The 57,671-nt window shown below is 44.4% G+C and carries 54 protein-coding genes and 2 pseudogenes (2 of these 56 cut by a window edge); 31 read left to right on the forward strand and 25 right to left on the reverse strand.

The genetic code is table 11. From position 1 onward, the window contains the following. Positions 1–581 carry the 5' portion of a sensor histidine kinase gene (locus MSP8886_RS00240; protein ID WP_175365234.1) on the reverse strand. It extends 955 nt beyond the left edge of the window, so only the first 581 of its 1,536 coding nucleotides appear in the window; the start codon lies at positions 579–581; the stop codon falls past the left edge of the window. Between the two features lie 462 nt (positions 582–1,043). On the opposite strand from MSP8886_RS00240, the gene MSP8886_RS00245 reads away from it, so the two are divergent. From MSP8886_RS00245 to ushA, 5 genes are all read left to right on the forward strand, one after another. Beyond that, complete coding sequence (locus MSP8886_RS00245; protein ID WP_067011544.1) at positions 1,044–2,294, forward strand: ABC transporter substrate-binding protein; 1,251 nt, start codon at positions 1,044–1,046, stop codon at positions 2,292–2,294. A 69-nt stretch (positions 2,295–2,363) separates the two neighbouring features. Continuing rightward, positions 2,364–3,287 carry a carbohydrate ABC transporter permease gene (locus tag MSP8886_RS00250; RefSeq protein WP_067011546.1) on the forward strand — a complete coding sequence of 308 codons (924 nt, stop codon included), beginning with the start codon at positions 2,364–2,366 and terminating at the stop codon, positions 3,285–3,287. Then, complete coding sequence (locus tag MSP8886_RS00255) at positions 3,277–4,161, forward strand: carbohydrate ABC transporter permease (RefSeq protein ID WP_067011548.1); 885 nt, start codon at positions 3,277–3,279, stop codon at positions 4,159–4,161. The genes MSP8886_RS00250 and MSP8886_RS00255 overlap by 11 nt, the downstream gene beginning before the upstream one ends. Positions 4,162–4,228: 67 nt before the next feature. Next, on the forward strand, positions 4,229–5,338 hold the full coding sequence (locus tag MSP8886_RS00260; RefSeq protein ID WP_067011550.1) for an ABC transporter ATP-binding protein: 1,110 nt from the start codon (positions 4,229–4,231) through the stop codon (positions 5,336–5,338). A 187-nt stretch (positions 5,339–5,525) separates the two neighbouring features. Further along, positions 5,526–7,142 (forward strand): bifunctional UDP-sugar hydrolase/5'-nucleotidase UshA, encoded by a 1,617-nt coding sequence (ushA, locus tag MSP8886_RS00265; protein ID WP_067011552.1) that lies wholly within the window; start codon positions 5,526–5,528, stop codon positions 7,140–7,142. Between the two features lie 83 nt (positions 7,143–7,225). Here ushA and rph read toward each other — a convergent pair whose 3' ends face one another. Next, positions 7,226–7,948: a ribonuclease PH gene (rph, locus tag MSP8886_RS00270; RefSeq protein ID WP_067011554.1), complete on the reverse strand. Its 723-nt coding sequence runs from the start codon at positions 7,946–7,948 to the stop codon at positions 7,226–7,228. A 183-nt stretch (positions 7,949–8,131) separates the two neighbouring features. Between rph and MSP8886_RS00275 the strand changes: the two genes are divergently transcribed. From MSP8886_RS00275 to MSP8886_RS00285, 3 genes are all read left to right on the forward strand, one after another. Further along, the gene (locus MSP8886_RS00275) at positions 8,132–8,998 is read left to right on the forward strand and encodes a YicC/YloC family endoribonuclease (protein ID WP_067011556.1); all 867 of its coding nucleotides are present in this window, start codon (positions 8,132–8,134) and stop codon (positions 8,996–8,998) included. A gap of 235 nt (positions 8,999–9,233) precedes the next feature. Beyond that, the gene (locus MSP8886_RS00280) at positions 9,234–10,451 is read left to right on the forward strand and encodes a tyrosine-type recombinase/integrase (RefSeq protein ID WP_067011558.1); all 1,218 of its coding nucleotides are present in this window, start codon (positions 9,234–9,236) and stop codon (positions 10,449–10,451) included. A gap of 317 nt (positions 10,452–10,768) precedes the next feature. Continuing rightward, on the forward strand, positions 10,769–12,367 hold the full coding sequence (locus MSP8886_RS00285) for a DNA cytosine methyltransferase (RefSeq protein ID WP_217491306.1): 1,599 nt from the start codon (positions 10,769–10,771) through the stop codon (positions 12,365–12,367). Positions 12,368–12,403: 36 nt separating this feature from the next. Here MSP8886_RS00285 and MSP8886_RS00290 read toward each other — a convergent pair whose 3' ends face one another. Both MSP8886_RS00290 and MSP8886_RS00295 read right to left on the reverse strand, forming a co-directional pair. After that, on the reverse strand, positions 12,404–12,892 hold the full coding sequence (locus MSP8886_RS00290) for a HEPN domain-containing protein (RefSeq protein WP_067011562.1): 489 nt from the start codon (positions 12,890–12,892) through the stop codon (positions 12,404–12,406). A 1-nt stretch (position 12,893) separates the two neighbouring features. Beyond that, on the reverse strand, positions 12,894–14,468 hold the full coding sequence (locus MSP8886_RS00295; RefSeq protein WP_067011564.1) for a DUF262 domain-containing protein: 1,575 nt from the start codon (positions 14,466–14,468) through the stop codon (positions 12,894–12,896). Between the two features lie 225 nt (positions 14,469–14,693). Between MSP8886_RS00295 and radC the strand changes: the two genes are divergently transcribed. The 7 genes from radC (at position 14,694) to MSP8886_RS00325 (ending at position 17,822) form a co-directional block, all read left to right on the forward strand. Continuing rightward, a complete protein-coding gene (gene radC / locus MSP8886_RS00300; RefSeq protein ID WP_067011566.1) occupies positions 14,694–15,167 on the forward strand; it encodes a RadC family protein in 474 nt (157 codons plus the stop codon). Beyond that, positions 15,164–15,601 carry a DUF2787 domain-containing protein gene (locus MSP8886_RS00305; RefSeq protein ID WP_067011568.1) on the forward strand — a complete coding sequence of 146 codons (438 nt, stop codon included), beginning with the start codon at positions 15,164–15,166 and terminating at the stop codon, positions 15,599–15,601. The genes radC and MSP8886_RS00305 overlap by 4 nt, the downstream gene beginning before the upstream one ends. Positions 15,602–15,651: 50 nt before the next feature. Continuing rightward, positions 15,652–16,095: a DUF2787 domain-containing protein gene (locus tag MSP8886_RS00310; protein WP_067011570.1), complete on the forward strand. Its 444-nt coding sequence runs from the start codon at positions 15,652–15,654 to the stop codon at positions 16,093–16,095. 3 nt (positions 16,096–16,098) lie between these two features. Next, complete coding sequence (locus tag MSP8886_RS22060) at positions 16,099–16,275, forward strand: hypothetical protein (protein ID WP_139063059.1); 177 nt, start codon at positions 16,099–16,101, stop codon at positions 16,273–16,275. A gap of 189 nt (positions 16,276–16,464) precedes the next feature. Continuing rightward, positions 16,465–17,148: a WYL domain-containing protein gene (locus MSP8886_RS00315; protein WP_217491307.1), complete on the forward strand. Its 684-nt coding sequence runs from the start codon at positions 16,465–16,467 to the stop codon at positions 17,146–17,148. Between the two features lie 30 nt (positions 17,149–17,178). After that, entirely contained in the window at positions 17,179–17,547 is a 369-nt protein-coding gene (locus tag MSP8886_RS00320; protein WP_067011574.1) for a hypothetical protein, read from the forward strand. 47 nt (positions 17,548–17,594) lie between these two features. Further along, positions 17,595–17,822, forward strand: a complete 228-nt coding sequence (locus MSP8886_RS00325; protein WP_067011576.1) for a hypothetical protein — start codon at positions 17,595–17,597, stop codon at positions 17,820–17,822. A 203-nt stretch (positions 17,823–18,025) separates the two neighbouring features. On the opposite strand, the pseudogene MSP8886_RS00330 reads toward MSP8886_RS00325, so the two are convergent. From MSP8886_RS00330 to MSP8886_RS00360, 8 genes and pseudogenes are all read right to left on the reverse strand, one after another. Further along, positions 18,026–19,363: pseudogene (locus MSP8886_RS00330) on the reverse strand (ISNCY family transposase); the annotation flags it as partial. A 216-nt stretch (positions 19,364–19,579) separates the two neighbouring features. Beyond that, positions 19,580–19,681 (reverse strand): annotated as a pseudogene (locus tag MSP8886_RS22750) (hypothetical protein); the annotation flags it as partial. Positions 19,682–19,939: 258 nt separating this feature from the next. Beyond that, on the reverse strand, positions 19,940–20,281 hold the full coding sequence (locus MSP8886_RS00335) for a hypothetical protein (RefSeq protein WP_067011578.1): 342 nt from the start codon (positions 20,279–20,281) through the stop codon (positions 19,940–19,942). Between the two features lie 209 nt (positions 20,282–20,490). Further along, positions 20,491–20,931 (reverse strand): ribonuclease HI, encoded by a 441-nt coding sequence (locus MSP8886_RS00340; protein WP_005496785.1) that lies wholly within the window; start codon positions 20,929–20,931, stop codon positions 20,491–20,493. An 81-nt stretch (positions 20,932–21,012) separates the two neighbouring features. Next, complete coding sequence (locus MSP8886_RS00345; RefSeq protein ID WP_217491308.1) at positions 21,013–21,216, reverse strand: helix-turn-helix transcriptional regulator; 204 nt, start codon at positions 21,214–21,216, stop codon at positions 21,013–21,015. A gap of 69 nt (positions 21,217–21,285) precedes the next feature. Beyond that, positions 21,286–21,885 (reverse strand): inovirus Gp2 family protein, encoded by a 600-nt coding sequence (locus tag MSP8886_RS00350; RefSeq protein WP_067011580.1) that lies wholly within the window; start codon positions 21,883–21,885, stop codon positions 21,286–21,288. A 53-nt stretch (positions 21,886–21,938) separates the two neighbouring features. Next, entirely contained in the window at positions 21,939–22,622 is a 684-nt protein-coding gene (locus tag MSP8886_RS00355) for a YagK/YfjJ domain-containing protein (RefSeq protein WP_067011581.1), read from the reverse strand. Positions 22,623–22,683: 61 nt separating this feature from the next. Then, the gene (locus tag MSP8886_RS00360; protein WP_139063060.1) at positions 22,684–23,328 is read right to left on the reverse strand and encodes an inovirus Gp2 family protein; all 645 of its coding nucleotides are present in this window, start codon (positions 23,326–23,328) and stop codon (positions 22,684–22,686) included. Between the two features lie 410 nt (positions 23,329–23,738). On the opposite strand from MSP8886_RS00360, the gene MSP8886_RS00365 reads away from it, so the two are divergent. Further along, positions 23,739–24,626 carry a hypothetical protein gene (locus MSP8886_RS00365; RefSeq protein ID WP_000188664.1) on the forward strand — a complete coding sequence of 296 codons (888 nt, stop codon included), beginning with the start codon at positions 23,739–23,741 and terminating at the stop codon, positions 24,624–24,626. Between the two features lie 510 nt (positions 24,627–25,136). Here MSP8886_RS00365 and MSP8886_RS22755 read toward each other — a convergent pair. The 4 genes from MSP8886_RS22755 to MSP8886_RS00385 form a co-directional block, all read right to left on the reverse strand. Next, complete coding sequence (locus MSP8886_RS22755) at positions 25,137–25,523, reverse strand: 4'-phosphopantetheinyl transferase family protein (RefSeq protein ID WP_083200696.1); 387 nt, start codon at positions 25,521–25,523, stop codon at positions 25,137–25,139. A gap of 459 nt (positions 25,524–25,982) precedes the next feature. Beyond that, entirely contained in the window at positions 25,983–26,903 is a 921-nt protein-coding gene (locus MSP8886_RS00375) for a pseudouridine-5'-phosphate glycosidase (RefSeq protein WP_217491309.1), read from the reverse strand. 10 nt (positions 26,904–26,913) lie between these two features. Next, positions 26,914–30,816, reverse strand: a complete 3,903-nt coding sequence (locus tag MSP8886_RS00380) for an amino acid adenylation domain-containing protein (protein WP_083200697.1) — start codon at positions 30,814–30,816, stop codon at positions 26,914–26,916. 149 nt (positions 30,817–30,965) lie between these two features. After that, positions 30,966–31,451 carry a MarR family winged helix-turn-helix transcriptional regulator gene (locus MSP8886_RS00385; protein ID WP_067011587.1) on the reverse strand — a complete coding sequence of 162 codons (486 nt, stop codon included), beginning with the start codon at positions 31,449–31,451 and terminating at the stop codon, positions 30,966–30,968. A gap of 157 nt (positions 31,452–31,608) precedes the next feature. Between MSP8886_RS00385 and upp the strand changes: the two genes are divergently transcribed. From upp to MSP8886_RS00435, 9 genes are all read left to right on the forward strand, one after another. Then, entirely contained in the window at positions 31,609–32,274 is a 666-nt protein-coding gene (upp, locus tag MSP8886_RS00390; RefSeq protein ID WP_067011589.1) for a uracil phosphoribosyltransferase, read from the forward strand. Further along, the gene (locus MSP8886_RS00395) at positions 32,267–33,175 is read left to right on the forward strand and encodes an EamA family transporter (RefSeq protein ID WP_067011591.1); all 909 of its coding nucleotides are present in this window, start codon (positions 32,267–32,269) and stop codon (positions 33,173–33,175) included. The genes upp and MSP8886_RS00395 overlap by 8 nt, the downstream gene beginning before the upstream one ends. A gap of 11 nt (positions 33,176–33,186) precedes the next feature. Beyond that, positions 33,187–33,444 carry a hypothetical protein gene (locus MSP8886_RS00400; protein WP_067011593.1) on the forward strand — a complete coding sequence of 86 codons (258 nt, stop codon included), beginning with the start codon at positions 33,187–33,189 and terminating at the stop codon, positions 33,442–33,444. Positions 33,445–33,457: 13 nt separating this feature from the next. Continuing rightward, the gene (gene pptA, locus MSP8886_RS00405; protein WP_067011594.1) at positions 33,458–33,682 is read left to right on the forward strand and encodes a tautomerase PptA; all 225 of its coding nucleotides are present in this window, start codon (positions 33,458–33,460) and stop codon (positions 33,680–33,682) included. Positions 33,683–33,735: 53 nt separating this feature from the next. Next, complete coding sequence (locus MSP8886_RS00410) at positions 33,736–34,410, forward strand: HAD family hydrolase (RefSeq protein WP_067011596.1); 675 nt, start codon at positions 33,736–33,738, stop codon at positions 34,408–34,410. 841 nt (positions 34,411–35,251) lie between these two features. After that, positions 35,252–35,470 (forward strand): hypothetical protein, encoded by a 219-nt coding sequence (locus tag MSP8886_RS22765; RefSeq protein WP_067011600.1) that lies wholly within the window; start codon positions 35,252–35,254, stop codon positions 35,468–35,470. An 878-nt stretch (positions 35,471–36,348) separates the two neighbouring features. Further along, positions 36,349–36,885 (forward strand): DUF6795 domain-containing protein, encoded by a 537-nt coding sequence (locus MSP8886_RS00425; RefSeq protein ID WP_067011602.1) that lies wholly within the window; start codon positions 36,349–36,351, stop codon positions 36,883–36,885. Positions 36,886–36,903: 18 nt separating this feature from the next. Continuing rightward, positions 36,904–38,049 (forward strand): lipase family protein, encoded by a 1,146-nt coding sequence (locus tag MSP8886_RS00430; RefSeq protein ID WP_067012916.1) that lies wholly within the window; start codon positions 36,904–36,906, stop codon positions 38,047–38,049. A gap of 436 nt (positions 38,050–38,485) precedes the next feature. Further along, positions 38,486–39,610: a methyl-accepting chemotaxis protein gene (locus tag MSP8886_RS00435; RefSeq protein WP_067011604.1), complete on the forward strand. Its 1,125-nt coding sequence runs from the start codon at positions 38,486–38,488 to the stop codon at positions 39,608–39,610. A 91-nt stretch (positions 39,611–39,701) separates the two neighbouring features. Here the strand turns inward: MSP8886_RS00435 and MSP8886_RS00440 are convergent, their stop codons facing one another. Further along, positions 39,702–40,565 carry an AraC family transcriptional regulator gene (locus MSP8886_RS00440; protein ID WP_245658995.1) on the reverse strand — a complete coding sequence of 288 codons (864 nt, stop codon included), beginning with the start codon at positions 40,563–40,565 and terminating at the stop codon, positions 39,702–39,704. A gap of 36 nt (positions 40,566–40,601) precedes the next feature. Between MSP8886_RS00440 and MSP8886_RS00445 the strand changes: the two genes are divergently transcribed. Then, a complete protein-coding gene (locus tag MSP8886_RS00445; RefSeq protein ID WP_067011606.1) occupies positions 40,602–41,804 on the forward strand; it encodes an MFS transporter in 1,203 nt (400 codons plus the stop codon). Positions 41,805–41,824: 20 nt separating this feature from the next. On the opposite strand, the gene MSP8886_RS00450 is transcribed toward MSP8886_RS00445, so the two are convergent. Continuing rightward, the gene (locus MSP8886_RS00450; protein WP_245658996.1) at positions 41,825–42,685 is read right to left on the reverse strand and encodes an AraC family transcriptional regulator; all 861 of its coding nucleotides are present in this window, start codon (positions 42,683–42,685) and stop codon (positions 41,825–41,827) included. A 227-nt stretch (positions 42,686–42,912) separates the two neighbouring features. Between MSP8886_RS00450 and MSP8886_RS00455 the strand changes: the two genes are divergently transcribed. Further along, on the forward strand, positions 42,913–44,766 hold the full coding sequence (locus tag MSP8886_RS00455) for an LTA synthase family protein (RefSeq protein WP_217491310.1): 1,854 nt from the start codon (positions 42,913–42,915) through the stop codon (positions 44,764–44,766). A gap of 292 nt (positions 44,767–45,058) precedes the next feature. On the opposite strand, the gene MSP8886_RS00460 is transcribed toward MSP8886_RS00455, so the two are convergent. From MSP8886_RS00460 to MSP8886_RS00470, 3 genes are all read right to left on the reverse strand, one after another. Next, positions 45,059–46,690 carry a methyl-accepting chemotaxis protein gene (locus MSP8886_RS00460; RefSeq protein ID WP_067011608.1) on the reverse strand — a complete coding sequence of 544 codons (1,632 nt, stop codon included), beginning with the start codon at positions 46,688–46,690 and terminating at the stop codon, positions 45,059–45,061. A 125-nt stretch (positions 46,691–46,815) separates the two neighbouring features. Continuing rightward, positions 46,816–48,678, reverse strand: coding sequence for a sensor histidine kinase (locus MSP8886_RS00465; protein WP_067011610.1), 1,863 nt, complete (start codon positions 48,676–48,678; stop codon positions 46,816–46,818). Beyond that, entirely contained in the window at positions 48,679–50,892 is a 2,214-nt protein-coding gene (locus MSP8886_RS00470) for a bifunctional diguanylate cyclase/phosphodiesterase (RefSeq protein ID WP_067011613.1), read from the reverse strand. Between the two features lie 393 nt (positions 50,893–51,285). Here MSP8886_RS00470 and gmk point away from each other — a divergent pair, with 393 nt between their 5' ends. The 4 genes from gmk (at position 51,286) to ridA (ending at position 54,882) form a co-directional block, all read left to right on the forward strand. Beyond that, a complete protein-coding gene (gene gmk / locus MSP8886_RS00475) occupies positions 51,286–51,909 on the forward strand; it encodes a guanylate kinase (RefSeq protein ID WP_067011615.1) in 624 nt (207 codons plus the stop codon). Positions 51,910–51,967: 58 nt separating this feature from the next. Beyond that, positions 51,968–52,192, forward strand: a complete 225-nt coding sequence (gene rpoZ, locus MSP8886_RS00480) for a DNA-directed RNA polymerase subunit omega (protein ID WP_067011618.1) — start codon at positions 51,968–51,970, stop codon at positions 52,190–52,192. Between the two features lie 62 nt (positions 52,193–52,254). Next, positions 52,255–54,369: a RelA/SpoT family protein gene (locus MSP8886_RS00485; RefSeq protein WP_067011620.1), complete on the forward strand. Its 2,115-nt coding sequence runs from the start codon at positions 52,255–52,257 to the stop codon at positions 54,367–54,369. A gap of 126 nt (positions 54,370–54,495) precedes the next feature. Beyond that, positions 54,496–54,882, forward strand: a complete 387-nt coding sequence (gene ridA, locus MSP8886_RS00490; RefSeq protein WP_067011622.1) for a deaminase RidA — start codon at positions 54,496–54,498, stop codon at positions 54,880–54,882. A gap of 117 nt (positions 54,883–54,999) precedes the next feature. Here ridA and MSP8886_RS00495 read toward each other — a convergent pair whose 3' ends face one another. The 4 genes in view from MSP8886_RS00495 to arnD are tightly spaced (at most 11 nt apart) and all read right to left on the reverse strand, a layout consistent with a single transcriptional unit that may run on beyond the window. Further along, complete coding sequence (locus MSP8886_RS00495; RefSeq protein ID WP_067011624.1) at positions 55,000–55,401, reverse strand: EamA family transporter; 402 nt, start codon at positions 55,399–55,401, stop codon at positions 55,000–55,002. Continuing rightward, positions 55,398–55,706, reverse strand: coding sequence for a 4-amino-4-deoxy-L-arabinose-phosphoundecaprenol flippase subunit ArnE (gene arnE / locus MSP8886_RS00500; RefSeq protein ID WP_245658997.1), 309 nt, complete (start codon positions 55,704–55,706; stop codon positions 55,398–55,400). Before arnE ends, MSP8886_RS00495 begins: the two co-directional genes overlap by 4 nt. 11 nt (positions 55,707–55,717) lie before the next feature. Further along, positions 55,718–57,373, reverse strand: coding sequence for a lipid IV(A) 4-amino-4-deoxy-L-arabinosyltransferase (gene arnT, locus MSP8886_RS00505; protein WP_067011628.1), 1,656 nt, complete (start codon positions 57,371–57,373; stop codon positions 55,718–55,720). Beyond that, positions 57,354–57,671 carry the end of a 4-deoxy-4-formamido-L-arabinose-phosphoundecaprenol deformylase gene (arnD, locus tag MSP8886_RS00510; RefSeq protein WP_067011630.1) on the reverse strand. 600 nt of this gene lie beyond the right edge of the window, so 318 of the gene's 918 nt are visible here — the last part of the coding sequence; its start codon lies beyond the right edge, outside the window; it ends in the stop codon at positions 57,354–57,356. Before arnD ends, arnT begins: the two co-directional genes overlap by 20 nt.

Below are 57,671 nucleotides of genomic sequence, written 5' to 3' on the forward strand. Positions count from 1 at the left end.
CCTTCTACGGACAAGCCAACCATCCCTCCTTCGGGGTAACGAAAAATACTTTCTGCCAAGGTATTAGCCTGAGCAATGGTGCCATCCTTACGCACCACCAACATGCCATTCGGTGCCGACTCAAAAATACTTTGCATACGTTGGCGCATCCGATTGGCCGCTTCAATTTCCTGCTCCAATTCTTTTTGGGTCGCTTCTAATTCTGGTGTGAGTTGATCGGCCTGAATCTGAGGCAGTCCTTGATTTGAGTCGCCAAACAACACCCGACTCAACACCGAACGATAACAATATATAGCGGTTAAACCCGCGATAACAAAAACACAGTTAAGCAGTAGGTAGACCATCAGCGAAATGGACTCAGAAGCAACAACACTAAGAAAAGAAAGACACGCTTGAGATAGCAAACAGACAGACAACGCCAAATTGCTGAGTCGAGTGGTTGCAGTTTGCTGTGTGGCCATGACAAAGAAACAAAGCGCAGCAAACACACAAAAAAGACTTAGAATAAGCCCACTAAATAATTGCATCTGAGGCCACCAAACGGAAGAAGCATGCTCTACCCTATATAACGTCTGTTCCATATAACAATCCATTTCTCAAAAAAATAGCCAGAATCCACGGATATAACCACCTCTAAGAGGTTCATCGAACCGACCATCTAGCCAATGATCCCTTCCCTTTTTCAGTATAGTCAGGCGTGCGAAAAATACAGTACAGACCGTCCCCAGATCAAAAAATAGACCAAAGCCTCAATCAATCCTGACGAAAGGACAGGCAATTCAAAAAATACCACCTTTTAACATACAAACCATTGCCAACAAAGTGCACAAAATCGATAGAACCAAACTACATAACGCAAGACTTTGTTACATTAGGTTGCTCTATTTTACCACTTAGCTTGCCAAGCTTTGGTAAATTGCAACTCGGGTTAGTATAGAAGCGATCCGTTTATCGGCATCTCTATAACTCTCAACGACACATAATAAAGACAAATTACCGAGCAAACCGTTCGGACACCATAACAATAACAAAGGTTAATTATCATGAAGAAAATTGCTTTAGGCCTAACCGCAGTTGCACTTTCTCTTGCTGCTACGACCAGCCAAGCTGGCCAGGTAGAAGTACTACATTGGTGGACATCCGGTGGTGAAGCGGCCGCTATCGATGTATTGAAACAAGAGATGAAAGAGCAAGGCGATACATGGAAAGACTTTGCTGTCGCAGGCGGTGGCGGTGAATCTGCTATGACAGTGTTAAAATCTCGCGCTATTGCTGGTAACCCACCTTCTGCCGCACAGATCAAAGGCCCCACCATTCAAGAATGGGGTGATCTAGGCTTCCTAGAAAACATCGATGACGTGGCTAAAGCGGGCCATTGGGACAAACTCCTCCCTCCTGTCGTCAGCAAAATCATGAAATACGACGGTCATTACGTTGCCGTACCGGTTAACGTTCACCGTGTTAACTGGCTTTGGGCCAACCCTGAAGTCTTCCGCAAAGCGGGCGCCTCCATCCCAACAACATGGGATCAATTCTTCGTCGCTGCCGACAAAATCAAAAAAGCAGGCTACATTCCACTGGCTCATGGTGGCCAAGCATGGCAAGACGCCACACTATTTGAAGCCATTGCCCTATCAGAAGGCACCGACTTCTATAAAGCCGCTTTCGTTGATCTAAAAGACGACGCATTAAAAGGCCCCAAAATGGTTGACGCCTTAACGAAATTCAAAAAAATGCGTCAATATGTGGATCCTGGCTTCTCTGGTCGTGACTGGAACGTCGCTACTTCTATGGTCATTAATGGCAAAGCGGCCATGCAAATCATGGGAGACTGGGCCAAAGGCGAATTCACCGCTGCTGGCAAGCGACCAGGTGTCGACTACGTCTGTCTTCCTGCACCAGGCACAAGTGGTCAATTTACCTTTAACATTGACTCACTCGCCATGTTTAAAGTCAGCGGCAAAGACACACAAAAAGCACAGCGTGACTTAGCGCGTTTGGTCATGGAGCCAAAATTCCAAGAAGTTTTTAACTTGAAAAAAGGCTCCATTCCTGTTCGTTTAGGCATGCCTCGTGACAAGTTTGATGCTTGTGCCGATTCCTCTATGGACGCCTTCAATGCCGCCTCGGCAACAGGTGATCTCGTCCCAAGTATGGCCCACGGCATGGCGGTGAATTCTATGATTCAAGGCGCGATGTTCGATGTCATCACTAACTTCTTCAACAGCGATTCAATGACACCCGAGCAAGCAGCAGACAAGCTAGCCCGTTCGGTTAAAGCTGCCAGCATGTAATTGACTGCTCGTGAGGCTAACCGCATCGGTTAGCCTCTTTGTTTCTCCCTTTGTCGTGACGTATTAATTATGAATACTAACACTCCCCACTCTGGGTCTAAGTCAGCTCGCCCTTCAGGCTTCAGCCTTACCGACTGGATGCCGAAAATCGTCCTGGCCCCTACCATGGTCATCGCCCTTGTCTGTATCTATGGCTACATGATCTGGACGGCCGTGCTCTCTTTCACGAACTCTCGTATGCTGCCGTCTTATAATTTTGTCGGCTGGGCACAATACGAGCGCCTGTTTAATAACGACCGCTGGATGGTTGCCCTCACTAACTTGGGTATTTTCGGCAGTTTATTTATTCTGATCTGCTTGTTTTTAGGCGTGATGCTAGCCATTTTTCTCGATCAGAAAATTCGCGCTGAAGGCGTGATCCGTACCATTTATCTTTACCCTATGGCGATCTCTTTTATCGTCACAGGTACCGCTTGGAAATGGCTATTAAACCCTACCAACGGTATCCAAAAACTGATGATCGATATGGGCTTTGTCAATTTCAAATTCGACTGGCTCATCAACCCACACATGGTAGTTTACTGTTTGGTCATCGCTGCGGTCTGGCAAGCCTCTGGTTTTGTAATGGCGTTATTTTTAGCTGGCCTTCGCGGCGTCGACGGCGACCTTATCAAAGCCGCTCATCTGGATGGTGCCAGCACCTTTACCACCTATCGTCGTATTATTTTACCGTCGCTTAAACCGGTATTTTTCAGCGCCCTGGTCATCCTTGCGCACATCGCAATAAAGAGTTTCGACCTAGTACAAGCGTTAACTAATGGTGGGCCTGGCTATGCGTCAGACTTGCCGGCAAACTTTATGTATACCTATACCTTCTCGCGTAGCCAAATTGGTATGGGCTCAGCCTCTGCCATGGTCATGCTAGGGTGTATTTTGGCGATTCTCGTTCCTTATTTGTACTCTGAATTACGAGGTGAGCGCAGTGAAAAATAATGTCGTTGGTCGTAAGACGTCTGGCGTAGATAAAGCCCTACGCATTGCCTTGTACGCAACATTAATTCTGGTGGCAGGCTTCTATTTGATGCCATTGGTCGTCATGTTGATTACCTCCATGAAAGACGCTGAAGAAGTGCGTAATGGCACCCTATTGTCTTTGCCCAGTTATATCCACTTCGATTCCTGGGAAAAAGCCTGGTCAAGTGCCTGTACTGGCAGTAGCTGTCATGGGATTTCGCCCTATTTCATGAACTCCTTTAAAATCGTTATCCCCGCTGTGGCTATATCGACGATTCTTGGAGCCATCAACGGCTACGTCATTTCATTATGGCGCTTCCGTGGTAGCAACTTATTTTTCGCAGCTTTGCTATTAGGGTGTTTTATCCCTTTCCAAGTGGTGCTCTTACCAATGGCACGCACATTAGGTTGGCTAGGCATCGCCAGCTCCACCACGGGATTGGTGTTCGTTCACGTGGTGTACGGTGTGGCCTTCACGACACTGTTCTTCCGTAACTTCTACCAATCGATTCCAGGGGAGTTAATCAAAGCGGCACGTTTGGATGGTGCCGGCTTCTTTACTATTTTCTACCGTATTATTTTACCGGTTTCCACACCCATTATCGTTGTCACCGTGATTTGGCAATTTACCCAAATCTGGAACGACTTCTTATTCGGTGTGGCTTTCTCTGGCTTTGAATCACAACCTGTGACCGTTGCCTTGAATAATCTAGTTAATACCAGCTTTGGTGGTAAGGAATACAACGTGGACATGGCCGCTGCCGTCATCGCCGCTTTACCAACGCTTATCGTGTATGTATTTGCAGGAAAATACTTCGTCCGCGGTCTGACTGCCGGAGCGGTCAAAGGTTAAGAACGACGCTCGCACTTATTCATTCTTTCACCATGCGAGCGATTCACAGAGAATTTGGAGCAACAAGATGGCAAACCTAACCATAGACAACGTAAAAAAGAGCTACGGCAAAACAGAAATTTTAAAAGGCATTAACATTGCCATTGAAGCGGGCGAGTTTTTGATTCTTGTCGGCCCTTCTGGGTGCGGTAAATCCACCCTGATGAATTCCATCGCTGGGCTGGAAGATGTGACCGAAGGTCGCATTCTCATCGCAGACAAAGACGTCACCTACACCAGCCCAAAAGATCGCGACATCGCCATGGTGTTTCAATCTTACGCGCTATACCCCAACATGACGGTGGCACAAAACATCTCTTTTGGCTTAGAAATGCGCAAAGTGCCAAAAGAAGAACGCGATGTGGAAATTCAACGGGTAGCAGAGCTGTTACAGATCAGCCACTTATTGGATCGTAAGCCCGCGCAACTGTCCGGCGGTCAGCGTCAGCGTGTGGCCATGGGCCGAGCCTTAGCTCGTCGTCCACAACTGTATCTATTTGATGAGCCGTTATCTAACCTAGACGCCAAGCTGCGCGTAGAAATGCGTACCGAAATCAAAAAGTTACACAAAAAACTTGGCACTACCATCGTCTACGTGACCCATGATCAGATCGAAGCCATGACTCTGGCCGACCGCATCGCAGTAATGAAAGATGGCGAAGTGCAGCAACTGGGTACACCGCAGGAAATCTACGATAACCCTGCGAACTTATTTGTTGCAGGCTTTATGGGTTCTCCAGCGATGAACTTTATACCCTCGAAAATCGTCGAGCAGAACGGTGTACCGATGCTAGAGCTGAGTGCTAATGAAACGACAGCCTTGCCTTTCCCTAATCCAGACTCATTAAAAGCCCATGTCGGCGAGACGGTACTACTTGGTTTACGCCCTGAAATGATCACCGAACCCCAGCCACACAAGGAAGGCCAAGCCTTCGTCGTGACCACAGGCATCGAAGTGGAAGTCACCGAGCCAATGGGGGCCGACACCATGATCCTCACGCGTATCAACGACGCCGAGATCAACTGTCGCTCGAACCCAGCCTACCCAGCCAAACCTGGAGATATCATCAATATGATGTTTGATACCTCCAAAGCCGTGGTATTCGACGCGAAGTCAGGCAGGCGCTTAGACGTTTAACCAACCTATATAAGGGACCCAGTCATTGTATTTGCCAACCTTCGGGTTGGCTTTTTTATAGCGTGACGGTGCATTAACAAGACCTTTCATTTACAAGAGAAAGAGGCAAACTTTTCACACAAACTCTCGAACTTATCATCGATATAAGCTACCTTTCTGGCAAGCGAAAACTCAAAGGAATGGCTAAATGAAACAGTATCGTCGATCTCTTAATTATTTCCTGATCAGCCTGCTTACCCTCGTCATGGTAGGTTGTGCAAGCCTTGCACCTACACCACCAGAAAAACCCGATTGGCAGCCGGGCAAGATCTATCATCTGACCATTTTACACACCAACGACCACCACGGTCGCTTCTGGCAGAATGAGCAAGGCGAATATGGCTTAGCCGCCCGCAAAACTCTCATCGACAATATTCGCGAAGAAGTGGCGCTAAACGATGGTTACACCATGTTGCTATCCGGCGGCGACATCAATACCGGCGTTCCAGAGTCCGATTTGCAAGACGCTGAGCCCGATTTTCTCGGTATGCGCATGCTTCAATACGATGCCATGGCCATAGGAAATCATGAGTTCGATAATCCCCGAGCGGTACTGGAGCAACAGCAAAAATGGGCAGGCTTCCCCTTCCTCTCCGCCAACATTATCGATAAAAAAACAGGCAAGCCACTGTTTCAGGCCTATAAAATTTTCAAGGAAGGGGACCTAAAAGTTGCCGTCGTTGGATTCACCACAGACGATACCGCCAAGCTTGGCAATCCAGAATATCTCAAAGGCTTGGAGATCAAATCCCCCATTGAAGTGGCCAAAACCTTGATCCCAAAACTGCGTAAACAGGCGGATCTTATTATCGCCATCACTCACATGGGCCATTATAAAAATGGCAATCATGGCGGTAATGCACCTGGTGACGCGTCCTTGGCTAGGGCGGTACCCGGCATTGACGTGATTGTCGGCGGACACTCTCAAAACCCTTTATTCAAACCTGACGTGCAGAATGGCACCTTGATTCTACAAGCTCACGAGTGGGGTAAATACGTGGGGTGCCTTGATCTGACCTATGAAAACGGCAAAATTACGCACTCTTCCTATAAGCTCATCCCAGTGAACTTAAAGAAAAATACACCGGATCAAAACAGCAAAAACCGATTGATTGAGGATGACATTCCACAAGACCCAGACATGATCAACTTATTGACCCCTTATCAAGAAAAGGGTGAACAAGCGCTCAATACCCAAATCGGTAAGGCAACAGGCGACTTTATCGGGGATCGACACCAAGTTCGTCATGAAGAAACCAACTTAGGCAATTTAATTGCCCGAACGATGAAAGAAGCCGCCCACGCTGACCTCGCGGTAATGAACTCAGGCGGCATTCGTGACAGCCTCCCAGAAGGTGCTATCACCTATAAAAATGTTCTGAAAGTCCAACCCTTTGGAAACACCTTAGCGTATGTCACGCTTAACGCCGACCAGCTCACAGACTATTTATCGGCGGTGGCCAGTATGCCGCCAGGCACTGGGGCCTTTGCCCAATTTCAAGGAGTATCACTCACCCTGAAAAATGGCAAAGCCACCCACATACTCATTAACGGTAAGCCACTTGAACAAGGCCGCACTTACCGCCTTGCTACCAACAACTACTCCGCCAGCGGTGGTGACGGCTACCCGAAACTCACCGATCTACCAAGCTATGTCAACACAGGCGACAGCGATGCGGACCTATTAGTGAAGTATATCAAACAGCACTCACCGCTGAATCCAGACGATTACTCCCCAACAGGGGCCATTCAACGGGAGCCATAGCCAATAATAAAACCAGCCCTTGATAGGATGCTATACAACCTATCAGGGGCTGGTTTTATTCAAAAGATAAGCCGTGCTAACGCTTATTTTTTCTCAAACAATACATCCCGTTGCAGCGCCATGATTTCAGAAATACCTTTACGCGCCACCGCCAACATGCCCATCATATGCTCATCACTAAAGGCTTCGCCTTCGGCCGTTCCTTGAATCTCAATGAAACCTCCTTTGTCGTTCATGATGACATTCATATCAGTTTCGGCATTGGAATCTTCTAGATAATCCAAATCGAGTACGGGCACACCTTGATAAACCCCCACAGAAATGGCCGCGATTTGTGCCACTATGGGGTTTTCTTTTACTTTTTTCGTTTCCACCAACACACGCATGGCATCGGCTAACGCCACAAAACCACCAGTGATAGAGGCTGTACGAGTGCCGCCGTCGGCTTGAATGACATCACAGTCAATGGTGATTGTATTCTCACCTAATTTTTTCAAATCCACCGCGGCACGCAAAGAGCGACCAATTAAACGTTGAATCTCAACCGTACGACCGCCTTGCTTGCCTCGTGCAGCTTCGCGGTCCATACGGCTGTGCGTAGAACGAGGCAACATACCGTATTCTGCGGTAATCCAACCTTGACCCTTGCCTTTCAAGAAACGAGGCACGCCATTGACCACTGTCGCAGTACAAATAACCTTAGTATCGCCACATTCGATCAACACCGACCCTTCGGCATGTTTAGTAAAATTGCGTGTGATCTTCAGGGAACGTAACTGATCTGCTTCTCTTCCGCTTGGACGCATATTTGCTCTCTCTGTCATAACCATTTTTAAAGGCCCAATTATAATGATCTTAGATAAAATTGCGCCCCCAGTGATGGGAAAAACCAACAATCCGCGAAACTGTCGAAGCAGAGCCTGTTAAGCTACAATAAGCCCTTCGTTTTTCTCTTTATTTCTTTTTTTATTTATTGTTAGGTACTCAAGATGACAGCAAGCATGACCGCTTTCTCACGCCAAGAAGCCGTATTCGATTGGGGCACCATCAGCTGGGAAGTACGCTCAGTGAACCAACGCTACCTAGAGCCCAGTTTTCGCCTACCGGAAAACTTCCGCGAGCTTGAGTTTGCCTTTCGCGATGTGCTGCGCAAAAAAATCAACCGAGGCAAACTAGAATGCCAACTGCGCTTTCAAGGCGTCGACAAAGCCGCCACCAGCTTGAGCATCAACCCAAGCAACGCCCAAGCCCTAGCGAATGCTATCGACACACTTGGCACTTGGTTTAAAGACCTCGATCCAGCCAATCCGTTAGACATCTTAAAATGGCCGGGCATCCTCAGCGAAGAAGGCAGCGACTTTGAGACCATCAAAAAAGCCGTTGTCGAACTCTTCAACCAATCGGTTGACGAACTCATCCAAGTACGCCTGCGTGAAGGCGCACAACTCAAAGACATCATCGAACAGCGCCTTGATGCCATTGATCACATCGTCGCAGATGTGCAAGCCAAACTGCCAGAGATTCTAGCCGCACAAAAACAAAACCTACTCGACAAACTGGAAGCCGCCAAAGTCGACCTCGACCCCATGCGCGTCGAAGCGGAAATAGTCCTATTGGCACAAAAAGCCGACGTCGCCGAAGAACTGGATCGCCTCGCCACCCACACCAAAGAAGTCCGTCGTCAGCTACAACAAAACGGCCCCATCGGCCGCCGACTCGACTTCCTAATGCAAGAACTCAACCGCGAAGCCAACACCCTTTCCTCAAAATCCATCGTCGTGGAAACCACCCAAAGCGCCGTGGAATTGAAGGTGTTGATTGAGCAAATGAGAGAGCAGATCCAAAATATAGAATAGACTCCCCTCAACTCCACACACTTCCACAAAACCCTTATTTATAAGGGCTTTGTTATTTTTATCATCCATACACATCCATTAAATTCATCAACAGCCACGAAAAAACGGGGAGTATCGTGGGTAGCACTTTGCTATTTACTCCCCACCGTAGTATAAATATCACAACATACTCCCCACTCATGGAGGGTGATGTAATGATAACTTCGATTAGAGCTATAAATTCAAGGAGATAGAGATGGGTAATCTCACCGTCAACCAAGTTAAGGCGATAGTAAAAGACAAAAAAACAGGTCGTCATGCCGATGGTGATGGTTTCTATCTAATGATTCCTAGAATAGGTCGACCATACTGGATGCTAAGGTACACCCTTTTTAAGAAAAGAAAGGAGGTGACTATTGGCAAGGTCGATGAACTTTCTCTTGCAGATGCAAGGTTGAAAGCATCTGAGCTTCGAAAGCAAATCAGCGAAGGGATTAACCCAATTGCAGAAAGAAAACGGAGTAAGCAAGCCGATATACAAATAATCGATGACCTCTTCGAAGACTGGTACAAGGAGCTATCCAAAAGGCTCAAGCATCCCAATATACCTAAGCGTATCTATCAGAAAGAGATCTCTCCGCAAATTGGTCAATACACGTTGAAACGTGTCACACCTTTAGATATCCGTAACATCATCCAAATAGTCGCTGACAGTGGCCGTCCAACCACAGCTAACGACACGCTAATGTATTGTAAGCAGCTTTTTAAACACGGTATGAAGATTGGTGTTATTGAGTCTAACCCTGCACTAGCATTTTCTAACTATGATGCTGGTGGTATTGAAGAAAGTCGAGATCGGGTCTTAGAACTGGAAGAGATTAAACATGTTTTTTCCGTCTTCAACCAAAACATTTATAGCTTCAATCGAGACAACTACCTAGCTTGTGCTCTGCTTCTTTGTCTTGGCGTTCGTAAATCAGAGCTAACAGAAGCAAAGTGGACTGAGTTCGATCTAGATAATGCTTTATGGCACCTACCAGCGGAGCGAAGCAAATCTGGGACAGGTTTCACGATTCCGCTTCCGGAGCTGTGCATACAGTGGTTTAAAGAACTGCATATGCGGGCTTGTGGTTCGGAATACGTCTTCCCAAACAGAAGGGAAAGCAAAGTACCTCACATGGGCAAAGACACACTGAACAGGGCTATTTCAAAGCTATTTGGTCGAGAGCCCGGTCGTAAGGTACAACCACCAAATAAAATGGGCGATATCAAACACTTTGCGGTTCACGATCTACGCCGCACCTGCCGTAGCCTACTCGCTTCGGTAAAAGTTCCTAGCCATATTGCAGAGCGCTGTTTAAATCACAAGCTGAAAGGAGTCGAGGGTATCTATGATCGGTATGACTACTTGGAGGAGCGCAAAGAAGCACTGGAAAAAGTCATCAGGCTAGTAGAGAAAAACATCGTCATTTAAAGCTGACAACTACATTCGATGACAAGACCAATTGAAAGTGCGATAGCCATATTGGCAGAGAATCAATTTTAAAAGTAAAGTCTGGTTTTTCCTGAAAATGAAGTGCCTCATACCATTCATCTCACAGAGCTGATAATGATGCTGTTAGTGTGTCGATACAACCCGTTATTGCCCTTTTCCATAACCCCATCATATGGAAGTGAGTGTATTGCTAGAGTATGCGAAGGATAGGCTAAAAATGAATTTCGTATAATCCTTAAAATATCCTGGACCTTAAACAACAAATATCTTAGAATCCTAGTCTGGTAATTATTTAAGTGAGTATTAGTTTGAATCATATTGAGCTGTTTTCAGGGTGTGGCGGGTTGTCTTTAGGTCTAGCTAAAGCTGGTTTTGAGCTTACGTTCGCTAATGAGTTATCCCCAATGGCAGCCGAAACGTTTGCATATAATTTGTTAAACGAAGATCTAACTGGACTTGCAGAGCAAGGCCAAAAAAGTGAAAAAGTATTTTGGCTCAGTAGCCAGTATGCAGACTTAACCAACCGGCTAAGAGAGAATCCCTTCGAGTATCCTGCTCTAGGCAAAGGGGTTACAGACATCTCCAGCGACCACCAAAAACTGAACGGAAGTCTTTTAGTAGGGAACATCATCCATCTAAACCAACTTTTAGAAGCTAATCCTCAGCTTCTGAAAGAGATAAAAGATGGGTTCAAAAGCGGTGACATAGATCTTGTTTCAGGAGGTCCACCTTGTCAGAGTTTCAGTTTGGCGGGTTTAAGAAAAAAAGATTGCGACAAAAACTTATTACCTTGGGAGTTCGCAAAGTTTGTAGGCATGGTAGAGCCTAAACTAGTAATTCTAGAAAACGTATCGGGCATACTGAGGCCCTTCAACGAGGACGGTGTAAAATACTATGCTTGGTTCGAGGTCGCTAAGGCGTTCGCAGAACAAGGTTATATACCATTGTGTCTGCATGTTAATGCCCGATTAGCAGGAGTCCCTCAGAATAGGCCTCGCTTTATAATGATTGCAATAAGAAAGGATATATTCTCTAACATATCACACTCTTTGAACGATTATGAAACTAGGCTACTGAACCCGTGCTTAGATCTGTTTAAAAATATTCAAGCGGGTATTGCTGTTGATATAAAAGACTATCGCTGTTACGACGTTAACATTAGCAATGATTTAGACTTGTTTAGAAATTCTTTTCTTGCACCTCTTGTTGGCGATGAAGAGGTATCTGTAAAGATGGCCATTCATGATCTATGCCTCACGAAAAAGAGCAAAAAATCATTATATGTCCAACAGCTAAATGAAAAATTTGAGAGCGTTTTAGGTAAGGCTAAATCCATACCTAACCATATACCAAGAAACAATAGTGAACTGGTTAAAAGAAGGTTTCGAGTTTATCAAGTACTTCAAAAATGCAGCCAGAAAACTAGGAAGCAGGTTTTTAGTATACTAAAAGGTGAAGTAGATCATTTAAGTAATTCTGAATGGGAAGAATTGAAAAAATATAAATTTGTATCTTTGGAAGGAAAATATATACATTTTAACTCAAAAGAAAGCTTTACTAGTTACTTAAAAGAGCATCCGACAAAAAAACGAAGCCAACGTGCGTTAGACGAATACCAACCTGCACCAGCGGCTTTATCGATACCAGACGATGCTTGTCACTATGATAGTCGAGAGCTGAGAACGCTAACAGTTCGAGAAATGGCTAGAATACAATCTTTTCCCGATGCTTTTGAATTTCGCGCAAAGGTAACTACTGGTGGGACGATGAGGCGTAGTGAAGTCCCTCAATACACCCAAGTTGGTAACGCTGTTCCCCCATTGCTGGGAGTTAAATTGGGAAGCATTATTTCTCAAATACTAAAAAGACGAGCACCTAAATCAAAAAATAGGTGATGCAGGTGCTCCTCCGATACCCTAATTGTTGACGATTCAATCAATTAGGGTATCGATGAATGATACTAGTTCACTAACCGTAGAAAAAGCTTTGCGAACAGAAACAAGAGTGACGCCGTTTGTTTTGGACTCTTGCCCGTGTGCAATGCTATTTCTCCAGCTCACTATCGAATTAATATCGTTCTTCCTATCAACCTTCCCATTTAACCACTCAAGAAAATCCTCGCTCCAACTGGAGTTAAATTGGCCAAGAATCGTTTTGATATTATCAGTATTCATATTTTTGGAAATCGGCCAGGTCTCTTCTACATATCTAGATATTTGTTTTCTAGCACCTTTTGAAGCGTACTGTAGAAGTAATTCTTTTATCGCTTGCTCTAAATAACCAGACACTAAAACAGCCAAATATTTCGCATTATGTGCCTGCGCTTCAGGAGTGCTATCTTCGGCAGCATATGACTTGAGTAAATTATCAATCCTACTTCTATATTTATCGTGACTATTGTGGCGAGAGTGACGTGACATACTACTCCCCTGAGAAGATTTTTATTGAAAGTTCAACCCTACCAATCACATTTTCTGTATCATTAATAAACTCATCTGTTGTTCTAATATATTGTTCATCACTCAATAACTGTTTTAATTTGTCAGCTAGGGTAGCCTCATTCAGGCTCACTCCAGCATTCAAAGCTCGAGCGACTCCCACCATAACGGAGTCAAATTTTGATAGAAGGAAAGTACCTCCCGTTTTAAATAGTTTCGCATCAAAGTTATTTAAAAGAGTTACTGTTTGAACAAACAAGCTCTCAAGCTGATTTAGTCGCTCCTGAGAAAGGTTTCTATTTTTTTCCATATACTTATCAAGAAAACTAGGCATTGGAGCTTTATAATCACTATGTTCCTCATAAAGAGCAATAAACCTCAAGATTGCTTCAACATCTTTATAACGGCTATGCTTTGGACCAAACAACGACCTCCAATTAGCGGTTCCATTTAATTCATGCAAAAGATCGTCAAGCGAACCATAAAAAATGCACGACCTCACTTCTTGAGGTTGCAGCGGTTTTCCACTTGTATTAAGTCTTCTAAAAATTTGTATTACAGCATTGTTATACTCATTGCCATAAGTCGAACTATCTGCTGATGGATCTGGACGAATGACAATACTGTGAAGAACAGAATCACTCAGTGTTCTAACATCAGCATCATCCAAAACTTTTGATTTGGATGATTTAGCAACATCAGAGTTGAAGTAACAACCACGAAGGTCTTCATGTATCTTTTTACTATTTGAGATAGAGAACTCACCAGCTAGATATCTTTGAAGTGTTTTTAACCTTTGCTGCCCATCAATAATATTCAACGTTTTTGAGTCACGATCCTGAGCTAAAAAGATGTTTGGTACAGGTAAACCAAGAATTAGGGACTCAATGAACCTCGACTGCTCTGTTAAGCTCCAAACAAAGCCTCGTTGAAAACCTGGCAGTTTGATATCCCCTCTATTTAGTCGTTTCACAAGCCCTTCAACATCACTATCCCAACCATAACTAGAAACTTCAAATCTTGATGGTAAATCACTTTCACTACTTTCATCATTCTCTACTTTGGTATCTTCACCTACTCCTACGGTCCCTATAAGTTCGTTGGAATCAACATCAATTCTGTTCACTATTTCAGAAAAGTAGGAACCATCAGATGTATCCAGTGGATGCTCATCAGATAAGTTCAACAATATGATATTGCTGTTTTCAACAAACAAAGCAAACACTTGCCCATCAGAAGCAAACTTGTTGAACCTTCCAGGCCAAAATCGAGTATCACCTCTAGCTGTAGCTCTATATAAGGAGGATTTCGTTTCTTCTCTAGCACCATTGCTTAAGACAATACATGAAAGCATGACTTTATTCTCTGTACCGAATAGCTGTGCGTCATAGTCATGTATCTGCTTATTTTTAAGTAACTGACTTATTGGTGCAGTTGCATCTAAGATGCTTTTCGTAAGCCCAGTTTCTGTGACATAAAGCAGCTCAAAATCAATATTCAATTCTTTTAAAGCATTTACCTTTTCTGACTCAGCCGGTGTTAATTCTCTTGTGTTCATCTTTTCAACCTAAATTAAGAACAATAAGTCTTGGTCATTGTTTACATGAGTTGAGATAAGTTTCATATCTTGTTCTACTATGCCCTTTCAAAACAATTCAATCAAATGTAAAGCACATTTATAATAAGTTACCATCAAAAAATACCACGCTCACTTCAGTCCAAAAATTTTCAGGCATATGTCATCAATGTGAATACCCACCATTGATTCCGACAGGAGCCTGAAATGAATCCCAAAACTTCCGATTACCAAAAGCAGCAACGCTATCAGGAAAATGAAATCCTAGAGCATGCAGCAGAAATACTAGCGACACGCTACGTACGTGGTAATGCCCTAACCAATCCTGATGCCACTAAAGAGTATGTACGCTGTAAGCTAGGCAGCTATGAGCGTGAAGTGTTTGCTTTATTGCTACTGGATAACCAAAACCGACTGATTGAGTTTAAAGAGCTGTTTCATGGAACGGTGGATGCGGCCAGTGTCTACCCACGTGAAGTGGTGAAAGCGGTGTTGGAAGTCAATGCCGCAGCGGTTATATTTGCCCATAACCATCCATCTGGAGACTCAACGCCTTCTCAAGCTGATAGACGCATAACCGAAAGACTCAAAGACGCTTTAGCACTGGTGGATGTCCGCGTTCTCGACCATATCGTGACAGGCGATACCTGCACATCATTTGCTGAAAGGGGATGGTTATGATTGAGCAACACTACGGTGAGCTTTCTATTGATGACGCTTTACATGCGTCACTGAAAGCACTTCTGAATCGATACACTCTCCCTGAGAATGCCGAACGACTCGTATTGAACTGCCGCCAAATGAGTTACTACCGACATCGACAAGGTTTACATCCCATTGAGGTGCAACTTAAACGTGAGTCAGTCTCAAGCCCTTGGCTGGTGGTGTTCTTTGCCAGCTTCTCTTATACCGATGACAACAGCACAACTGTTGAACCTGAGTTGTACTTTCATCTGGCTAATCGCTGGTGCTATCAACCCGATGTGGGGAGCACGGATTTATCCCATCCAGAAGTACAAGAGCTGCTCTCGGTCTGGATGAAAGCCTTTGCTCGCCACCTATCCAGAAACGTCTTTGATGACGTACAACTGACAATGGTCGGCACTTTCAACTAAATCCTAATCTCTCATTTCTTATTTGAATCCTGAAACAAGGAGGACTCACTATGTCCAAATTAACCTTCACAGCATCATTACTACCTGTATCAAAGAAACTGCATAAGCTGTTAAGTGAGCAACTCACCGCTCACTTGCTGAGTAATGAAGCACTGACCACCAGCCGCTATCTGGTGTTTAACTTTCGCGATAAGAGTTACAGCGCGGAAGAAGGCGGCTTCCATCCGGTTGAGATGGCGATTTGCCAAACCTCAATAGGAGAATGGAGCATTGAGTACATCACCGACTTTGCTTATATGGGGAATTACTATCCAGAGCTAGAGCGCAACTTGGATTTTGATTTTCGGGTTGGACAGTTCTTTGTGGCCTATCGTGGCTGGCTACCAATGCAAGGTAGCCGTGATGCCAAAGAGCTGTATCGCCTATGGGAGAATAACTTTCTTGCCTATGTCGATACGGACGCCTACAACGAGATAGCCGTCACCCCGCAATAACTCATGACTTCCTTCCTTCTACAAACCATCAAACTTGTCACTGCCCTCATCACGTTGTTTTCACTGTCTCCGTTCTTCGGTGCCATCGGAGCCCTATCTACTTTAGGGTTTCTGGTGGTGCTGTTGATTGGGTTATTGGTAGCGATTGCCGAGCTCAGTGATAAGCATAAGCCTCGTTAATGTTAATCGGCTCACGCTTTGGTGATGCCGATTGATGCTGTTTTCACCGTTGGACATTATGTGTCTGACCCACCTCTATTCTCCCGACATTAAATGTCCGACTCCGGTGTGGAGCTTTGATGTATTGAGAGCGTAGTCATGAGCAATAAAACCAGCATTGAAGGGTTATCCGCTTTGCTGCACACGCTGATGCTTATTCCTCAACATCGATGGATTACCGTTAGGGAGTTGCAGCAGCAGTTAGCCCTACTCGATATCCACCGCACCACTCGCAGCATTAAACGCTACCTCGATGAAGCCATTGTGGAGGTGTTTAACGTGGAGTGTGATTCGATGAGCATGCCCCATGTTTATCGCAAAACCTCAGAGCAATTACTGAAGCTCAACAAGCAGGAAATGCTCTATTGGCAACTGACCAACAAGTACTTACTACCGCTGGTTCCTGATGCACTGAATTATGGGCAAGGGTGCTCCTCGGAGAGAGACAAACCCTTGCCCCATAAGGGTTCAGCACATTCAAAAGAGCAAGCATGGTTAGCAAAAGTACATGTGGCTTTGCCCACTATTCGCAAGTGGAGTGACGGGCAACGGCAAGTGTTGAATGCAGTACATACAGCATTACTGCACAACCGTATGCTCAAGATATCGAGCCAAGTATTGCAGCAGGAGAAGGCGCTCATTGAGCCTCTGGGACTCTCGGTTCAGTGTGACGCGCTCTTGCTGCTCTTTCGTTTAACCGGTCAAAACAAGATACGCACCCTAGCTTTGCCTCTGATTGATGAGGCCAGTGTATCGACGTTTTCTTTTACCTATCCCACTGATTTCAATCTTGAGCGGTTCATGCGTGAACACGATGGAATCAGTACACCCTGAATTTCCCTCACCGATAAGGAGAGCACCGTTATGACATTAACCAACACCCTACTCCGATACGCCGCTATGACCATCCTGTTTATCGGGCTCACCGCTTGTGGCGACCAAGAAGAGACTCAAGCAGCAACAGCAGATATTGAAATGTCGATATCGACTAACTCGCATTGGGGAACATTGGTTTTTGACCTGCAAGCTATCACCGATAACACCGTAATCAGCAATGTGGTGATTAACCGAGGCAACTGCCGATTACCTGCGGGCACAGCCTCTGAGCTATCAAGAAATGTTTCATTGCAGTTCGGCCAAACCTACACCGGATACAGCAACAACTGCACCGTAGACAACGTGAAAGAAATCGAAGTCACCTCCAGCGCTGGCACCTTTGTCTACACCTTCTAACTTCCAATTCCCAAATAACACACTCAACCAACTCGTAAGGATCAACTATGAACAAGTCAACTCTACTCATCGCGGCAGCATTAGTTTTCTCTACCTCTTTCGCCTTTGCTGGTGGAACACTGGGCGGCAACCCATCAGCAGATTCGGGAGCCGTCAACGTCAGTGTGGGCAAGTGCACTCAATACAAAATGGATGTGAAAGCGGCACAGCAGGAAGGCAAGGATGTATCGACCATCACCGTTCCTGAAGGCTGTGAAGCAGTCAAAGAAAAGTAATACCTACCACCAGCGACGGTAAAAAATGACAATGGGGAGCAATTACGCTCCCCATTCTTTTTTTGCTTCTATACACAAGCGGCACAATCAATAAGCCACATACAGTAAGCCATCCTTTGTCATTACTGAGGGAGCATGACGGGATAAATACCAACCGATTCTGTCATGCTCTTACATTTTAGTCAGGATTGATGCTTCTTACTTTACACCTCGATATTCAGTGACTGTGATCTTTCTATCCTAAGTTCTCTGGTGTTGAGTTTTTCTTCCTTCCAGATGTTTTTAATCGTACCGATACTCACAGTGATATTGTGTTCTTTTAATGCCACCATTAGTTGCATCAAAGTGAGGTGAGGATTCTGCAATGTCAGCTCGATAATCTTATCTTCTGCGTGCTCTGGTATGCGGTTCTTACTGCGTTTGAGAGGCTTATTGATCCGTTTTAACCCCATCGGCCCTTCCTCTGCCATTATTTTCTGATAGGTGTAGAGGGATTGACGAGAGCAGCCAAGGATACGAGCGGCTTTAGTGATACTTCCCAACTGTTCAACAAGCTCTAGTGCTTCTATTTTCCGTTGAACCTCTTTGCCGTATTCACTGCATTTGCGAGGCTCAACGAGTTCTGTAATATCGAGCCGACGATGGCCAAAATAGGCAGAGAACGCCCCATCGAACTGACAACGGATTTCCACTTGCTGGTTGGCGATCGAATAACGAACGGGTGAGTCGATGACATACATCTTATTATCAAAGCTGAACGTGTGGTCACGGCGTATCTTGCGATACTCTTTCTGTACACAGATAGTGTTGAGATCTAAGTCATCAGGTATGCACTTAAAGGCTGTGCGTAAACCTGTCGGCTGAACCATGACGTTTTTTGCCCAATAGTTTGGTATGAACTCTTCTTGTAAATACCGATTCGCATTTTCCATATCGGTGATGTTGTGTAATCGAAGTTCTGGCACCAGCCGATCTTGGAAGGTATCGAAGGAGCGTTCTATACGCCCCTTACCTTGAGGTGAATTTGCGAAGATAATCTCGATGCCGAGTTCGTCACAAGCTCGTTGCATTTGCGAGAAGTTACTACGCTTAGGGCCACCAAAAATACCCGCTCTGTCCACGTAAAGGGTTTTGAATATGCCTCGCTTTTCAATATAAGCTCGCATCACCTTCATGCAGCCCTCAGTCGTCTCTGACGGGAAGAACTGCGCATGAATATCACTGGTAGCGTCATCAATGATAGCAATCAGACAAGACTTTTCATCGCCAAACCAGCGATGAGGACTGCCATCCATTTGCAGCATAAGCCCTGGCAATGGCATACGCTCTCGATACTTCCTTACTCGGCTTCTACGACGTTTAGAACGTTTCACGTAGTGAATATCATGAGCCCAAGAGCGCAGAGTCTCACGCTTAATTGACAGCCCTTCATTTTTGCTTAAAAGCTCTGAGAGGTGTTGTAGATTGAAGTCGTAGTATTTAGTTTGAATGAGGCTCTGAACCTCTTTCTTGAGTGACTCTGGGATTTTATTGATGGGAGCCATCCAAACCTATTGATAATGACTTCATCATTAACCAACGTATCCCAAACGCCGAATGAAACAGTTCTGGACAAAAGCTTGCTAAGAGAGCTGTTAGTCTAATGACCGCTCTCACTTCCTCATCGCATCCACCTTCAGATATATGTTATCTAGAAAAACGCAAATAACGGGATAATAGCGGTTTGTTAGATTGAGCCTACAAGCCACATTATTACATCAATCGATATCACTTCTAGCGGCATCAACGGCTAGTGAGTCCGCTATCTCATTCCCTCTGACACCAAAATGCGCTCTAACCTTTTTGACTTCGACGTACCTTTCAGAGAGAAGAACATCAACTGTCTACCACAAGCGGCTATTTAAAATCGGGCTTTAATCCGCTCTACACCAGTTTTTCTTCTTCCAACTATCACAATGTCTGAAGGCAGTGAAGCCAGCAAAGAAAAGTAACTTCACCAGCAGCGGTCAAAATAACAATGGGGAGCATCACGCTCCCCATTCTTTTTTGCTTCTATACACCAGTTTGAAGGTATATGTTATCGATAAAAAACACTCTTGACCTTGGTAGAACCAACTTCATATAAGACTTGAATAGTATGACCATTCACCTAACATTCTCGTTCTGGAAAGGTAGGCACTTTTCGCTTCTGGCGATAACACCTCTTGCCCTTCCGCCGACAAGCTCCATGATTTGCTCATGCCATCTCGGAGCATCACAGGCTTTGAAGGGGAATCCGTCAATAGTGCTAACTCACCACTTTTCAGCTTATCCATAAAACGGGAATAGCTCATCCCCTGAGGGAGTGCTGAGCCTAACGCTCTTTCGTCCAGCCTTCCAATATCACCTTCAACCTGACCAAACTCATATGCCATCAGTTCGGTTAACCGTACCACTCGATAACCCACAGTTAAATCCATCCGCTACTTTCAATGGGTGTATTCTACCTAACCAGCGGGAATTGCAGGATTTATAACCATAAGTTCGGTCTACCAATTGCAGACATTGTGATTTTCACCCACTACATCCAAACCTATTGATAATGACTTCATCATTAACCAACGTATCCCAAACAAAAAATAGGGCATAGTTTGGGAGGTGTTACCCTCCCAAACTATGAATTCTTGTATTAGTCGGCTTCCGCCGCTTCAACCGCCAACAGGTCAGCTCTTTCATTCCCTTCAATGCCAGAATGTGCTTTGACCTTAAATACCTCGACGTACTTCCTAGAACTCAACTCGTCCACTTGTTGCCAAAGCTGGCGGTTTTTAACCGGTTTCTTATCCGCTCGACGCCAACCTCGGTCTTTCCAGTCATCCATCCAGATGTTGAAACCTTTCACACAGTAATCGCTGTCCGAATAGATAACATCCCCATCTTCTGCGTATTCCAATGCTTCAATTAAGGCCAGTAGTTCCAGTTCAGCATTGTCGGTTTTTCGATTGATGGTAAAACTCTCTTCATGAACAATCTCATTGTCTTCATCCATGACCACCAGCCCGATACCACCTCGTGTACATCCGTGTTGGTTGTTTGGGGCTGCGCCGTCTACGTAAATTGAATAACTCATTTTTTATCTCTCTCTAATTGAAAAAGGGCGCATGACTTTGCTTAGCCAGCGCCCCGTTGATGATATGATTTGCTGTTTGTGTTACTGAAAGGATTCTTGGTTGTCTCGCAGTGCTAGACGCTGCTCCATCCATTCTTCGATTTCACTTTCTAGCCATCCCACTGCTCTTCCTCCCAATGGAATGGTTTTTGGAAAAACTTCATCGGCCATGAACTTGTAGATAGTGGAACGGCCTAGCCCAGTTAGTGACATCACGTCTTGGATTCGTAGAAATCTCATTGTCATCGGGAATCTTCTCCTGTGCTTTGTATATACCCATGAGATAAGCCGCTACTGTAAAAAAATGCAGTCGGTCTACTCCAAGCTAGAGCCAAAGCAGTAACGCTTTTCTTTCCACGCTTCAGCAAGACTGCTCATGCGGTGAAAGACAGTCCGTTTGATGTTCGTGTCTTTATTTCTACAACGCGTCCCCACCCCATAATTGCCTCGGTCATTGAAAAACACTAATGAACGAGCTTCGCCGCTGTAGTGCTTTTCTATCACTTCTTGCCAGGCCGTTTTTAGGTGCTCGACTAATTCATTGCGCTTGTCCCAACAAATAGCGGGACCAAAGTGCTGGCTATAGTCAGTAAACAACATCACTCGATAGTTATGGGATGGCACCTTGTCTTCCCGCTTACGCCATACATAAAACAGAGAATCCGTCTCAAGTTTTTCTTTAAGCAGATTAAAGTAATTGTTGAGGATACTTAGGTCAGTATCTTGATGGTCTTCTGGCAAAAACAAGTCCAAACGTGTGGCGAGAGCGATGTCGAACTGACTGAGTGCCTGTTCAAAAACATCAACCATCGAGGTCAGTGCTGACTCGTATAACCCCTTGTCGCTGTAATACAGCGGGTAATCTTCAAAAGTTCTATCAAGGGTAATGCTTGGGAGGTGGGTTCTATTCGCCATGAGTAATGCCTTTTTGTGTGTGAATGACATAGGAATTACTCACGCTGTATTTTTTAAGGTGAGTCGTGACTGCAACCAAAGTTCATGCTGCATTTATCGTCGTTTAGGGGGACGGGCTTCGCGAGACGACTGATTCGATAGAAGAGCTCATTTAACTGTAATGGAAACGCTTCATCCCCTTTTTGAAGATCATACACATCATCAGTTGGGGAATAAGCCAACCCCAAGCACCTTCTACCGCAGCTGGTTTCGACTGCTCTATCCCATGCTTTTCTGACTCTGGACAGGTAGCGACTCCTCTCGCCCCCACTTTTACCCAAACAAAGATAAAGCCGTTTATCGAAGAACAAGACAAGGTGGCACTGGCTGGTGGACTCATCGCCTTTGACCCAAACATGACGTATGACCGTTTGGTGATATTGGTGAGGCCTACGTCGGTACTTCAATAGACACAGCTCATTAGTCTCCGACTCCAAGGTACGAAAGAAACGGCTGAATACCTCGGAATGGTCTCCATCGAAATCACTCGGTAGACGTACAGTAAAGTGAGCAACATAAAGCTTAGGGTATTGACCGAGTGCTTCAGACAGGACTCGGTCTATGTCTTCCAGGTACTCAAGGATAAGACCATCCTTGTGGTAGTAGAGTGGCTTTCCATTAAAGGTTCGGTCATAAGTGATGGTGTGGTGGTTAAGAGCATCTGAACGACTATGAGTAACGTTAAGTTGATGAGTCATGATTGGTTCCTGTGGTTTGTTGTGATTCCCACAGGAACTGGTACTACCGTTACTTTTTAAGCTACTTATGACTATGACCGAAATTATTCATACGCTTTCCAAAATGCTTCGTTCTTCGTTTCGCTAGATAGCTCAGTCGATAAAAGACAGATTGAAACACCTCCTCAAACTCCTCAGAGTTACGTAGCAAGTGATACTGGCCTTGTTTGGAGAAATGGATAGCTGGTTTCTCTTTACCTGAGTACATGGCTTCCACTGAACGCTTCCATGCATTACGAATACGGTTAGCCAAACTTTGCTGATACCCTCCAAAATCCCCCAGAGAGCGAAATATGTTCCGGTCAAAGATAAGTGCAACGTGGTAATGACTGCTCGTTGAGGTATCACATTCTTTAGCCCACACATAACGAATAGTGGTCTCTCGATAGAGTTTGCGATTTAGGCGAGCACTACGTCTTCGATATGCCGCTACCTGAGATTTCAAAGAGCGGAAGAAACGAGTCATCACTGCTGAATCATCCCCTCTAAAGTCTGTTGGTAAGTTAAGGTCCACTCGAACGATAAAAACTCTCGCATATTGCTCTAGAGCTTTCTCAAGGACTGACTCTATCCCTTCTAGGTATTCAATGACCAACCCCTCCTTGTCGATGTATATCTTGTTTCCGTTGAAAGTGGATTCGTGTGTGATGGTTAGATTTTTAGACATGATAGAGACCTATGTTTTGTTAATGACATAGGTACTGATAGTGACGTTATTTTCTAAGTCTCTCTTTGGGTAGGGGAACCCATCCCCTACCAAGATATCGAGTGATGAGGTCGTTGGTTGAGGTGTGGGATTAGATGAGTAGATGGAGAGGTATATATATTATTAATTACCGATCCCCTCGATTCACTCCCACTCTGTTTTTAGGTGATTACTGAGCCTTCACATCGGCTAAATCCAACCAGCTAACCTTCATTTTTTATCAAAAATCACGGCTTATGCATTTTTACTTCTGGAGTTCACTCACATAAAAAGTGACAATCCAAAAAATAATTTATTTAGATAGATCAATCGGACTACACTTTATGAACATAAATAATCAGCTAAAAACAGCTACCAAGAAGTAGATCACTATGACCCCAAATCAGATAACAGATACAACCTACCAGCTCCACAATTTCATCAACCCGTTTGATAGGCAAGACAGTTATATTTTGCTTTCAGGAGGGTATTCAAAGACGCTAGTTATTGATAAAAATCGTCACTCTCCCACACGTTATTTGGGAATAAAAAACTGGGAACAACTAAAGTCAATATGGCCGGGGTTCACCCCTTTTGATGACGCTTACCTGATGCCATTCAGTCCGTTAAGCGAATCAAGATTTCGAAATAAACCCATAGCTGATGAATTCGTTGAGTATCAAAACATCTATCGTTATTTCGAAGAAAAGAGCATCAGGCAACAGCCAAAATCTACTCTCATTTGTTTGTGTATGTTGCTAGCAAAAAATTATGATGAGAAACTAGGCGGAATCCCAATGGGGATAAAAATGCTGGCCACTAGACTTGGAACTAACAGCCGTAAGATAACCGTCAGTATCAAATCACTCGAAGAAATGGGATTAATCGTTTTTCACCAAAGACGGGCAGATATCGACAAGGTGACTCTTCCTTGTTTTATTGAACCTACCAGCACATTTGTACTGAAATTTACGTCTCTATTTAGAAAAGGGAAAACAATACCAAAAGAAGAGCCAGAAGCAGGTACACCTAAGATTCAGACTGCCCCTGAACAAGATTATGACAACTTCATAAAAAGCATTGCCGCTCAAGAAAGCATCTATGATGACACAGAGGAAAACTTAACTGCCAAAAAGCCAGATTATTATCTACATGGTAAGGAAGGCTTCTTCTGGTATCAAAATAAAATATACACTCTTAAAGTGAGACTCTTGAACTTAGTAAGAAAGCCAAAGGTGGAGGAGGTGGTTAAAGCTCACGCCTATCGAGCTCTGCTCTAGATGCTCTGGTGTAGCAACACCTAAAACAAAGGCACAGTTGTTTACGGCAGAATTACATGACACTATGTGTAGTACCTCAGTATACAAATATAACTCACTCTGACAGCTTGGTGCTTCGATTAGTCAAACAGAACACATGCAAATGAACATCATTATCATTAATATTCTGGCGACATAGTAATCGATAGTTGAACTACAGGATACTGTCACAACTTAGAGTGACTGAGTGAAGATTATTTCATCAAAAACAGAACTATTGTCAACGTAAGAAACATAGCAACTTAAACCAACTGGGTAGTATATTGGGTAGTAAAATTCCAAATCAGACAATACAAAACCACTAAGTTTATGATTTTTAAGTAATAAAACTCATTACTCAACGAACAGATCCAGAATATTGAATAAATTCCATAGAGAACCACCTTTAACCACCAACAACTGGCGGTTAAAGGTGGTTAAAGTAAGATTCCGCCGATTTTATAGGTATGGAGGTGGGTTAGGATGTCTCAGTTAACAGTTAAGAAAGCGGAAGCTTTGATTAAAGCGGATGGGGATAAAACAAAGCTCTATGGTGTTTAGTCTATCAGCTAGCTCACAGCCAACTGCCTTGGGTCGGGATTCTTTGGCTGTCCATATTTTAAGAAATCCTTGATTTATATTCGGTGTAGTCGTTAAGTGGTTCCTTTCTGCTGGGTGCAATACGCTTTTTGTGAGAGCCTGCAATACCCACTCTTTTTTATAGACCTCAATATCAATACCTATGTTGAGTTGGTTATTTCCCTTTAGAACAGCTAAGGCGACTGCTCCCGAACTATGACTTAAGTTAAATGATAATGGCTCTTTTACAAATGGCTTACCGTTCTTATTTGTAAAAAACTGCCATATCCTTTTTTGGATAGTTTTGACTTAGCATTTGGCGCTTCAATCTATGCGCAAAAGCGTATTCGATCCGTTCTTTTTCAAACTGAAATCGATTGAAGCGCTGATATTCAGTGGTATCCCAACACCTCTCCAGATCGAAAGGGCATTTGGTGAAGAAAATATGTAGCTGCATTGAGGTGACTCACTTCTCACGGCAAGCTTTTGATGTTGGCCAGAAAGTTGTTTAAGTTAGGGGGGGTCGATGATGTTTGAGTTCTGTCCGTTTTATATCGTTGATGGAGTTGGTAATTTTCCTAAACTGATGATAAAGGCACATCGCACAATAGTCTCCAGTTCGGGCTGGATTTGTTGTTTTCACAGCGCATTTTCCTTGTCGATGAGTTTTGATGTTTCTGTGGCCTGAAGGTCATAGAGCAACTGCTCATTGAGGAGTGACTTCAGGCCAAATGGTGTCAGAAGGAAATCTGAGCAAGGCTATTTCTGTGGATAATGGCAGTGGTGTGCCACCGCGAGTTCTCCTGCTACTCGAGCGGTATTAACCAGCACGGCTTGATTTGCTTCAGCAGAACGTCCAGCAGTGGCTTTTTCGATCGCTTTCATAATGAACTTGGTCACCGAATTTCCTGTTATCCCCTCTCGTTTTGCTCTCGCTACAGCGTCTTGAACCAACAACTGGATATCCTGGCTATCGATAGCATCTTCATCTCGGGTTGGCGTTGTAATCAGTAAGCCACCAGCTCCAGGGAGAGAGCGGTTGATTTCAATGGCTCTGGCTATCTCATCTGCATGATCCATTCTCACGGGGCTTTTGTGTCCACTGCTCTGACAATAAAACGCTGGAAAATCGTCAGATCGGTATGACACCACTGGTACGCATTGGGTTTCTAAATATTCCAGAGTCAGACCGATATCGAGAATATTTTTTGCTCCTGCACAGACGGTGGCCACTTTGGAACGCGTAAATTGAATCAAATCCGAAGATATATCCATCGAGGTTTCAGCTCCCCGGTGAACACCTCCTATCCCTGCAGAACTGAAAAATAAGATGCCTGCGAGTTCGGCGATAACAAGGGACGACGCTACGGTTGTTGCCCCCATTTTTCCTGAAGCTAAAACAAAAGGTAGGTCTCTGCTCGAGACTTTCGGAATATTTGGGGTTGATGCAAAACGCTCGATCTGTTCGCGATTCATACCTACTAACGCCACACCATTGTCGATGCCGATTGTTGCGGGGATGGCACCAGATTCACGCACGGCACCTTCCACCTTGAGGGCTGTGTTGACGTTGTCAGGATAGTCTAACCCATGAGTAATCACATTGGATTCCAGTGCTACGACGGCTTGACCTGCGTTAAGTGCGGCTTTTACTTCTGGGTGAAATTCAAGTGTAATCATTTCCTTCATCCTACTTTTTGTGTTGTTCTTGATTGTTGACCCACAGTTTTTGTTTGAGCTCCTGCACTCCGAAAGCTTTTAGAACCTGATAATGGTCGGCATCTAGCTCAACATAGGTTGGTCTTTCTCTGCTAAAGGTTGTTGCTTTTTCAAGGAATGAATAATGATCATCTTGTGCCTTAACAATGGTAACTGGTGCGTTTAAGCAGCGATTTTTTAACTCCTCGAACTGATAGCTAAAGCCATACGTCATGGTGACGATACGAATAATACGTTTGACTAAATCAGGCTCCAACATAGGGAATCGTTCACAGATGAATGCGACAAACTCTTGCTCTGAACGACACAGTTCAAGACACCGCTCCATCAGGCGACCTTCCACTTTGTGAGCAAACACAGAGAACAAAATGGCCAGAAATACTGGGTTTTTGAAACTGGCGTTATGCTTAAATTTTTGCTCTCTTTCCATCTGAGTGATTGGAGCTCCGGGGGCCAGCAGGTAGAGTGCCTCAACAGTTTCCCCCATGGCTTCCAACTGTGCGGCGGCTTCAAACGCTACTCGCGCACCAAAGGAGTATCCCCAAAGCGTATAGGGACCTTCAGGTTGAACTTTTTTTATTTGTTGGATGTCTGCTTTGGCCATATCACTGATCGACGCGAGTGGTGTTTCATCGGCATTAATTCCTTCAGCTTGAACGCCGTAGAAAGCTCGCTCGGTGAACAACTCATTGGCAAGGTACTTTAGATTAAGCGGATAGCCACCAAGACCGGGCCAGCAGAATACTGGACTGTGAAGACTTTGGTTTAGATGGACTAATCTTGAACATGGATCTTGTGCCGATAAATTATTATCAATCCAATGAGCCAAACCGCTGACACTTGGTGTGTGAAACAAAACCTGCAGCGGCATTTTGATACCAAAATGACTGTTTATACGGTTGACGAGAGCCACTGCCGTTAGTGAGTTTCCGCCAGACTCAAAGAAGTTGTCTGTGGCAGAAACAGACTCCCATTTCATTATACGGCACCAAATCTCACCGATTTTCTGCTCTGTCTCTGTAGTGAGTGGCTCGAGTGCTCGATTAGCATTAATCTGCTTGAGTTCGTCTAACTGGGATAGAGCAATATAGTCGATCTTTCCATTGGCTGTCTGCGGCAATTTATTCAGCAGAAGAACTTTATTTGGAATCATGTACTGTGGTAGTAATAAGGCCAGTTCGTCTTTGAGTATTTCGGTTGGTCCCTGCATATGGACTCGGTCTTCATTCATGCCTTCACTCGTGTACTGAGCTTCGCTAATCGGTCCGCCGACACCAAAGTAAAGACACTTCATCGGTTGGCCATACTCGGCTAGGATGGTCCGCATTTTGATGGCGGCTGGCAGGTCATTATTGGTTTTAGAGCTGTATCCCGAAGACATAATCCCAATTCGTGACGTGTTGCTTTGCAGGCGGTGAAGTGCACGACCTAGATTGACATAGTGGTCATCTATTTTTTCGTCATTACACACTAGACCGATACCAAAACTTGAGCGCTCGAAGACTTTCTGGTTGATAGCAATGACATCATTCTTTTGTAACATCTGGTCAGTTAACCAATGCAGGTCACCATCTTGATATTGATAAAGGCCAGGTAGTAGCCCCTCTACTTTATCATCATGTATTTGTACAAGACATTGCGGACTAGTTGGTTGATGAGTGACTCGGTAGGGTTCAAATCGGTAGCTACCGAGGTAAACGTCTTCACTTTCCCCATCATACCAAGTCGGTAACTTATCGCGTTCAATCGAGTAGTCTTGAAGTAGCGAGAGACCATGTTCGGGCAGTAATTCATCAAATAGACCCAGCATATGACCCGTTTCCATTTCCAGTACTTCTAACAGGTTGTTTTTATATACAGGCTCGATAGCACCCCATTTTCCGATGAAGTGGACATTCAGCGTAGGAACATGTGCTGCTGACAGGGTGTGGATTTTGATCAAGCAGTGTGCTGCAGGATGATAATAGTAAATCCCCGGTGTAATCCCGAGCAGTCCACGGATCTCAAAATACATTTGCGTCGCGTATAAGGCACCTGGCGATGCGTACGCGTATTTTGGAAGCAGACGCTCTTCACTGATGAACTGACCAAAGTTTCTTATGAGGTGACCAAACGCAGAAAGGGAAAGAGTCTCAACATCACGTGAATGTTGAGCGGGCGTAGGTTGGCGTTCCAATACACTCAGTAGCATTGCTTTTGACACGGGAGTTTCGCCTTCAAAAAAACGGTACGTTTTTCGGCCAAAGGCGTTCGCTTGTTGAGTAGCTGTTGCTGTTTTTCCCGGTAATGGAAGAGCATCAATGGCATCACAGTGGTTCAGATCGCGACATCCGGAGTTTGATAGTTGCGCTTTTACCTGAAGCTTATTGGATTTTGATTGATGATGGCTGTCATGATTACCTTGATCCATCAGGGCTGCTTGTCTTTCATCGAGTTCTACGCAAGCGATTAAGTTCTGGTGACCAGTACGTGGATCATTTTTGACCACCATAGCGGCCGTTTTAACCCATTGATGATTCTCTATCGCCAAGCGTATTTCATCGAGTTCAACGCGGTACCCACGGAGTTTTATTTGCCTATCGGCTCTGCCGACAAAGTGTGTATAGCCCTGAAGATCTTGTTTCACAAGATCCCCTGTTTTATACATCACTTCATGACCTGGTAAATAAGGACTTGAATTAGCAATGAACTTTTCATTCGTCATATCAGGACGTTGATAGTAGCCTTTGGCAACTTGTACGCCAGAAATATGCAATTCACCGATTTCACCGACTCGTGCTGGCTGACCATCTTCTCGCAATACATGATACAAGGTGTTCGCGACAGGCTTGCCAATCGACATGGCGTCTGGGTAATTGGCCAACTCATCGCGAGATAGAGTAAATGTAGAAGAATTGATAGTACATTCAGTAGGCCCGTACAGATTAGTCAACTCAGCATGAGGTAAACATTGCAAGAATTCACCCGCCAGCTTGCGAGTTAATGTTTCACCACCACTAAATACCTTGTTCAAGCGAAGGCAATCAGTAAATAGCGGGTGATCCACCAATGCCTGAAGAAGCGTGGGTACACACTGTAGTATAGAAATATCATGATTTAGCAAAGTCTCAATAATGGCATCTGGATCGCGGTAGCAATCTTTCGGGCCAACCACGACCTGGCTACCAAATGCTGGCGCGAGAATTTCCCACTGAGCGGCATCAAAGCTGGCTGGAGTCTTCTGAAGGATCCGATCATGCTGATTGAAATTAAACTGTTCTTTCATAAAGGCGATTTGATGAGAGATATTTGCATAGGTAACCATCACACCCTTAGGTTTACCTGAGCTGCCTGAGGTATAAATGATGTAGGCCAGCTGATTGTCATTGGGAACACTGAGCTCAACCGTATGTATAGTGTCACTCTTGTCTAGGACCTGTAGCTCAGCTTGTGTCAATACAGTGATATTTCGCGGAACAATAGACTCTAACTGGGATTTTAGGTGTGGTTGAGTGAGGATCACTCGAACACCAGAGTCGGCAACCATATACCTTATTCGCTCTTCTGGGTATTCAGGTGCCAGAGGCAGGTACGCGTGCTCGGATGCGAGAATACTCCATGCGCCCGTTATCATCTCTAATGAAGGGTCACAGTAAAGACCAATACATGGCTCATCGGCTTTGATATGTTGATTGATAAGCTGTGCATTGTGTGCCACCAATGTCTTAAATGTCGCGTAATCAATAGATGAATCACAATCTTGGACCGCAATATGCTCAGGGTACATTTCCACTTGGGAGTCAAGCATAGTGAATAAGCATGGCTGATGGATGGAGGTTAGGAGCTCTGAATCTAGCGCCGGCAGAGTCTCACGTTGATATAATAAAGTACTCATAGCAAGTCAATTTCCCTATATGCAATTAGTATTTCGAAAAGCAAGATAACATCATGTTACATTTTGTCAAGTATCTTTTTAAAGAGATACTTTAAATTGAAATATTGAGTTGGAGCAAAAAAAACCTGCAAAACTGCAGGCTTTAGAAATTAAGATTCGTTGGTCAACAGCCAGGTTCTAAGTAGGCTGGCTAATTGCTCACGTTGTTCATCAGTAAGTGGATCAAGGGTGGCCTTTTCATTGATAATATGCTCCTCAAGAACCTTGTCTATCAATGCCTTACCTTCTTTTGTTAGTACAACACTACAGCTTCTTCTATCTTCTGGGCTTGCGATGCGTTCAATCAACTCCCGTTTCACTAACTGCTCAATACGCGTACTCATTGCGCCTGAGGATAACATCAGTGTCTGATACAGTTCGGTGGGGGTCATCGATTCGTTAAAGCGTCTCAATGTCGCTAGAATATCGAACTCAACTGAACTTAAATTATTGTTTTTAAATGTTTTTTTTAGTTTTTTGTCAACAATTCTACTCATTCGACTTAAGCGGCCAATAACACCCATCGGTGAGCAGTCTAGATCTGGTCGTTGATGTTGCCACTGTACCAACAACCGGTCTACATGATCGTAATGCATCTTCACTCCTTAAAATGTTTTTTTAAAAAGATACTTGAAAAAAAGATTTTTCATCGGTATCGTTTGTAATGTGTCTTTTTCAAAAGATACTTATTTAAAAGTTACAGGCATTCTAACACCAATCTTGTCAGTAACAAGTACAAAAAGGAAAAGTATTATGTGTCTTCAAGGAAATGTTCATGTTTTACCCCACACCTCCTATCTGGCCTATCTACATACTAAAATCCGCGACAAGCACGCTGACTTAAATACATTCACGCATTTTAGTGACCAGGTTATTCGTCTGTTGCTGATTAAAGCATCAGAATTGCTGGATTATTCAGAGCAGCAGGTCACGACACCGATTGGTGATGTGTATCAGGGAAAAGTGCTATCAAAAGGTCTCTGTGGCGTCTCCGTTATTCGTGCAGGCGAAAGTATGGAGCGTGAGTTTAAGCAGATGTTTCCAGAACAACCTATCGGCAAGATCCTGATTCAAAGAGATAAAGTCACCAAACTACCAGAATATTTCTATTCTCACTTTCCTTCAGATATCACACAAAAAACCGTGCTCTTGTTTGAACCTATGCTTGCAACGGGTGGTTCGTTGCTTAAAGCGATCGATGTACTGCTGGAGCAGGGCGTTTCTATCGAAAATATTATTGTGGTGAATTTTCTGGCGTCTCCCGCAGGGCTGGATCGGTTAATGACCGTACATCCTTCCATTCAACTGATCACCGCATCTATCGAAGAGACCATGAATGATGAAGCATTCATGCGACCTGGCATTGGAGATTTTGGAGACCGTTATTTTGGTACATACCCGGTACAAAGTTATGAATAAATATCAAACATTGATGAATGTGACTCTGACAGCAATGGCTCCTATTGTATGGGGCAGTACGTATATCGTCACAACAGAGCTGCTGCCTGCTGACTTGCCTTTATTAGCCTCTGTTATTCGGGCACTTGGTGCGGGATTGGTTCTATTGTTGTTTTGCAAGATCCGGCCAAGTGGCATTTGGTGGGGGAAAATCGCAGTGCTTGGGCTGCTTAATATTGGGTTGTTCTTTTATTGCTTGTTTGCAGCTGCGTACTACTTGCCTGGTGGACTCGCAGCTCTGGTTATGTCGATTCAACCGCTCATTGTTATGGGATTGGGGGTGATTTTCTTTCAAAACAAACTCAGCGTAACTCATGTCGCCTCTGCCGTGGTGGGTGTTACTGGTATTAGCCTCTTAGTTCTGAACAGTGCGGTCGAACTGAATTGGTGGGGAGTTTTAATCGGTTTAATTGGCACATGCAGTATGGCGCTGGGTATTTTACTGACGAAGTATTGGGGACGCCCAAAAGGCATGTCTTTACGTGATTTTACTGGCTGGCAATTGACGCTGGGTGGTTTGATGCTGTTGCCGATAGCCCTTTGGCATGAGGATTTCCCTCAAACACTGACAGCTCTAAATATTACTGGTTATGCCTATTTAAGTCTGATCGGTGGGGTATTTGGTTACTTTGTTTGGTTCCGTGGTATCGAAAAGTTAAATCCGGTCACGACGTCGTTTCTTGGATTTCTCAGTTCAGTCTCCGCCTGTTTGCTGGGCTATATCTTCCTTGGTCAGTCGTTTACTCAGCTACAAATTATTGGTTCAGTTGCCATTATTGTCTCTGTATATATGGCTCGTCCGAAACAAGAAAAACAACCAAGCACGTTAACTCAAGCACCAGTGACATCTTCACACCGATAAGAGATTGAACCATGAAACTTAGTATTATTTCAGGAAGCCACCGAAGCAAATCATACAGTTTAAAGGCAGCTACCTATTTACAGCGTCTGTCCCGGTTGGTTTTCCGTCATTGCAATAGCCTTCTTTTATCTGATAAAGCTGTCAGTGATGAGCAATTCGATCGCCGAGCCAAATACGCCATGAAGTCACTAAAGGCTTACGCGAAAGCACTCGGTACGGTTCGCGCAACGCTGCAAAAAGACATGCAGAAATTCCCATTTGGTATGTAACAAGGAGAGCCCCATGCCACACATATCTATTAAGCATTTTCCTGCCGAGTTGACTCAGCAGGAGAGAAAAGACTTATCCGACGTTATCTCTTCTTCTATTCAAAGTGCGCTTCAATGCAGTGAAGACGTGATTTCAATTTCGATGGAGGAAGTTGCGCCAGAGAGCTGGACGGCTGATGTTTATCAACCAGAGATCGCAGCTAAACGCCAGTACTTAATCAAGCAACCGAACTACTAGTCATCTAGAGCCCCGATGGACTCGGGGCTCCTGAATTAAGGAAGGAATAATAAATGAAACACAGCTCCCCGGTCATTATGTTCGATCTAGATGGTACATTGTTCGACACTGCCCAAGCTATTGCTACCGCATTTAACGCTACTTTTGCATCTAAGCAATTGCCAGCAAAGGAGAGTAAGGATATCTGCGATACGATAGGATTACCGCTAGAAAAAGCGTTTTCCCACCTTCTCAATCAACCGGAGCACACCCCGATTGTGGAGGAATGCGTAACTGAATATCAGCGTCAGTTTCGGGAGGTAATACTTCCTATCGCAAAACAGCTGTTATTTCCTGGTGTGCTCGATGGGTTAAGTCACCTAAAAAATCATCAGTTTAAACTTGCCGTTACCACCAATAAGTTTTCACGCAGTGCAAACGCATTACTCGCAGCTGCGGGGATCGCAGGTTTTTTTGATGTAGTTGTTTGCGCCGATGAAGTTGAAGAGAAAAAACCAGCACCTGAATCTGGACAGAAGATTCTAGATCACTTCCAAGCCTCAAAAGAACAAGCGTTGATGGTCGGGGATACCACACATGACATCTTTATGGCGAATAATCTCGGATGCAAAGCTATTGCTGTGAATTACGGCATTCATTCTGAAACGGAACTTAATAAAGCTGGTCCAACTTGGATGGCAGCGGACTTTCGCAGTGTAGTCGATATATGCGATCGGCATTTTAGCTGAGTCAAAATTTTGTTATCAGTCGGCTAAGCCCAAATAGCCAAGCATGATAAAAACTACGGTGAATAAGTCATTTTTAAAGGAGGTTTAATATGGAACATGTCTATACTCTTGTAACACTAACCTATATGACTTTAGGTTACCTAGCGACAATCTACACTATCGTATTTTTTGTTTTTACAGGGTCGACGATTTTCGACCAAGGAAGTAAGCAGACAATGCCCATACAAGACAAGTTTAGTTTTGTGCTTGTATCTACGGTACTGATGCCTTACCTATACATTGTATTTGTCAATGAAATTCTAACTCTTCACCGAAGAAAAAATGCGACTATAGCTGCGTCTTCTAGCGAATAAAGTAATTATGACTCGTAACGGTATTGTTTATGTAGCATCAAGCTGTTTTATATTGCGGCTTGTTTTCACGTTAAGCTTCCTAAAATGAATACGCTAATGAATTTGGCTACTTAACCAGAGGTTTTGCAGTACTTCAAATAATCCATTAAAAACTAATTTAGTAAAGTGACTGACAAACTTTGTCCAACTACGAGTTACGATACAAATAGATCAACAGTTCAACCTGAATATATCGCTAACATCTTGAATAAGGTTTAGGCCAAGATCCCATTAGTGACGTATTTGAATAACTAACTCTTCTTGCTCCAAGCTAGTAATTTGTTCTGAACGCTCTTCTGGTAGAACAAGCTCAGGAATGGGTTGCAGTAAGTCAGGCTAGAACTCTAATAGCTCTTGCCACTATTCAGCTTGGCCTAGAAGGTCACCATTGATTCGATCCGGCATTTCCTTTAGCGTCTCACAAGCTTGCGATACTCAACACCTTCCCTGTGGGCAAAGTAGAACCATATAATTTACGACCTCTGACCTTCCAAGAATTTATTTACCCATCAGTCGAGCAAGCACTGATCAAAGCGTTTGATAGTCAAGCAAGCACACCGGAAGAACACACTAAATTGATGGATAAACTAACAGATTACTTTTCTACCGCTGGTATGCCGAAAGCCGTTTCAGCTTGGTACCGGTTTAAAGGTCCAAGCATTTTATAACGTGTTGAAAAAGTCACTAAGACTCATGCTGATTTAGTTGAAGGTTATCGCTGGGGTTTTGGCAACCGATGAAGGCGATCCCCCCTATAAAAGTCAAAAGAGGCAAACGTACAAGAGCAAAATCGCAGGCATCCTACGTTGAAAACGTGCTTACCAAATAAAACCTTAAAGTTAACTGGCACACAAGTCTCATCAGCATTAGAGCAAACCCATCTCATGATACCTTTGTATTTCACGCAGTATTTACCACAGCGATGGTAAATAGCGTTGACTAGAGTCCCGAGGTCTACTATTCGACACACAGGTTTATCATGAGTGGATTCCATAGTATCCATACTGAGCTTTCTTCTATGTATTTGGATACTATGGTGTCCATTCAGAGTAAGACGGTCTTCTGCTGACGAATACCTATCGCATAGAACAAGCGAAAAATTGGCCAAGCTATGTTGTCAGAAATCATGCTCGATAAAGCCTTTTAAAACCGCTATTTTTTTAACCTAACAGCTGCGTATAAATGGCACTGTTTTTCCGTAGTCATAGCCAAGAAGCACCACTAAGATTTAGTAAAAGCCATAGGCAAGTGGTGGGCAGATTGGTGGGCAAACAGGCATTTTTGAACGGCTTCTTTTCGATAACTTATTGAGTTTGTTGGGGTCTAGGCCGCTGCTCAATGAGCAGATTCGAATATTGAGTAATTTTTACACATTGCAAGATAGAACCATGACTCGCTCTTTTGTTAGTATGCGTTAGCCCTATATGCTAAAAGAATGTATTCATATCTAAGGATGGATAGCTCTCTTTGTGACTTAATCAGCCCCTCCTTATATACCTATACGCTTTAGCAATATCTTAAAAAGATTAATAAAGGAAGCAAAGCTATGGTCAGCTTTTTTGGTTTAAAGCGTTATGACGTGGAATTGTCGCCCCCAGTAAAAGGCAGAATTACAGATAACGGTGAGCCAGTCGTTGGAGCTGAAGTCGTACGCGAGCTTTTCTACGCTGGTTACGATAAAAAGAATGCTCTATTTGACTCTTCAACTACCAATGATAATGGCGAATTTGAGTTTGATGAAAAAATCATTAAATCTCGTGCCCCGGGAGATATCTTTGGTCAAAATAGTATGGTTTTTCAAGATATATATATTGAAAAAAAAACAGAGAAATTAAGCGATGAAGATAAGTATTATTGGCTCTGGTGCACAAGAAAAAGTTGGCCTTCAGAAGATCAATTAAATAAATTAATGCTTCACCTAGAGGCAGACCTTCAGAATAAAGAAATACAACATGAAGTTGATCTTTCTAAAAATGGTGGTAGATCTGATCAACCAATTATTAGTCTTTGTTACTTTAAAGATGAATCAATAAAGTCTTATTATAAAAGTAAAGTTGTAGAAAATTATAATGAATTGAAATAAATGTTTAAAGGATTAAATATGAATACCCTAACCCCTCGGATAGCATCAAGAATTGCTCAACTTTCCTATACTGTAGAAAGATCCCCTAAAACATTAATATTACCTGAAATCATAAAAAAACACTTTAGCTTCAATATTAACAATATTAAAAAAGGAAGCTCTGGTGGCTTTTTTTGGAGACAAGAAACTGGTTTTGCCTTAATAGGAAAAGGCCATAGTGAACTATATAATAATGATCATGTTATCGCGATTAGAGGAACCAATACAAAAGCGGATGCCATCACCGATATAACCTGCCATTGTAAAAATAGTGACTCTGGCATGCCAGTTCATAAAGGCTTTCAATCTACTTTTGCTTCTCTTAGGGAGGGCATCGCTAGTTATATGAAAGAACCAGAGGTTCTAAATGGTAATGGGGCCATCCATTGTGTTGGCCATAGCCTTGGCGGTGCAGTCGCCACACTGGTTGCAGATTGGATTAAAGCAACCTATGACAAAACCGTTTACCTATATACTTTTGGCAGCCCTCGCGTTGGCAAAAAAGGCTTTGCAGAAGTTAGTGGCGGACGTATAGATCAAATATTTCGCTGTGTGCATGCGTCCGACCCTGTTACTAAAGTTCCTGTTTGGCCCTTTGTACATACACCTAATAGCGGACAAGAATATACAGCATTAAGAGCAGTGAACATTAGTCCAGCAACACACTCAATGGCAACGGCCCCTGGATATATTAATACAGCAGATCATAGTAGTTGGAGCGATATCTTCAGCCAGAAAGGCATGTCGGTTTATCAGCGTGTTAGGCTCAACTATGAAGACCGTCTAAATGCCTACTATTCCACTCACTGGGCCGATAAAATCACTGCCGCACTACTAACGCTATTGCATGATGGTGGCTTCACTGCCTTAGTGAGCTCCTTACAAACCGGGGCCGCCGCCATCGGTACCGTATATGACTTAATGGCACAGGCAGTAGTAAAAATCGCTTCCATGGTGGGCTTTGAAGAGCAAGTCAGAGGATTATTAGCACATATGATCGTCTTCTCAGGGCTCGCTGTTGGCATACCAACCAAGCTTACTTATTCTTTTATAAAATGGGTATTTGAAAATACCATCGCTAGACTACTTAAAGCAGCTAAAATTGCATTGCAATCAATTGCTTAATCTATCCAGTCCCTTCAAGCCATCGTGGTAACACTCAAGACCTACATGGCTTGAAGAGACACCTTTCGATTCGCTGTTGAACTCTGTTCCAAGTGATTTCCCCTACCCACCAAATCAATTCTTAGCACAGTGGCCTAATGTGCTGCACTGTTCAAGGTACGCAAAACGGTCAAACAACGCTTCCAAAACACGCCATATTCCAGTATAAATTGACAATATTAAAAATATATTGCAATGATATAGCGCCATAAATAAAAGACTTTCTCAAATAATAAAAGTAATGCTTTAAATATGCATTTTCGTCTTTACCAAATAAAAATCTGTTAAGCGCTTTCCCTTTATAACCGTCATGTAGTTGAGGGGTCAGAAGAGACCACCTCGTTATGTGCATAATGGGCCTTTTCGGCTTTAACACTATTCGCTTAAGGATATCGCCATGTTTTGGAACACATCCCGCAAGAAACATCAGGACATGAACAATGAGCTTGAGTTATTAAAAGAGCGCAATGAGGCGTTAAACCAAGCATTACGAGAAAAAGATCAACAGATAGCAGAGTTGTCAGCACAAGTCTCGCCATCCAATGCATCGATTTCAAAAGACATTTTAGCGGGACAAGTGACGTCTTCAGCGGATCAATTAACCATGCTAGGGCAACGGGTTCAGCTGATTTCAGAGGAGCTTTTTGAACCCATGAGTGAGTGCGCAGGCACCAGCGATGAGCTTGAGCACAGCTGTACTCAGTTATCAGGATTGAATGCTTCCATTGTTGAGATCTCCAGTAAAGCGACTAATAGCCTAGAATCCGTAAAAGAGCTGAAATCACTGGCTGTCGAAATCAATAACTTTGCCAGCATTATCAATAAAATATCCGAGCAAACGAATTTATTGGCACTCAATGCGGCCATTGAAGCGGCTCGCGCCGGTGAATCCGGACGAGGCTTTGCCGTCGTTGCCGACGAGGTCAGGGAGTTAGCCAAACGTTCCAGAGAATCCAGCGAAGAAATTAGTGAGCTGGTACAACGCATTCAAGTCAGCACCGAAGAAGTAGAAGAAAGTATCGACGACTTAAGCAAACGTACCGAAATGCTGCACAACACCTCTTCTAACGTGGCGCGCTCTTTTGAGCAGTCTACCGAGCAAACCAGCAACATTATCCATTCTGCCTACAAAGCCATGGCCTACGGCCATCTCTCATCCGGCCTATTAGAAATGCTACAACTACAGCACCGATGGTTGGCAATGTACCTCAACGATCAAACGCCCTCCCCGGACGAATTCGATCCCCGTACGAGCCAGTTCGGCCAGTGGTATTTCGACGGCGAGGATAATGAGTACGACTTCCGAAACAACCACCACTTCAAACAAACAGAACACGACCTAATGGCGCTCTTTCAGCAGGGCCAATCCCTGTTTGAAGGCGCCTTTCAGCAGCAAGTAAACGATACGAATCACCAAGTCTACTTAGATAAAATCCATACCATGGACTCAAATATTAACAATATTCTCAAAGACTTAGACGCAGTGACCCAATACTTGTTTCAAAAAGTTGAAAGGCATTAACCTTTAAAACGGTGTCCCAAAAGCGAGCAAGCCCAGTTGTTTCGTGACAGACTTTTTCCCTTAAATGAGGGAATGACGCACTGACACAAGGTCATTCCCTCCCCCACCGATCTATCCGATATTGTCTTGGTGATTTGCCCAGTGCTTTTTTAAAGAAGGTAATGAAGGCGCTGACGGAGTCGTAGCCAAGTTCTTCGGAAAGGGTTTGGATGGGCATGTTGGTAGCGAGTTTTTGTAAGGCGAGGACAATATGGAGTTGGCTGCGCCATTGGCCGAAGGTGAGTTGTACGTGGCGTTTGATCATGCGCGCTAAGGTGCGTTCGCTCATGGCAAAGTCACTGGCCCATTCGCCTAGGGTGCGTTTTTCACTGGGTCTGGCAATAAGCTCTAGGGCGAGTCGGTTAAGGATCGGTTCGTCGGGGATGGGAAAATCAAATTCTTCTCGCTCTAGTTGGATCAGTTGATCGAGTAAGACGTCGATCAGTCGGTCGGTGGCGGGATTCGTTTTATCATCATCTTGTTGTCTATACAGGTGCAATATCAGCTCACGAACCAGAGGCGTCACCGTCAGGGTGCAGGCGACCCCAGGTAAGGCTAAATCGGTGCTATCGACATAGAGCATACAGACGTCAGCATGGGGGGAAATCTGATTACGATGCATCACATTGCTGGGAATCCAGACCGCACAGCGGGGCGGTACGAGCCACATTTTGTCTTCTATAAAGCTGGTGACAACCCCCGTTAAAGGTAGGACTAGCTGCGCTTTTTGGTGCTGGTGCCAAGGGGTTTCTTCGCGATGGGGCACAGATTGGGAGCGCAATACCAAAACACGATGAGGATAGTGATCGGCAAAGCTCAAATCGGTGAAGGATTCAAAAATGGTTTTGTCTGTATTTCGCAATTTATTGTCCAAACGTCTCAATTCTGCAAGCAGAGTAACCCATATAATAGCCAATCAACAATCTTTCCCTCTCTGCTTTTGAATAGACACATGAAACGATTACAACGCCTAGCCCAGCACGATGCGGCCTTTTTACTGTTATTTATTTTTTTGGTGGCATTAAACCTGCGCGGACCGGTGACGGGGTTACCACCTTTGTTAGACAAAATCAGTGCCGATCTGCATTTAAGTAGCTCCCAGTCTGGTTTGCTCACCAGCTTGCCATTGTTAGCGTTTGGCTTTTTTGCACCAGTGGCGTCTTGGTTGACCCGTCATTTTCGCATTGAGCGCATTTTGGCATCAGGTGTTGGTTTGATTGCCATTGGCATGATCATTCGTACCTTTGGGTCGATCAGTACTTTGTATATCGGCGCCCTATTTATTGGTGCAGGAATTGCCATCGGCAATGTGTTGTTACCGAGTTTGCTAAAACGCGAATTTCCTAATTACGTGGTTCAACTGACGGCGATCTACGTGTTGATGATGAGCATTGGCGGCTTTTTAATGTCGAGTCTTGCGGTGCCATTAAGTCTGTATGCGGAACAGTCCTCTTTTCACTTGCCGATGAGCGGCTGGTCGTTTGCGCTGGCCTGCCAAAGCTTGTTGATTCTATTGCCTTTAATCGTTTGGTTTAGCGGTAAAATTCCTTTGCATCAAGCCCCACAAACCAACCCAATGGACAGCGCAACATCCGTGTGGCGCTCAGTTACAGCCTGGCAAGTGGCCAGCTTTTTAGCGGTCAACTCGTTGTTGAATTACGTGGTTGTGGCATGGGTACCGACTATTTTAATGAGCCATGGTTATACCGATTCAACCGCTGGTTTGTATCAAGGCTACTTGCAGCTGGCAGGGGCCATGCCATCGCTGATTTTGGCGCCATTTATCCATCGTTTAGGAAGCCATAGACGATTATGCTTATTGGCCACGGGGCTAACGACCTTAAGTCTGGCCGGCTTGTTGTTCGCGCCCAACTGGTCTGGCCTGTGGTCGGTGTCTTTCGGGTTTGGTATCAGTATGGGCTTTATTCTAGGCTTGTCGTTTGTCAGTTTAAGAACCCACAGTCCCAAACAAGCCGCTGCGCTATCTGGTATGGCTCAGTTAATTGGCTATACACTGGCGGCCATTGGCCCTGTGCTGATTGGCGCGCTTTACGACTGGCAGCAAGCTTGGATCGCGCCTCTCTACGTCATGCTGATGATTGGCTTGATTTGGATGGGATTAGGCTGGATGGCAAGCCCCAAACACAATGGCTAGATTAGCAGTATTAGCCACGTCTATATTAGCGGTAGGTAAATATCAGTGATCAGTTCGTGTTCGGCAACATCCGCTAAGGAGTTCAAGAAGGCGAAAAAACAAGGGGCATCGCGAAGCTCTTCACCACTGTTTGGCAACCACGCCCCATAAAGGGTTCGAACACTGTCATCAAGGTTGTCCCGCGAGCCTAAGTGGCGCAATACCGCGCAGCGCCCACCCGGAAGAACTTTTCTGACGATGCCTTCGTCGTTCTCAATAATCGGTTGCGTTACTTTAACGGCAAGGTCATAACGAAAATCTTCCGGGGCCACTTCTTTTGGGTCGTTGTACACTAGGCCAAACGAACGACCTTTTAATAACGGGGTGATGCCAATGTGTTTCAAACTGGCTTGAAAGGCAGAAGATGAGGCCACTATCTGGCCGAACGGCCCACGGTGCTCGTATGCCGCTACGGGGGTTTCGGTAAATTCGACGATATTCACCTGCGTGGATTGCTCCATCTGATTGTCAGTCACTGGACATTCTTGCCGCCAGTTGAGCCAATTCGGTTCTTGGCGAAACGCTCTCGGCGACTGGCCAAAGGTTTTTTTGAAGGCTCTGGAAAAGGATTCGGGATGATCAAATTGCGCGTCCATGGCAATGTCCACAATGCGCTTTTCAGGGCGAAATACCAACTCATAGGAGGCCCGTTTCAAACGCAATTGCTGGATGAATTTAAATACATTGATGCCCATGTATTCGGAGAATTGTCGATGGAAGTGATGTTTGGAAAAATGCGCGACCTCGCTTAATATCTCAACCGTTAATTCCTCATCAAGGTGCTGATAAATATACTGACAAACCGTCTGCATACGCTTTTCATAACGCGTCTTCGCATCCACTCCCTCACTCCTTCGATTGAACTTTGCCTACTATTATGGTGAAAAGTATGCCGTATTTTGATTCGACATACACAATCAAAATACTATCGCTCCTTTTTCGTAATTTTCACCTTAAATATGTAAGAAGCAAGATTTTAGCTACCATTAGCGGATTTTTATCTCGGCACTGTCCATTTATTGAGTGCTATAATCAGCGCTTATTTGTGTATTTTAGGATAGTCACCACAATGTATCAGAGTCGAATGCGACCATTATTGGTCACGCTAGCGATCCAAGTCATTTTTATCGCGTTGGTATTAATGGTAGGACGTTATTTTATGCTTCACTATTTTGCCGTTCCTGCTGAGTTGGCAAAACACAGTGAAGACGTTACCCGTATGTGGTCCATTGGGGTGCGCTACGATTTGCGCATTGGCGGTTTGTTCATGTCGCCTTTCTTGTTGGTTGGTTTCCTCTTCTGTGCGAATCGATTCACGTGGCGTGTGCTGAAAACGATCAGTCCCTATTTAATGGGGATCATTATGTTTCTTGTGGTGATGGTCACCATCAGTAACTTTTACTATTACCAGACCTACCATAATCATTTTGATATTTTCGCTTTCGGTATCGCCGATGATGATACACAAAACGTCTTACTAAGCATTTGGCAAGACTACCCTGTTATTCGTGCCGTGCTGTGCGGTTTGCTATTAGCTTTTATCTCTTTCCGTCTTGCCAAACACACCCTTCGGGATAAAGCACGACAACATTGGCACACGGGGTTTTTTATTATTTACCTGCTCATTGCCACCATCGTGCTTGCCATTGCGGCCCGTGGTAGTGTTGGCACCTTCCCTTTACGCCGTGGTAATGCTCAGGTGTCCCAGTTACTGATTCTGAATAAATTGTCGCCAAATGGTTTTATGGCACTGGATTGGGCCATTAATGATAAAAAGGCCGACGAATCCTTCGCGCCTGTCAGCCATGAACGAGGCAAAGCGTTAGAGGCACAATTAGGTATTAGCGGCCTGAACGCACGTACCCCTGTTAACCCTTGGCTAGCGCAACATAAGCCCAATGTGGTGATGACGGTGATGGAAAGCTTCGGTAGTAACATGCTGGACTTTGATAAGCCAGGAGTGAACGATTTACTCGGCCATCTGCGTCCACATTTTAAAGAAGATTTTGTTTTTAAACGCTTTTTATCCGAAGACAATGGCACAGCTCCCTCTTTGGCTGCCATGTTGTTCCACAGCCCATTTGAAAATATCAGCCACAGTTCGGAACAAAAAGTGAAGCTAAACGGCGTACCATTCGATGTGTACAAAAAAGCTGGCTATAAAACCATTTTTATTTCCCCTGGCAACATGGCGTGGCGTAATTTGGTGAACTACTTACCAAGACAAGGCGTCGATGAGGTGTATGATCAAAACACGCTTATGGAAATGTACCCACAATCAGCCTCAGAATTGGGAGCTTGGGGAGTGCCGGATGACTATGCCTTCCGTTTGGCAGAAAAATTACTCAGCGAAAGCAAAAAACCGTTGTTTATTACCATTTTGACCATTACCAACCATCCCCCTTATGAGACACCGAAACGCTATCATCCAGCGCCCTATGCCCTCACTCCTGAAGTGCTAAAACACTCGGCGGATACCAAGGCATCGCAAAAAAACATACTGGAAACCTACCAATTTGCAGCGGATGCCTTTGGTCAGTTTGTCAGCTCAGTAGAAGCATCGCCAGCGGGTGACCATACCATTATCGCCAGCACGGGAGATCACCAGATGCGACGTCTGAATGCCTTCTACCCACAAGAGCAAGTGCTTGATCGTGCGGTGCCATTCTATCTGCATGTCCCCAAGCCGATTCTTGCCCATACAAAGTGGACCTATGATCCAAATCGGGTGGGGTCTCATAAAGACATTTTCCCAACACTGTACAATCTCAGTTTATCGGATACGCCTTATCAAGCCATTGCCGGTCGTAATATGCTGGCACCAGTGGACGATCCAAGCCGTGCGTTTGGCTACAACGTCACCTTATGGATCGATAAAAATGGTGCCTACCCAATGAGTGGTAACCCTGCTTTTTATCCTTGAGCAACCGCCACAGGACTACGTACTAAAACCAAGAGTACGGTGCCTAGCGAGCAACAGCAGGAGCGCCAAAAGGCCTTGCCTGAATTGTTACGCTGGCAATTAAACTCGCAGGTTCGTGGGTTTACGGATAAATAACAACGGTCCGGCCAAGCACTAGAGAATGGTCCGAAGAAGACATTTAACCCCCCCCAACGACATATAAATCGCTGGGGGTTTTATATAACAGGGAAAAGCAAAAAGTGGTAAGCCCTGCATTCTTCAAACACAGAATATTATCAAATACAGTAAGCAGTTACCTTAATTGAAAGCGTGAAGACACTTCACTCAAGCTCACGCTGGCTTCTTTTAGATCTTCACCAAGCTGCTCGGAATCGTGTAGGCTTCGATGAAGATCCTGAGACACTTGATAGATTTCATTAATACTATGTGTTAGCTCTTTAGCGACATCCAATTGCTGCTCGGTAGCCGCTGCGATCATCTGGCTCATTCCATCAATGGTTGTCGAAGAGGCCATTACATGACCAATGCTTTCTTGACTACTACGGGCTTTTTCTAGCCCTGAGTGCATTTGAGTTTGGCTGACTTCCATTGCGCTTACGGCTTGCTCCGCATGGTCTTCAATCACTTCAATGGTCTTGTTGATCTCATCAATAGAATCTTGCGTTTTTTGCGCCAAAGAACGAATTTCGTTTGCCACAACGGCAAAACCTCGTCCAGCATCACCAGCTCTGGCGGCTTCGATGGCGGCATTCAGTGCCAGCAAGTTGGTTTGATCCGTGATGTTACGAATGACTTGAGAAATCATTTCAATTCCTGCGCTGTCTTTTTTCAACGCTTGGGTGACTTCAGACGCTTGCGAAATGGCATTAGACAGGGATTCGGTTTGGTTCAGAGACGCTTGAATAACCTCTTGGCTATTCGTGGCATGGTCTTTCACATCAGCAGCACTTTGCGCAGCAGTTACGGTGTGCTGAGCAACGTCAGCAAAGCTAGTCTGTAACTGAGACATAGCCGATGCGACGGAACTGATTTCACTTTTTTGCTGATCCAGACGTATTGTTGTGCTGGCCATCTTCTCCAGCATGGTTTGGCTGGCATACTGGACGGTCTGGGCATTCTGTTGTACACCTTCAGCAAGCCTATGAATACCTTGCTGCATTTGGTCAAATGAATGGGCAGCACGGCCTAATTCATCGTCAGCAAATTGTGTTAAGTTCAGACGAGTGCGCAAGTCACCGCTTTCAACTGTCTTCATTTGCTCAATCAACACACCCAAAGGCTTGTTCACTTTACGAGTCAGCAAGATACCAAACACCATCAGAAACAACAGCACGATGATTCCGACCATGGCTTCAATAAAGATGGCCTGCCCCATGGAGTGGGACTCATCTTCTTTCATTTTAAGACCCTGCGTTAATAACTGTTTTTGCAGATCACTGAGAGAGTCTACAATGGTATTAAACGGGTCGAGCATAGGCCCTAACATTTCCACCCGAGCTTTATCTATTTTCCCTTGGTCAATTAAAGCAAGGTAGTTATTTTGCATCCCTCGGTACGCATTAATGCGGGATTTCACCGTTTCCATAAAGGCTTTCATTTCAGGTGTGTCCGCTACCATGCTGAAACGATTCAGCGATGCGGCAACCTTATTGTCGTTTTCATCGATGGTTTTTTGAATGTCTTTATGTGCACTGGCGCTGGTTGTTAGCCCATAATCCAAGGCAAAACGCCGGTAGGTGACGGTATAAAAGCGCAAATCCGAGAGAACGGATTGTACTTGTAAGTTATGTGTAACCAGAGAGTTAAATTGATCGCGAACTGAACTGATCACGACAATAAGGTAAATGCCCAAGGCAAACACCATGGTAATGGCAACACCAAAGCCCCATTGCATGGCTCTGGCAATAGATATTCTTGATAACATAATCGCTTCCCCTCGCGATGTTTATAGTGGGAACGATTATCAACAAAATTATAGATTATGAAATGGAATTATAAAAATTGTATTTATAGTTTTTTTATATCATGCGTACAAATTGAAACAAGCGTCTAGGCCTCATCCCCATTCAATGCAAAAGTAAGCGTAAAGCAGGTTCCTTGGCCCTGCTCTGAGGAGACCTCAATACGCCCTTTCAATAAGCTATAAACCCATTGATGCACCAAATACAACCCCAGTCCAGTGTGCATACGCGAACGCCCGGTGGTCGCAAAAGGATTAAAAAGCGTGTCCTTCATTTCTGGGGCAATCCCTTTGCCATCATCTTGCACAATCAAAGTAAGATGCTCTGAATGACAACGCGCCTTGATAAGAATCATGCCAGTCATGCCTTCATCAAACCCATGACTTAACGCATTATCGATTAAGTTTTGTATCACTTGTGTTACTATTCCTGGATGACTTTGCAGACGAATATCCTGAGGGCAGTCCACCTCAACTTTTATATTAGGGTATTGCTTTAGACGCGGACGACAGGTCGACATAAAGTCGTTTAATACTTGATACAGTTGAAACGAAACACTGTCTTGTGCCGCTTGGTTTGATGTTAAGCGTTTAAAACTCGAGACAAGCTCAATGGCTCGTATCAGATTCTTTTCAGCGAGATGCAGTGAATGAATCATCGAACGGTAGTTTGACTTATCGAAATCGGCTTCGTCTCGCATCAGCAAGGCTTGTAAAGAAGACAATGCCATCTTGGTGCCACCTAATGGTGTATTCATTTCATGAGCTAAACCCGCCACCATCATGCCTAAAGAGGCAAGCCGACTGTTCTCGACCAACTCATCTTGTAATAGAACCAAACGTTGATTGGCTGTGTTAAGCTCTTTGTTGGTATTTTTCAAATGGACTTTTTCACTTTCCAAGTCCAAAAGCAGTGCTTGGCGTTTGTAATAGGCTTCTATTTGCCACCATGCTAGACCCGCAAAAAGCACAAAGAATAAAAGACTAATCACAACAGTATAGGCGAGCAGAGAATAACGCGTTGCCAACAAGTTTTGTGGCCAAGAACGGGCGATGAAATACAAGTAGCTGGACTCTTGGCTCTGTGACAATGTTCCCCCGTCTATTAGAACCTTCATGCCACTCCAAACCTGTTCTGCATAGATGAAACTGGCAAAAAAATCGTCCATCAACAAGGTCTTCCAGGCTTCAGGGTATCTGGATGACAGGCTTTTTTCTGATGACAACGAACTCAGCGTCTGAGCCCATTCAAGTTCCTTATCTTGGCTAATTAGCCACTCACCCGTTGGGCTCACCACATCCAAAAAGACACGGTTATTGGCCAATGCTCGCAAGCTTTCAAATAAACTGCGTAAGTGGTAATTCACCACCAACATCCCATTATATTGCGGTTGCAGCATAATCACGGCCCTAACGGTTGGCTCAATGGGTGTGACAATCTCGCCATTTTCCATATTAAGATCGATGGGCGAAATATAAACACGGTTTCCTGTCGCCCTCTTGGCCTGTCGGAAATAGTACCGATTCGCTTTACTCTGTAGGTGCTCTTCTTTTACTACCGTACCCCCTTCATTCATCCGGTTCACTCGGATACGCTCCTGTCCATCCAGACTCAGCCAGCGCACCTGGGAAACCAGAGGAGAAATACTCGCAAACTGAGAAAAAGTATCGATCACCGACTGACGCCAGAGCGGCGTATTACTTGGATCAATCGATGACAAGTTGCCTTCTATATTGCTGCGTAGAAACAAGGTAACATTTTTTATATGCCCTAATTCACGATGGAACAGACTACTGCCCCGAGACAAAATTTCTGTCTCGTCCAGACGAATCTGGCTAATATATTGAGCCTTTAATAGTTCATAGTTACGCCATGCAATTACGATAATAATGAATAGGATAAAAGCCCAACTGCTTAGCAAATAATGCTTTTTTTTCGTTTGCCACCTCATTTACTGTTGTGATGCCGTATAGTTTTTTGTCCAACTCACCACTTGTGAGACAGGCATAGGCGCACAAAACAAATACCCTTGTCCTTCATGACAACCTAATGCTTTTAACTTCTGGCACTGCTCTTGGGTTTCAATCCCTTCGGCGATGACGTTAAGCTCTAGAGAACTGCCCAATTCGACGATCATTTTAAGTATTTTGTAGTCTTTCTCGGAGTAATCCATATTCCAAACAAAGCTGTGATCCACTTTCAATGTGGAAACGGGTAAGGAAGACAGATAGGCTAGAGAGGAATAGCCAGTGCCAAAGTCATCCACATTAATGCGAATACCACAGCTTTTCAGGGACTCCAAACGAGGAAATAACGATATTTTTTCTTGAATAAGCTGGGTCTCAGTAATCTCTAATTCAATTAAGTTTGGCGGCACTTTTTCTTGCTTTAACAGCGCAATCAGCTGATCAAAATAATCCGTTCTTAACAATTCACTTCCTGCTACATTGACAGATATAGGCAAATGAATGGCATTTTTTTCTAAAAACAACACCGCTCGGCAAGACAACTGCATCACCCAATGATCCAGCTTGCCAATCAGACCACAGCTTTCTGCTAGGGGAATAAACTGATCTGGCGGAACAAAGTGCCCATCTTTATGTTTCCAGCGGGCCAATGCTTCAAAACCGACTAACTGTCCATCTTGCAAGGAGACTTTAGGTTGCAGAAAAACACTGATCTCGTTATCAAGAATAGCTTGTCGTAGGTCATTTAACAGGCCATAACGCTTGACCATGGATGACGCCAGCTTTTCGTTGAAGACTAAAAAATGACGGCCATTTTGTCGTGCGTGCTCTAAAGCACATTCTCCCGCATTAATCAGTTGCTCTGGGGTAAAATGGGGAAACTCTGATATTTTCACCAGCCCTGCGATCATATCGACAGAATGAAGGCTGTTTTTAAAGTTGAAACAGGCATGTACTACTGGGGTCAAAGACACTTCATCAAACATATGCTGACGCCGGATCAGAATGGCTAAAGTATCGCGTTCAGTAAGCGCAATATCCACTCCATTAGTAAAGTGCTCAAGCAGGTGTAGATACAGCATCCGCATGAGCTGATGACCAAACGCTAAACCAAATACGGTTTGCTTATGGGCGAAGTCTTCTACTTGCAACATCACAAGCTGCGAACTCTGTCTATCAGCTTCAGACATCCCACTCAGCTCTCGTGTCAGCCAGTTTTTGTTGTGCATACCGGAGGAGGCATCAAAGTAAGCTAACTCACTCAGTTTTCCATGTAGTGCAACATTACGAAAACCAACACCGATGTTTTCGCTCATCACTTTTAGTAATCTGGCCTCATTGGCCGCAAGCTGACGAGACAAAGTGACAATGACTATGTATTCATCATCTCCCAGCTCTTCATTGGCGAAATACAACACGCACTTATCCCCAAGAAACACATGAGAGTGGGTCTCAAATGCCTGCTTCATGCCCACCAATAATTGCTCATTTTGCGAAATATGACTTAAAGGCTGGTGCAGAAAGCGTTCAAATTCACCACAGGCAGCAATCACTAGAGCAAGATGAAGGGGATCGTTATTCTTCTCGTTAGAGCCTCCCACGGCACAGCCTTGATAGCAGGGAAATAACTGGGTAATTTCTTTGAGTACAGACTGAATGTAGGGAATCATATCCTGTCGTTTGGCTAAGCGCTGCGTCGATTCCACCAAAAACTGCAGCCCTTGGTGTGCTTCACTCATGGTATTAAGATGGTGCCAAGTGCGTAAATTACTTAATATAATGGTCTGTAGGTGATCATGAGTAAGTTCAGATTTACTCCAACAGTCATCAATATCATACTCATCCATGATATCTTTAACGGGAGCCATGCCGGGTTGGCCCGTTAGCAACACGACTCTGACTAAATGATTCCCCAGTTCTTGACGAATGGTGTTCACCAAACACAAACCCGCAGTGTCTGTTTCCATCACCACATCCAGAAGAATCACACTAATATCTGGGTGCATTGATAACAATTTCGCAGCACTGCTTGCCGAGTTGGCAGTCAGTAGCTGAATTTCCTTACCATTGAACTTTAATGATGACATAGGAGTCAGCAACGTTGCTTGATAATCCAAGTCGTCCTCTACGGATAACACCTTGTAATAAGGCAATGTTTCACTGAAAGTAGAGGTGAGTTCATCATGTAAGGCACTCATTAAACAGTCCTTGTTCAAGACACAAAAAATAGTGGCATTAGAAAAAGCATAGACGGCAAATGATGATTATCCAACGTAGAGTGCTCAATTTTTAAACAAAAATCCCACTCTAACGCTTATTAAAAAGGCAAAATACCTTTCTAATAAGTGCTGTGATAACAAAAAAATTATGGATAAATCTTACACAATGATCTTGCGAAGAAGCTTCTATGGTATAGTACTTCGAATTAGGTAGGGACGAGTTATGAGACGTGGTATGGCTCTAGCAGAGTCCTAATGACAGACATTCCTGTAAACACTCTGGTCTTTTAACAAACAGCCTATTCGAACTTTCCTTAGCCAATTAATTCCTTAACCCATTTAAAACGAAAAAAAGAGTTTCTATTACCTCCTATGGAACAACATACTGGAAATTTATTTATCTTGTCAGCTCCCTCTGGGGCCGGAAAATCCTCTTTATACAAAGCCTTATTAAAGGCAGACGATAAGGTGCGTATTTCGGTTTCACATACAACCCGAGCACCTCGTACAGGAGAAGAGCATGGCCGCGAATATTACTTTACCAGTGTAGAAGAATTTAACGCCATGATTGATCAGGATGTATTTTTTGAACACGCTCAAGTCTTTGATAATTTTTATGGCACATCAAAACACGCTATTTTTGATATGCTAAAACAAGGCTTGGATGTCATCTTGGAAATTGATTGGCAAGGTGCACGACAAGTTCGCAATTTGTATCCAAATGCCATAGGCTTGTTTATATTACCGCCGTCTTTAAACGCACTGGAAGAAAGGCTAAAAGGACGAGGAACTGATTCAGAAGAGGTCATTTCACGCCGCATGAGCAAAGCGGTCAATGAAATGTCTCACTATCAAGAGTACGACTTTGTCATCGTTAATGATGATTTCGATAGTGCTTTAGCAACCATGCAGGCTATTTTTGTGGCAATGCGCGCTAAAACCCGACTAATCGAACAAAAAAATGGCAATCTCATTAATGACCTCTTGTCATTATAAGAAGCCCTTAAGTAGAATGACATGTATATAACTAGATAACCGCACATTAGAGGTCAATATGGCTCGAGTTACCGTAGAAGATTGTTTAGAGAACGTTGATAATCGTTTTGAATTAGTGATGGTGGCATCCAAGCGTGCACGTCAGCTTGCCACTGGTGGTGAAGAAGCGAAAGTCGCCATTGAAGACGACAAAATGACCGTTGTTGCACTACGTGAGATAGCAGAAGATTTGATCAACGCGCATAACGTTGATAGTCAAAAGCAACCTATCCACGAGTTCTAGAATTTATGGTGTCGCTCATACCACTGCTGTCGTGCTTATTATTTGCTGTTGTGAGGTGAGCGATGTATACCGTTGAAGAATTAGCGCTGACCCTAAGTCAGTATTTACCCTACGAGCAAGTAGCTCAGGTAAAACGCGCCTACTATTACGCAGAACAGGCCCACGATGGTCAGTGGCGTAAAAGCGGTGAGCCTTATGTCACTCATCCTCTTGCTGTTGCGCAGATCCTTGCCGATCTTCGCATGGATTGTGACGGTTTGACGGCGGCCCTGCTGCATGACGTGATCGAAGATACAGGCATTAGCCGCGAAGCTTTAACAGAGCAATTTGGTGGCGGGGTCGCCAGCCTCGTTGATGGTGTCAGTAAGTTAACCCACCTAGAATTTAACAGCCAAATCGAAAAGCAAGCGCATAACTTCCAAAAAATGGCTATGGCCATGGCGGATGATATTCGTGTCATTCTTGTGAAACTGGCAGACCGGCTCCACAATATGCGCACGCTGAATTCTATGCCAGCCCACAAAAAGCGTCGCATCGCCCGTGAAACGCTGGACATATATGCTCCTATTGCCAATCGACTTGGTATGTACAACGTACGCGTTGCCTTAGAATCGCTTGCGTTCCAAGCCTACTATCCTATGCGGGCGCGCATGTTGCAGCGCGCCATTCATAAGAAATACGGCCAGCGTACTAAAGACACCGAAAAGCTTGAAGACTTTATTCGGGCTGAACTGGCAGCGGATTACATCGAAGCAACCATCAGTGTCCGCGAAAAACACATCTATAGCATCTACCAGAAAATGGATAAAAAGCACCGTTCTTTAGGTGAGATCATGGATGTTTTAGGGGTTCGTGTTGTCACGGATCGCCACGACAGTTGTTACCGCATTTTAGGCGTGATTCATTCTCTTTTTAAGCCGATTGAAGGACGCTTTAAAGATTACATTGCCGTTCCAAAATCCAATGGCTATCAATCTTTGCATACCACAGTATTAGGTACCAATGGTTTGCCAATGGAAGTACAAATACGAACCGAGGAGATGGACTTAGTTGCCAATAATGGTATCGCCGCTCACTGGGCGTATAAGTTCAGCGGCAACTCAGCGATCCCTAGCAATCATGATCGTGCAACCAAATGGGTAAAAAGCCTACTGGAAATCCAGCAAAAAGCGGGCAACGCCATCGAGTTTGTTGATAACGTAAAAAGTGATCTCTTCCCAGATGAGGTCTATATTTTTACGCCAAACGGTAAAATCATCGAGCTGCCTTCTGGCGCCACGCCTGTCGACTTTGCCTATGGTGTTCACACTGAAATCGGTAACTCCTGTATTTCCTGTCGCATTAATCGCCGCTTAGCTCCGCTTAGTACACAGTTAGAAAGTGGCCAAACAGTAGAAATTATTACCGCCAAAAATGCCCAACCGAATGTGGCTTGGTTAAGCTTCGCCATTACGGGAAAAGCGCGCACCAATATTCGTCATTATTTGAAAGGTAAACAACGCGAAAATGCCATTTCCATCGGCTACCGTTTGTTAACACGCTCTCTCAATGCCTTTAAAACGAACATTGAAGACTTGACCAAAGAACAAGTAGATCAAGTGTTAAATAACTACCAACTCGCCTCCATGGATGACTTATTGGAGTCGATAGGTAAAGGCCGACACGTTGGCTACTTAGTGGCTCGACAACTATTCCCAAACTATGATGAAAACACCTTAGTCACACCAAAATCCTTTAAGGTGAACGGCTCCGAAGGCATGCTGATTTCCTATGCGAAATGCTGTTCGCCTATTCCTGGTGATCCTATCGTCGGCTATGTTCAGGTGGATAAAGGCATTATTATTCACCATTTAAACTGCCCCAATATTCAGGATCACCTATCGAGTCCAGAACGTTTCATCCGCATGGCATGGAGTAAGGATATTGAAGAAGAGCTGAATATCAGCCTCATTGTCAGTTATGTTAACGAACGTGGTGCGGTCGCCAAGATCGCCAGCTCGATCACAGATACGGACTACCAGGTCTCTAACTTAGATATTATTGAACGGGGCCGAATCAGTCGACTACGATTAAATATTACTATTTCAAGTCGTGTCGGCTTGGCCGATGTCATGCGCCGTATAAAAGCCGTGCGTTGTGTCGAAAAAGTCTCTAGAGAAACCATCGTTGGTCGTTGAATAATAAGGTGAGACGTCTATTTCTCTCACTCTTTATTCAAGTAAAGTATAAATAACGCTTTTTAATCCGTCTGCGGCTTAAATTCAATGTCGCAGTTCCACTCATTCTGAAATGGAATCGAAAACATGGCAAAGCAAATCATTCATACTGAAAAAGCACCTGCGGCCATAGGCCCCTATTCACAAGCTGTTCGCACAGGAAATACTGTCTATCTTTCTGGTCAGATTCCTTTAGTGCCAGAGACCATGGAAATCATCAGCGAAGACATCGTTGAGCAAACCACTCAAGTCTTCAAAAACTTACAAGCCGTGTGTGAAGCCGCTGGCGGCTCCCTAAAAGACGTGGTGAAATTCAATATTTTCATGACAGATCTAGGTAACTTTGCCACAGTGAACGAAGTGATGACACAATTTGTTTCACAACCCTTCCCTGCTCGTGCTGCAATGGGCGTCCGTGCCCTACCAAAAGGCGTACAAGTGGAAATCGAAGGTATCATGGCATTAGAAGACTAAGCGTCTTGTTTATTACCTTAGTCGGCTAAGCGCTAGGCTAACACCATCAAATGCTTAATCGTAAAAAAAAAGACGCCACGGCGTCTTTTTTAGTTCCATTGAGCGAAATATATTTCCCTAGTGCGCCCTATGACCAGCAGGTTTGTAGGTAATCAGACTGACTCCGAGCATGATCAACACACTGCCCACTAAGACAACCCAAGATAAAGGCTCAGCAAACACCCAGTGAGCCAGTAGGGTCACTAACACATAGCTGATACTCAAGCATGGATAGGCCACCGATAGGGGGATTTTTTTCAATGCCAACATCCAGCAACCCAGCGACAGCCCATAACACATCAAGCCAAAAAACACGTGAATAAGGCTGGAAAGATGGCTTTGTAGAAACGCGATACCGTTCCCTTCCACCATCAACCAATTGAGAGAAACCACAGGCATACCGCTCATGCCAGATTTCATTAACAATTGCGCTAAGGTTACCAGCAATAGGCTTGCAATAATGGCGAACCAAGACCTCATGCATAGCCTCCCAGTAAGCTTACTCCTAGTATAATGCAGAGCACACCACACCACTGGCGAGGGCTCACGGTTTCTTTAAACCACCACCGAGAAGCAGCCATCACTAGCACGAAATTCAAGCTCAACATGGGATAAGCAATGCCAACAGGGAGACGCTGCAACACCAGCAACCAAAAGACGGCCCCCAAGCCTAAGCAACCAATAATCGCCAGTAGCCACCAGACTTGATGACGAGGGTCAGTGCGGGTCGCAACGCTTTTCTGCAACAACTGGCCAATACAAGTGAGCAGCAACGTCAGCGCCATTAACACCACTATCATGGCTGTTTAGCGTACACTAACAGGTAAAACCTTCCAGCATGATACTGTTCCGTCGGCACAGGCAATCTCGCTAACAACTGCGCACTGTTTTTACCAGACTCCAATGCCAAAACGACCTGTTGAGATTGACGTTTTTTCGGCAAATCATCGCGGAACTCCTGATAGGTATAACGACGTTTTTTGCTACTGTGATCCAAACCATAGCTCAACTCGCCCGTGCCATTTAGCAGATCAATGTTGCTACGCTTTAACTCCCAGCCAATCCCTCCGATGAGCGCAACAGAATTACTGAGTACCCAAGCATTCGGTTGTACTTTTTGAACATATTGACTGAAAAAGACGCCTGGCAATTTGCTGTTTACCACCTTCATAGGCAACGCTAGGGGAAGTAAGATAAACAAAGCCATGGGAGCTAATGCCAAAAACATAGGGGCTCTCTTGATGTTTGTCAGACTCAACAAGGGAACCAAAGCACAGCCAAACAAAATAGCAATACCAAACCAAAAACGCATTATTTCATGGGGACCATATCCTTCTACCTTGCCAACCACATTAAACTGCATTAGCAACAGTACGAGAGCGAATCCACAAAATCCTAATACATTTCCCCACACGGAAAATTTAATAACCCGATGATTTTCTTTTAGCAACTCGACTAAACCACAACCAATCAAGATCGCTAGAGGCATCATCAATGGCACAATATAAGTGGGTAGTTTTCCTTTCGCGATGGATAGCAATAGGAATGGCAAGACAAAGCAAAGCGCTTGATACAAAAAGAAATGCTTATGGGCCTTGTCAGTAAAATTGCGCAGGATCGCTTTAGGGGCCAAAAACGTCCATGGAAAAATTGCCAACAACAACACAGGAAGGTAAAACCAGAAAGGTCTGAGGTGCTGGGCATTCGAGGCATCAAAACGTCGAATATTTTCATTCCAGAAAAAGAAATGCCAGTAATCAGGCGCCTTAAATGCAACCGCCAAACTCCAAGGTAGCGCAACGAGAACGGCAGCTAAAATCGCCAACAAGCCATAAACAAGCACCTGCTTAAACTGACGAGTCAGGATCATAAAGGGCACAAGAGCGATCACTAGAAGTGCCAGCCCGACAAAACCTTTGGTTAAAAAGGCGGCGCCACCAAATGCCCCAAACAGAAGATAACGCCACGCCATAGCCTGACGACTTTGCGCTTGAATAGCATAATAGAAACTCGCAAAAGACGCCGCCATCCACAAGGTTAGTTGGCCATCTAATGCATTATACGTCCCCACCCCAAACACCAGAGGGCAAGACAAATACACCAACGCAGAATAAAACGCTTTGCGCTGATCTTTCAGAACAATCTTAACAAATTGGTAAGTAATCAGTGCCGTTAAACCAATAGATAACGCGGGCATCAAACGGGCTGCAAAATTCGTATGACCAAATAGCAACTGGCTTATGTTATTCATCCAGTAACCGAGAATCGGTTTTTCAAAATAATGCAGGCCCATAAAATGCGGCACCACCCAGTTACCACTAGCGAGCATTTCTCGGCTGATTTCCGCATAGCGGGTTTCATCTGGCATCCACAGTGGGTGCCAACCAAGGGGTAACAAATACAATAACGCAAAAGCGAACAATAAAACCCATTTATAGGGAACTGGGCGCATACACTTCCTCACTCTTAGAGTCTTGCCAACCGACCCAACCTTCTCGCCCAAATAGGCTGTCTCGCTTCACGTCAGTTAAAATATTTGCGGGCTGTTCAGCCAGTAAATCCGTTAAGGTCACTGGTTGCCACTGGCGCGCTTTAAACATCGCCAATAGTTGCTCGAACTGTTCTGTCATCACAATGCCTTCCACTTCCGCATGAATCGTATAAACGGGAAATGGCTGTTTTTCTAGGGCATCGCAGATATATTGATTAAACCCGTCCATGTCGCAGGCCGTCCCAACCACTTCGTCGAA

Source organism: Marinomonas spartinae (genome assembly GCF_900089775.1).
In the GTDB taxonomy this organism is placed as follows: Bacteria; Pseudomonadota; Gammaproteobacteria; order Pseudomonadales; family Marinomonadaceae; genus Marinomonas; species Marinomonas spartinae.

Excerpts from the sequence above, each read along its gene's own strand:
- MSP8886_RS00245 (WP_067011544.1), top strand. The coding sequence starts at position 1,044 with ATGAAGAAAATTGCTTTAGGCCTAACCGCAGTTGCACTTTCTCTTGCT.
- MSP8886_RS00250 (WP_067011546.1), top strand. The coding sequence starts at position 2,364 with ATGAATACTAACACTCCCCACTCTGGGTCTAAGTCAGCTCGCCCTTCA.
- MSP8886_RS00260 (WP_067011550.1), top strand. The coding sequence starts at position 4,229 with ATGGCAAACCTAACCATAGACAACGTAAAAAAGAGCTACGGCAAAACA.
- ushA (WP_067011552.1), top strand. The coding sequence starts at position 5,526 with ATGAAACAGTATCGTCGATCTCTTAATTATTTCCTGATCAGCCTGCTT.
- rph (WP_067011554.1), bottom strand. The coding sequence starts at position 7,948 with ATGCGTCCAAGCGGAAGAGAAGCAGATCAGTTACGTTCCCTGAAGATC.
- MSP8886_RS00275 (WP_067011556.1), top strand. The coding sequence starts at position 8,132 with ATGACAGCAAGCATGACCGCTTTCTCACGCCAAGAAGCCGTATTCGAT.
- MSP8886_RS00280 (WP_067011558.1), top strand. The coding sequence starts at position 9,234 with ATGGGTAATCTCACCGTCAACCAAGTTAAGGCGATAGTAAAAGACAAA.
- MSP8886_RS00290 (WP_067011562.1), bottom strand. The coding sequence starts at position 12,892 with ATGTCACGTCACTCTCGCCACAATAGTCACGATAAATATAGAAGTAGG.
- MSP8886_RS00295 (WP_067011564.1), bottom strand. The coding sequence starts at position 14,468 with ATGAACACAAGAGAATTAACACCGGCTGAGTCAGAAAAGGTAAATGCT.
- radC (WP_067011566.1), top strand. The coding sequence starts at position 14,694 with ATGAATCCCAAAACTTCCGATTACCAAAAGCAGCAACGCTATCAGGAA.
- MSP8886_RS00305 (WP_067011568.1), top strand. The coding sequence starts at position 15,164 with ATGATTGAGCAACACTACGGTGAGCTTTCTATTGATGACGCTTTACAT.
- MSP8886_RS00310 (WP_067011570.1), top strand. The coding sequence starts at position 15,652 with ATGTCCAAATTAACCTTCACAGCATCATTACTACCTGTATCAAAGAAA.
- MSP8886_RS22060 (WP_139063059.1), top strand. The coding sequence starts at position 16,099 with ATGACTTCCTTCCTTCTACAAACCATCAAACTTGTCACTGCCCTCATC.
- MSP8886_RS00315 (WP_217491307.1), top strand. The coding sequence starts at position 16,465 with ATGCTTATTCCTCAACATCGATGGATTACCGTTAGGGAGTTGCAGCAG.
- MSP8886_RS00320 (WP_067011574.1), top strand. The coding sequence starts at position 17,179 with ATGACATTAACCAACACCCTACTCCGATACGCCGCTATGACCATCCTG.
- MSP8886_RS00325 (WP_067011576.1), top strand. The coding sequence starts at position 17,595 with ATGAACAAGTCAACTCTACTCATCGCGGCAGCATTAGTTTTCTCTACC.
- MSP8886_RS00335 (WP_067011578.1), bottom strand. The coding sequence starts at position 20,281 with ATGGATTTAACTGTGGGTTATCGAGTGGTACGGTTAACCGAACTGATG.
- MSP8886_RS00340 (WP_005496785.1), bottom strand. The coding sequence starts at position 20,931 with ATGAGTTATTCAATTTACGTAGACGGCGCAGCCCCAAACAACCAACAC.
- MSP8886_RS00345 (WP_217491308.1), bottom strand. The coding sequence starts at position 21,216 with ATGACAATGAGATTTCTACGAATCCAAGACGTGATGTCACTAACTGGG.
- MSP8886_RS00350 (WP_067011580.1), bottom strand. The coding sequence starts at position 21,885 with ATGGCGAATAGAACCCACCTCCCAAGCATTACCCTTGATAGAACTTTT.
- MSP8886_RS00355 (WP_067011581.1), bottom strand. The coding sequence starts at position 22,622 with ATGACTCATCAACTTAACGTTACTCATAGTCGTTCAGATGCTCTTAAC.
- MSP8886_RS00360 (WP_139063060.1), bottom strand. The coding sequence starts at position 23,328 with ATGTCTAAAAATCTAACCATCACACACGAATCCACTTTCAACGGAAAC.
- MSP8886_RS00365 (WP_000188664.1), top strand. The coding sequence starts at position 23,739 with ATGACCCCAAATCAGATAACAGATACAACCTACCAGCTCCACAATTTC.
- MSP8886_RS00375 (WP_217491309.1), bottom strand. The coding sequence starts at position 26,903 with ATGATTACACTTGAATTTCACCCAGAAGTAAAAGCCGCACTTAACGCA.
- MSP8886_RS00380 (WP_083200697.1), bottom strand. The coding sequence starts at position 30,816 with ATGAGTACTTTATTATATCAACGTGAGACTCTGCCGGCGCTAGATTCA.
- MSP8886_RS00385 (WP_067011587.1), bottom strand. The coding sequence starts at position 31,451 with ATGCATTACGATCATGTAGACCGGTTGTTGGTACAGTGGCAACATCAA.
- upp (WP_067011589.1), top strand. The coding sequence starts at position 31,609 with ATGTGTCTTCAAGGAAATGTTCATGTTTTACCCCACACCTCCTATCTG.
- MSP8886_RS00395 (WP_067011591.1), top strand. The coding sequence starts at position 32,267 with ATGAATAAATATCAAACATTGATGAATGTGACTCTGACAGCAATGGCT.
- MSP8886_RS00400 (WP_067011593.1), top strand. The coding sequence starts at position 33,187 with ATGAAACTTAGTATTATTTCAGGAAGCCACCGAAGCAAATCATACAGT.
- pptA (WP_067011594.1), top strand. The coding sequence starts at position 33,458 with ATGCCACACATATCTATTAAGCATTTTCCTGCCGAGTTGACTCAGCAG.
- MSP8886_RS00410 (WP_067011596.1), top strand. The coding sequence starts at position 33,736 with ATGAAACACAGCTCCCCGGTCATTATGTTCGATCTAGATGGTACATTG.
- MSP8886_RS00425 (WP_067011602.1), top strand. The coding sequence starts at position 36,349 with ATGGTCAGCTTTTTTGGTTTAAAGCGTTATGACGTGGAATTGTCGCCC.
- MSP8886_RS00430 (WP_067012916.1), top strand. The coding sequence starts at position 36,904 with ATGAATACCCTAACCCCTCGGATAGCATCAAGAATTGCTCAACTTTCC.
- MSP8886_RS00435 (WP_067011604.1), top strand. The coding sequence starts at position 38,486 with ATGTTTTGGAACACATCCCGCAAGAAACATCAGGACATGAACAATGAG.
- MSP8886_RS00445 (WP_067011606.1), top strand. The coding sequence starts at position 40,602 with ATGAAACGATTACAACGCCTAGCCCAGCACGATGCGGCCTTTTTACTG.
- MSP8886_RS00455 (WP_217491310.1), top strand. The coding sequence starts at position 42,913 with ATGTATCAGAGTCGAATGCGACCATTATTGGTCACGCTAGCGATCCAA.
- MSP8886_RS00460 (WP_067011608.1), bottom strand. The coding sequence starts at position 46,690 with ATGTTATCAAGAATATCTATTGCCAGAGCCATGCAATGGGGCTTTGGT.
- MSP8886_RS00465 (WP_067011610.1), bottom strand. The coding sequence starts at position 48,678 with ATGAGGTGGCAAACGAAAAAAAAGCATTATTTGCTAAGCAGTTGGGCT.
- MSP8886_RS00470 (WP_067011613.1), bottom strand. The coding sequence starts at position 50,892 with ATGAGTGCCTTACATGATGAACTCACCTCTACTTTCAGTGAAACATTG.
- gmk (WP_067011615.1), top strand. The coding sequence starts at position 51,286 with ATGGAACAACATACTGGAAATTTATTTATCTTGTCAGCTCCCTCTGGG.
- rpoZ (WP_067011618.1), top strand. The coding sequence starts at position 51,968 with ATGGCTCGAGTTACCGTAGAAGATTGTTTAGAGAACGTTGATAATCGT.
- MSP8886_RS00485 (WP_067011620.1), top strand. The coding sequence starts at position 52,255 with ATGTATACCGTTGAAGAATTAGCGCTGACCCTAAGTCAGTATTTACCC.
- ridA (WP_067011622.1), top strand. The coding sequence starts at position 54,496 with ATGGCAAAGCAAATCATTCATACTGAAAAAGCACCTGCGGCCATAGGC.
- MSP8886_RS00495 (WP_067011624.1), bottom strand. The coding sequence starts at position 55,401 with ATGAGGTCTTGGTTCGCCATTATTGCAAGCCTATTGCTGGTAACCTTA.
- arnE (WP_245658997.1), bottom strand. The coding sequence starts at position 55,706 with ATGGCGCTGACGTTGCTGCTCACTTGTATTGGCCAGTTGTTGCAGAAA.
- arnT (WP_067011628.1), bottom strand. The coding sequence starts at position 57,373 with ATGCGCCCAGTTCCCTATAAATGGGTTTTATTGTTCGCTTTTGCGTTA.